The 44,161-nt window shown below is 39.7% G+C and carries 62 protein-coding genes (1 of these 62 running past the window's edge); 17 read left to right on the forward strand and 45 right to left on the reverse strand.

The features are described from left to right. Positions 1-715, forward strand: the final stretch of a protein-coding gene (locus NCI00_RS20430) for an ORC-CDC6 family AAA ATPase (RefSeq protein ID WP_253530676.1). Its footprint begins 1,061 nt before the window's first position; the window shows 715 of its 1,776 coding nt (coding positions 1,062-1,776); the start codon falls outside the window, past its left edge; it ends in the stop codon at positions 713-715. Positions 716-726: 11 nt separating this feature from the next. Further along, positions 727-1,689: a hypothetical protein gene (locus tag NCI00_RS20435; protein WP_253530677.1), complete on the forward strand. Its 963-nt coding sequence runs from the start codon at positions 727-729 to the stop codon at positions 1,687-1,689. Between the two features lie 191 nt (positions 1,690-1,880). On the opposite strand, the gene NCI00_RS20440 is transcribed toward NCI00_RS20435, so the two are convergent. Then, positions 1,881-2,525 (reverse strand): hypothetical protein, encoded by a 645-nt coding sequence (locus tag NCI00_RS20440; RefSeq protein ID WP_253530678.1) that lies wholly within the window; start codon positions 2,523-2,525, stop codon positions 1,881-1,883. Further along, positions 2,518-3,456, reverse strand: a complete 939-nt coding sequence (locus tag NCI00_RS20445) for a hypothetical protein (protein WP_253530679.1) — start codon at positions 3,454-3,456, stop codon at positions 2,518-2,520. The genes NCI00_RS20440 and NCI00_RS20445 overlap by 8 nt, the downstream gene beginning before the upstream one ends. Before the next feature lie 545 nt (positions 3,457-4,001). Here NCI00_RS20445 and NCI00_RS20450 point away from each other — a divergent pair. The 3 genes from NCI00_RS20450 (at position 4,002) to NCI00_RS20460 (ending at position 6,460) form a co-directional block, all read left to right on the forward strand. After that, entirely contained in the window at positions 4,002-4,406 is a 405-nt protein-coding gene (locus tag NCI00_RS20450) for a hypothetical protein (protein WP_253530682.1), read from the forward strand. Between the two features lie 2 nt (positions 4,407-4,408). Next, complete coding sequence (locus NCI00_RS20455; RefSeq protein WP_253530685.1) at positions 4,409-5,176, forward strand: antA/AntB antirepressor family protein; 768 nt, start codon at positions 4,409-4,411, stop codon at positions 5,174-5,176. Between the two features lie 180 nt (positions 5,177-5,356). After that, entirely contained in the window at positions 5,357-6,460 is a 1,104-nt protein-coding gene (locus NCI00_RS20460; RefSeq protein ID WP_256498289.1) for an RNA-guided endonuclease InsQ/TnpB family protein, read from the forward strand. Between the two features lie 57 nt (positions 6,461-6,517). Here NCI00_RS20460 and NCI00_RS20465 read toward each other — a convergent pair whose 3' ends face one another. From NCI00_RS20465 to NCI00_RS20485, 5 genes are all read right to left on the reverse strand, one after another. Further along, positions 6,518-11,395 carry a tape measure protein gene (locus tag NCI00_RS20465; RefSeq protein WP_253530691.1) on the reverse strand — a complete coding sequence of 1,626 codons (4,878 nt, stop codon included), beginning with the start codon at positions 11,393-11,395 and terminating at the stop codon, positions 6,518-6,520. Positions 11,396-11,491: 96 nt separating this feature from the next. After that, positions 11,492-11,713 carry a hypothetical protein gene (locus NCI00_RS20470; RefSeq protein WP_253530693.1) on the reverse strand — a complete coding sequence of 74 codons (222 nt, stop codon included), beginning with the start codon at positions 11,711-11,713 and terminating at the stop codon, positions 11,492-11,494. 240 nt (positions 11,714-11,953) lie between these two features. Next, positions 11,954-12,187, reverse strand: coding sequence for a hypothetical protein (locus NCI00_RS20475; protein WP_253530695.1), 234 nt, complete (start codon positions 12,185-12,187; stop codon positions 11,954-11,956). Then, positions 12,181-12,372 carry a hypothetical protein gene (locus NCI00_RS20480; RefSeq protein ID WP_253530697.1) on the reverse strand — a complete coding sequence of 64 codons (192 nt, stop codon included), beginning with the start codon at positions 12,370-12,372 and terminating at the stop codon, positions 12,181-12,183. Before NCI00_RS20480 ends, NCI00_RS20475 begins: the two co-directional genes overlap by 7 nt. Continuing rightward, entirely contained in the window at positions 12,369-13,103 is a 735-nt protein-coding gene (locus tag NCI00_RS20485) for an antA/AntB antirepressor family protein (protein ID WP_253530700.1), read from the reverse strand. The genes NCI00_RS20480 and NCI00_RS20485 overlap by 4 nt, the downstream gene beginning before the upstream one ends. Before the next feature lie 398 nt (positions 13,104-13,501). Between NCI00_RS20485 and NCI00_RS20490 the strand changes: the two genes are divergently transcribed. After that, on the forward strand, positions 13,502-14,008 hold the full coding sequence (locus NCI00_RS20490) for a hypothetical protein (RefSeq protein ID WP_253530702.1): 507 nt from the start codon (positions 13,502-13,504) through the stop codon (positions 14,006-14,008). A gap of 359 nt (positions 14,009-14,367) precedes the next feature. Beyond that, positions 14,368-15,327, forward strand: a complete 960-nt coding sequence (locus NCI00_RS20495; protein ID WP_253530704.1) for a Clp protease/crotonase-like domain-containing protein — start codon at positions 14,368-14,370, stop codon at positions 15,325-15,327. 205 nt (positions 15,328-15,532) lie between these two features. Here NCI00_RS20495 and NCI00_RS20500 read toward each other — a convergent pair whose 3' ends face one another. The 13 genes from NCI00_RS20500 to NCI00_RS20560 all read right to left on the reverse strand — a co-directional run bounded on the left by NCI00_RS20500 (position 15,533) and on the right by NCI00_RS20560 (position 22,261). Then, positions 15,533-15,763, reverse strand: a complete 231-nt coding sequence (locus NCI00_RS20500) for a hypothetical protein (RefSeq protein WP_253530706.1) — start codon at positions 15,761-15,763, stop codon at positions 15,533-15,535. Between the two features lie 105 nt (positions 15,764-15,868). Then, positions 15,869-16,270, reverse strand: coding sequence for a hypothetical protein (locus tag NCI00_RS20505; protein ID WP_253530707.1), 402 nt, complete (start codon positions 16,268-16,270; stop codon positions 15,869-15,871). 53 nt (positions 16,271-16,323) lie between these two features. Next, complete coding sequence (locus tag NCI00_RS20510; RefSeq protein ID WP_253530708.1) at positions 16,324-17,097, reverse strand: hypothetical protein; 774 nt, start codon at positions 17,095-17,097, stop codon at positions 16,324-16,326. A gap of 19 nt (positions 17,098-17,116) precedes the next feature. Then, the gene (locus NCI00_RS20515) at positions 17,117-17,623 is read right to left on the reverse strand and encodes a hypothetical protein (protein ID WP_253530709.1); all 507 of its coding nucleotides are present in this window, start codon (positions 17,621-17,623) and stop codon (positions 17,117-17,119) included. Further along, positions 17,592-17,789 carry a hypothetical protein gene (locus NCI00_RS20520; RefSeq protein ID WP_253530710.1) on the reverse strand — a complete coding sequence of 66 codons (198 nt, stop codon included), beginning with the start codon at positions 17,787-17,789 and terminating at the stop codon, positions 17,592-17,594. Before NCI00_RS20520 ends, NCI00_RS20515 begins: the two co-directional genes overlap by 32 nt. Further along, entirely contained in the window at positions 17,786-17,986 is a 201-nt protein-coding gene (locus NCI00_RS20525) for a hypothetical protein (RefSeq protein ID WP_253530711.1), read from the reverse strand. Before NCI00_RS20525 ends, NCI00_RS20520 begins: the two co-directional genes overlap by 4 nt. Positions 17,987-17,999: 13 nt before the next feature. Then, positions 18,000-18,230: a hypothetical protein gene (locus NCI00_RS20530; protein ID WP_253530712.1), complete on the reverse strand. Its 231-nt coding sequence runs from the start codon at positions 18,228-18,230 to the stop codon at positions 18,000-18,002. Continuing rightward, a complete protein-coding gene (locus tag NCI00_RS20535; protein ID WP_253530713.1) occupies positions 18,227-18,697 on the reverse strand; it encodes a hypothetical protein in 471 nt (156 codons plus the stop codon). Before NCI00_RS20535 ends, NCI00_RS20530 begins: the two co-directional genes overlap by 4 nt. Before the next feature lie 3 nt (positions 18,698-18,700). Continuing rightward, the gene (locus NCI00_RS20540; protein ID WP_253530715.1) at positions 18,701-18,910 is read right to left on the reverse strand and encodes a hypothetical protein; all 210 of its coding nucleotides are present in this window, start codon (positions 18,908-18,910) and stop codon (positions 18,701-18,703) included. A gap of 12 nt (positions 18,911-18,922) precedes the next feature. Next, positions 18,923-19,924 (reverse strand): hypothetical protein, encoded by a 1,002-nt coding sequence (locus NCI00_RS20545; protein WP_253530718.1) that lies wholly within the window; start codon positions 19,922-19,924, stop codon positions 18,923-18,925. Positions 19,925-20,209: 285 nt separating this feature from the next. Continuing rightward, the gene (locus tag NCI00_RS20550) at positions 20,210-20,401 is read right to left on the reverse strand and encodes a hypothetical protein (protein ID WP_253530721.1); all 192 of its coding nucleotides are present in this window, start codon (positions 20,399-20,401) and stop codon (positions 20,210-20,212) included. Position 20,402: 1 nt separating this feature from the next. Then, positions 20,403-21,746 carry a terminase large subunit domain-containing protein gene (locus tag NCI00_RS20555; protein ID WP_253530724.1) on the reverse strand — a complete coding sequence of 448 codons (1,344 nt, stop codon included), beginning with the start codon at positions 21,744-21,746 and terminating at the stop codon, positions 20,403-20,405. Beyond that, positions 21,746-22,261 (reverse strand): hypothetical protein, encoded by a 516-nt coding sequence (locus tag NCI00_RS20560; protein ID WP_253530727.1) that lies wholly within the window; start codon positions 22,259-22,261, stop codon positions 21,746-21,748. The genes NCI00_RS20555 and NCI00_RS20560 overlap by 1 nt, the downstream gene beginning before the upstream one ends. Positions 22,262-22,352: 91 nt before the next feature. On the opposite strand from NCI00_RS20560, the gene NCI00_RS20565 reads away from it, so the two are divergent. Together NCI00_RS20565 and NCI00_RS20570 are read left to right on the forward strand one after the other, a co-directional pair. After that, the gene (locus NCI00_RS20565) at positions 22,353-22,607 is read left to right on the forward strand and encodes a hypothetical protein (RefSeq protein WP_253530730.1); all 255 of its coding nucleotides are present in this window, start codon (positions 22,353-22,355) and stop codon (positions 22,605-22,607) included. Beyond that, on the forward strand, positions 22,600-23,352 hold the full coding sequence (locus NCI00_RS20570) for an N-6 DNA methylase (RefSeq protein ID WP_253530733.1): 753 nt from the start codon (positions 22,600-22,602) through the stop codon (positions 23,350-23,352). Before NCI00_RS20565 ends, NCI00_RS20570 begins: the two co-directional genes overlap by 8 nt. An 18-nt stretch (positions 23,353-23,370) precedes the next feature. Here the strand turns inward: NCI00_RS20570 and NCI00_RS20575 are convergent, their stop codons facing one another. From NCI00_RS20575 to NCI00_RS20585, 3 genes are all read right to left on the reverse strand, one after another. Continuing rightward, entirely contained in the window at positions 23,371-23,790 is a 420-nt protein-coding gene (locus NCI00_RS20575; RefSeq protein ID WP_253530735.1) for a hypothetical protein, read from the reverse strand. Between the two features lie 345 nt (positions 23,791-24,135). Further along, the gene (locus NCI00_RS20580; RefSeq protein ID WP_253530737.1) at positions 24,136-24,486 is read right to left on the reverse strand and encodes a response regulator; all 351 of its coding nucleotides are present in this window, start codon (positions 24,484-24,486) and stop codon (positions 24,136-24,138) included. A 232-nt stretch (positions 24,487-24,718) separates the two neighbouring features. After that, the gene (locus NCI00_RS20585; protein ID WP_253530739.1) at positions 24,719-24,973 is read right to left on the reverse strand and encodes a hypothetical protein; all 255 of its coding nucleotides are present in this window, start codon (positions 24,971-24,973) and stop codon (positions 24,719-24,721) included. A gap of 130 nt (positions 24,974-25,103) precedes the next feature. Here NCI00_RS20585 and NCI00_RS20590 point away from each other — a divergent pair, with 130 nt between their 5' ends. From NCI00_RS20590 to NCI00_RS20615, 6 genes are all read left to right on the forward strand, one after another. Beyond that, positions 25,104-25,757: a DUF2490 domain-containing protein gene (locus NCI00_RS20590; RefSeq protein WP_253530740.1), complete on the forward strand. Its 654-nt coding sequence runs from the start codon at positions 25,104-25,106 to the stop codon at positions 25,755-25,757. A gap of 61 nt (positions 25,758-25,818) precedes the next feature. Continuing rightward, the gene (locus NCI00_RS20595) at positions 25,819-26,562 is read left to right on the forward strand and encodes a carbonic anhydrase family protein (protein ID WP_253530741.1); all 744 of its coding nucleotides are present in this window, start codon (positions 25,819-25,821) and stop codon (positions 26,560-26,562) included. A 164-nt stretch (positions 26,563-26,726) separates the two neighbouring features. Further along, complete coding sequence (locus tag NCI00_RS20600) at positions 26,727-27,119, forward strand: DUF4279 domain-containing protein (protein ID WP_253530742.1); 393 nt, start codon at positions 26,727-26,729, stop codon at positions 27,117-27,119. A 157-nt stretch (positions 27,120-27,276) separates the two neighbouring features. Further along, positions 27,277-27,846 (forward strand): hypothetical protein, encoded by a 570-nt coding sequence (locus NCI00_RS20605; RefSeq protein WP_253530743.1) that lies wholly within the window; start codon positions 27,277-27,279, stop codon positions 27,844-27,846. Then, entirely contained in the window at positions 27,840-28,115 is a 276-nt protein-coding gene (locus tag NCI00_RS20610; RefSeq protein WP_253530744.1) for a CPCC family cysteine-rich protein, read from the forward strand. Before NCI00_RS20605 ends, NCI00_RS20610 begins: the two co-directional genes overlap by 7 nt. Beyond that, positions 28,112-28,249: a hypothetical protein gene (locus NCI00_RS20615; protein WP_253530746.1), complete on the forward strand. Its 138-nt coding sequence runs from the start codon at positions 28,112-28,114 to the stop codon at positions 28,247-28,249. The genes NCI00_RS20610 and NCI00_RS20615 overlap by 4 nt, the downstream gene beginning before the upstream one ends. A gap of 281 nt (positions 28,250-28,530) precedes the next feature. On the opposite strand, the gene NCI00_RS20620 is transcribed toward NCI00_RS20615, so the two are convergent. The 22 genes from NCI00_RS20620 to NCI00_RS20725 form a co-directional block, all read right to left on the reverse strand. Further along, a complete protein-coding gene (locus NCI00_RS20620; protein WP_253530748.1) occupies positions 28,531-28,929 on the reverse strand; it encodes a DUF4326 domain-containing protein in 399 nt (132 codons plus the stop codon). Positions 28,930-29,083: 154 nt separating this feature from the next. Further along, positions 29,084-29,314 (reverse strand): hypothetical protein, encoded by a 231-nt coding sequence (locus tag NCI00_RS20625; protein ID WP_253530751.1) that lies wholly within the window; start codon positions 29,312-29,314, stop codon positions 29,084-29,086. A gap of 17 nt (positions 29,315-29,331) precedes the next feature. Next, positions 29,332-29,778, reverse strand: a complete 447-nt coding sequence (locus NCI00_RS20630; RefSeq protein WP_253530754.1) for a hypothetical protein — start codon at positions 29,776-29,778, stop codon at positions 29,332-29,334. A gap of 6 nt (positions 29,779-29,784) precedes the next feature. Further along, the gene (locus tag NCI00_RS20635; RefSeq protein ID WP_253530756.1) at positions 29,785-30,618 is read right to left on the reverse strand and encodes an MYG1 family protein; all 834 of its coding nucleotides are present in this window, start codon (positions 30,616-30,618) and stop codon (positions 29,785-29,787) included. A 10-nt stretch (positions 30,619-30,628) separates the two neighbouring features. Then, positions 30,629-31,003 (reverse strand): hypothetical protein, encoded by a 375-nt coding sequence (locus NCI00_RS20640; protein ID WP_253530758.1) that lies wholly within the window; start codon positions 31,001-31,003, stop codon positions 30,629-30,631. A gap of 13 nt (positions 31,004-31,016) precedes the next feature. Continuing rightward, positions 31,017-31,670 (reverse strand): hypothetical protein, encoded by a 654-nt coding sequence (locus tag NCI00_RS20645; protein WP_253530760.1) that lies wholly within the window; start codon positions 31,668-31,670, stop codon positions 31,017-31,019. Beyond that, positions 31,642-32,613 carry a hypothetical protein gene (locus tag NCI00_RS20650; protein WP_253530762.1) on the reverse strand — a complete coding sequence of 324 codons (972 nt, stop codon included), beginning with the start codon at positions 32,611-32,613 and terminating at the stop codon, positions 31,642-31,644. Before NCI00_RS20650 ends, NCI00_RS20645 begins: the two co-directional genes overlap by 29 nt. A gap of 192 nt (positions 32,614-32,805) precedes the next feature. After that, a complete protein-coding gene (locus NCI00_RS20655) occupies positions 32,806-33,393 on the reverse strand; it encodes a hypothetical protein (RefSeq protein ID WP_253530764.1) in 588 nt (195 codons plus the stop codon). 26 nt (positions 33,394-33,419) lie between these two features. After that, the gene (locus NCI00_RS20660; protein WP_253530766.1) at positions 33,420-33,713 is read right to left on the reverse strand and encodes a hypothetical protein; all 294 of its coding nucleotides are present in this window, start codon (positions 33,711-33,713) and stop codon (positions 33,420-33,422) included. A gap of 1 nt (position 33,714) precedes the next feature. Beyond that, positions 33,715-34,104 (reverse strand): hypothetical protein, encoded by a 390-nt coding sequence (locus tag NCI00_RS20665; protein ID WP_253530767.1) that lies wholly within the window; start codon positions 34,102-34,104, stop codon positions 33,715-33,717. A 25-nt stretch (positions 34,105-34,129) separates the two neighbouring features. Further along, entirely contained in the window at positions 34,130-35,626 is a 1,497-nt protein-coding gene (locus NCI00_RS20670; RefSeq protein WP_253530769.1) for a DNA cytosine methyltransferase, read from the reverse strand. Between the two features lie 57 nt (positions 35,627-35,683). After that, on the reverse strand, positions 35,684-36,229 hold the full coding sequence (locus tag NCI00_RS20675) for a hypothetical protein (protein ID WP_253530771.1): 546 nt from the start codon (positions 36,227-36,229) through the stop codon (positions 35,684-35,686). Positions 36,230-36,260: 31 nt separating this feature from the next. Next, positions 36,261-37,208 carry a radical SAM protein gene (locus NCI00_RS20680; RefSeq protein WP_253530773.1) on the reverse strand — a complete coding sequence of 316 codons (948 nt, stop codon included), beginning with the start codon at positions 37,206-37,208 and terminating at the stop codon, positions 36,261-36,263. A gap of 29 nt (positions 37,209-37,237) precedes the next feature. Next, positions 37,238-37,537 carry a Thoeris anti-defense Tad2 family protein gene (locus NCI00_RS20685; RefSeq protein WP_253530776.1) on the reverse strand — a complete coding sequence of 100 codons (300 nt, stop codon included), beginning with the start codon at positions 37,535-37,537 and terminating at the stop codon, positions 37,238-37,240. Next, positions 37,500-37,910 (reverse strand): VRR-NUC domain-containing protein, encoded by a 411-nt coding sequence (locus NCI00_RS20690; RefSeq protein WP_253530779.1) that lies wholly within the window; start codon positions 37,908-37,910, stop codon positions 37,500-37,502. The genes NCI00_RS20685 and NCI00_RS20690 overlap by 38 nt, the downstream gene beginning before the upstream one ends. Before the next feature lie 66 nt (positions 37,911-37,976). After that, positions 37,977-38,240, reverse strand: a complete 264-nt coding sequence (locus tag NCI00_RS20695) for a hypothetical protein (RefSeq protein WP_253530781.1) — start codon at positions 38,238-38,240, stop codon at positions 37,977-37,979. Continuing rightward, a complete protein-coding gene (locus NCI00_RS20700; RefSeq protein WP_253530784.1) occupies positions 38,237-38,479 on the reverse strand; it encodes a hypothetical protein in 243 nt (80 codons plus the stop codon). The genes NCI00_RS20695 and NCI00_RS20700 overlap by 4 nt, the downstream gene beginning before the upstream one ends. Next, positions 38,479-39,657 (reverse strand): PD-(D/E)XK nuclease-like domain-containing protein, encoded by a 1,179-nt coding sequence (locus tag NCI00_RS20705; protein WP_253530786.1) that lies wholly within the window; start codon positions 39,655-39,657, stop codon positions 38,479-38,481. The genes NCI00_RS20700 and NCI00_RS20705 overlap by 1 nt, the downstream gene beginning before the upstream one ends. Then, positions 39,657-40,124 (reverse strand): hypothetical protein, encoded by a 468-nt coding sequence (locus tag NCI00_RS20710; protein ID WP_253530788.1) that lies wholly within the window; start codon positions 40,122-40,124, stop codon positions 39,657-39,659. The genes NCI00_RS20705 and NCI00_RS20710 overlap by 1 nt, the downstream gene beginning before the upstream one ends. A gap of 32 nt (positions 40,125-40,156) precedes the next feature. Continuing rightward, positions 40,157-40,297 carry a hypothetical protein gene (locus NCI00_RS20715; protein WP_253530790.1) on the reverse strand — a complete coding sequence of 47 codons (141 nt, stop codon included), beginning with the start codon at positions 40,295-40,297 and terminating at the stop codon, positions 40,157-40,159. A gap of 256 nt (positions 40,298-40,553) precedes the next feature. Continuing rightward, complete coding sequence (locus tag NCI00_RS20720; RefSeq protein WP_253530792.1) at positions 40,554-40,859, reverse strand: hypothetical protein; 306 nt, start codon at positions 40,857-40,859, stop codon at positions 40,554-40,556. A 426-nt stretch (positions 40,860-41,285) separates the two neighbouring features. Then, positions 41,286-41,585: a hypothetical protein gene (locus tag NCI00_RS20725; RefSeq protein ID WP_253530794.1), complete on the reverse strand. Its 300-nt coding sequence runs from the start codon at positions 41,583-41,585 to the stop codon at positions 41,286-41,288. A gap of 145 nt (positions 41,586-41,730) precedes the next feature. On the opposite strand from NCI00_RS20725, the gene NCI00_RS20730 reads away from it, so the two are divergent. Both NCI00_RS20730 and NCI00_RS20735 read left to right on the forward strand, forming a co-directional pair. After that, the gene (locus tag NCI00_RS20730; protein WP_253530796.1) at positions 41,731-42,570 is read left to right on the forward strand and encodes a helix-turn-helix domain-containing protein; all 840 of its coding nucleotides are present in this window, start codon (positions 41,731-41,733) and stop codon (positions 42,568-42,570) included. Beyond that, positions 42,570-43,799, forward strand: coding sequence for a site-specific integrase (locus tag NCI00_RS20735; RefSeq protein WP_253530798.1), 1,230 nt, complete (start codon positions 42,570-42,572; stop codon positions 43,797-43,799). Before NCI00_RS20730 ends, NCI00_RS20735 begins: the two co-directional genes overlap by 1 nt. Positions 43,800-44,161 lie beyond the last annotated feature (362 nt).

Genomic DNA, 44,161 nt, shown 5'->3' on the forward strand with positions numbered 1-44,161 from the left:
TGCAGCTAGAAGATATGCATCATCTGAATATATGAAAATTCTTAAATCGAAACGATCTGGCTCTACACTAAGTTATGCTGGTTTCGATAATTTAGTAGATATATCATCAGGAATAATTAGACACTTTCTTGAGCCAGCTTCAATTATGTTTTCAGAAGTAATTGCCAGATATAGTGTATTAGATATTGAATTTATACCAGACAGTATCCAAGATGATGTAATACAAAATTATTCACGAAAATTTTTAGAAGACGAATTTGCTAAAATTCATGAGCTACATGGGAAAAAAAGTGGAGGTGAGGTGTTAAGTAAAGCTGATAAGCTTTATAATTTAATAACAAGCCTTGGAGAAATTTTTCACAAGATATTTATTTCAAATAAAGCAGAAAGAGTAGTTTTTTCTGTAGCTCTAAATGATTCACCCGATATTGAATTAAAAGAAATTCTTGATTTAGCTGAGCACTATGGTTATATACATAAAAGTACTATTGGCAATAAAAATGGTACTGGGCGGGTAAGATTGTACATATTAAGCAGAACCCTAGCACCATATTTTAAATTAGATCCAACTGGTTTTAAAGGTTATCAGTTTATGAATAGTAGTGTTTTAAAACTAAGCCTAACTAATCCTAAAAAATTTATCAAAGAAATTACACAAGATATCTCTGGAGATAGAGATATTATTCAGTTGAATTTTTTCGAAAATGAGAATTAAATCAGCATGATATGAAAGTTAATAATATAAATAATTACGTCGGTGAGGTTGACTTGTTTATCTTCTCTTCTGGATTTGAAAGAAGATCTACTAAATTAGGTGAAAGTTTAAATGATTTGCAATTAAAGCAATCTTACGTATTTCATTTAGATGAGACATACAAAATTTCATATGAAAATATAATTATTGTAAAAAAAAATATTCCTAAAACAGAAATAGTAGTTTACCCGAAAAATAACCCATTAGAAACTTTTTCAATTTATAATGGAATCATCAGTAAATTTATAGAAAATAATTTCAAAAATGATAAACTAAAAGTTGTAATTGATATTACAACTTTTACAAGAGAGGTTATGCTAATCTTGATTAAAGTATTATCAAATAAAAGTGTTTCAAGGAAATTAAATGTTCTGTTAGTGTATACTCCTGCCAAAAGTTATTCAGAATCAAAGGAAAGTTTATGGCTTACTAAGGGAGTTAGAGATATTAGGTCTGTAGTCGGATATTCTGGTTTGCACTCCCCTTCAAAAAAACTATTATTAATTGTATTAACAGGATTTGAAGAAGAAAGAACAGAAAGAATTATTGAATCATTTGAGCCATTTAAGTTAATTTTAGGGAAGCCTTCACAAAAGCATTCCATTAACAGTGAGTTAAATATAATTTCAAATCAAAAATTCGATTTGATTAAGGACAAATTCAAAAGAATTCTTTTGGAAGAATTTGAATTTTCTTGCCAAAATATAGGTAATACAAAAGATATTATTAGTCAGATACACAATAAGTATCGAAATGAATATAATATTGTAATTTCACCATTGAATAATAAAGTTTCTACTATCGCAGTTGGAATAGCAGGCCTTGAAAATCAAGATATTCAAATATGCTATGCTTCTGCTAATCAATATAATATTGATACACCACATGAAGCATGTAATTATTTTCTCTGTTTTAACCTTAGTAGGTTATTGTAAATATTCATTTGCCATTCAGGCTTAAAAAATATACTGATATCATATGCTTTACAAACATTTCGATATCGTTAGACAATTATTGAAATATTATCAGACAATATAAGTTATTACTTTCATCATTTCCATAAAGGTAAATGATGGTTCTGCCTTTTTGAAACCTATCACAATCTAGTCTGTCTAAATATATTAATCTACTTAAGTTCACACAAAATAAGAGTTAAAAGTTCTTTGTCAACAGGCTTGTTTGTGTAAATATACTCGCAATTGCCGTTAATCGCTCCCACAACAAGTGGGTTTGGATTCATTGGTTTCTCGGTGAAGACAATTGTACAAGTTGTCCTTTTGTCTAATGGTTTTCCAGAGTGAATTGTATTGCGTTGTATTTGATACAGTCTCCCTTCACAATGTGTCTCTGTATATTCCATTGATAAATTTATACCCATACTGGTTTTTTTTAGAATTCTATCACCCGCATCTGTATACGACCCTTCAAAAATTGAGAAATTATCTTCCAAATCTGGGTTTACTTTATATATATTGTTATTTATACAACCCTTATAAATAAAGCTATTTACTATATAATAATGGTTATGAATATCCATAAAAGGTTCTATGTAATAATAATTTTCATTCCAGATGTGCATTCTAATTGTTTCTTTGTTCTCAAACTGAAACAAATTTGCGTATATAAATCCTAATGGATGATAAAAAGTCTTTCCATCTAAATATTTATTTAGATTAAATTCCTGAAATAAAGTTGAAATTTTTTCAGCTATCAAGTTTTGGTCTTTTTTTAAAAATGCACTTCTGAGTTCTTCAAAAAACAAATTATTCATATGGGTTAATTTTATTTTTGATTATTTCTAAAACTTTTAATATTGTCTCATTTTCTAAATCTATATTAATATCTAACTTTTCAAGCATTGTTTTTACATCTTGAATACTTATGCTTTCAATGTTATATGGGAAATTTAATGCAGTATTTATTGGCTTATATTCCTTGAAAGTTTGGAGTAATTCTTCTCTATATGTTCTATATAAAAAAGAACCACTACGGCATATCAATGCAGGCTCTTTTAAGTCTTCCTTAGTAATAATAGCAACTTTAGTACTTAAATCTATTCTGAGTGTAGAGAAATTATTTTTTAAACATATTGATAAATCCAGTAATGGGTATTTGTTTTTGTATAACAGAGCTGAAATAATAGTTGCTATTGATTCATTTCTTACAAATTCTACCGTCCATTCTTGTGAAAGTTTTGATGCAGAATTTAATCCTTTTCTATAGTTTGCATAATTTGCGCATACAATCTCATTTGCTGGGTCAATAATTTGTATTTTGATACTTTTATGTTGGTTTGTTTTTTGAGAAATTTTTGCAAGTTCTGGAATTGTCACTACTCTTGTATGGCGTCCGAGCCCGCCACTAAAGTACCAGATATCTGTATCATTGCGCTCTCCTTCAAATAATTCCTTTAATTTAAATGATTCTATTATTTCAAACTTTTTTTCATCATCTGGAAGCTCAATATAGAATAGAAAAAGCCCAATACATACAGTAACAGATAATGATACAAAAATACTATCAAGCAATTTTGTTATGATAGCCAGCCATGTAGGATCTTTTGGTATAACTCCACCTGGCAAAAGCTCCGGTTCGAAATTTGGAAGTACCCAAAAACGTATTACGAGTATTAGAATTAATATCAGAGAAATTGTTATTAAAAAACTCTTTCTTAGATTTTTATTTTGAAGTATGGTTTTCATTTTTATTAGCGGTGGTCTTTGAATTTACTTATACTAAATCTCCTATTTATATGCTTATTAAAGATCTTTTTTTAGCAATTCTACGTATTTGTAAAAAAAAAGTTATCAAGCGGTCAACTGTCATCTTCCTATTGTTCAGCTTACTACCTATTTTAGAGGCTTTTCTACCTTTTTACCTCTGTGTACGCATAAGGTTGAAAAAATATTTCAAATTTTGTTTGCAAATTAGTTAACTGTATTATACATTTACACTATGAAACTAAATATATGAATTTAGATACTTTAAAAACGGTAAAGTCTATAGCTCACGAGTACAACTATAGCCAAGTCTATCTATATAGACTTATTAAGAAGGGTACTATAAAGGTTATTACAATAGACGGTGTCATGTTTATTGATACAAGCCAATTGCCTGCCGATTTTAAGAAAAAATAATTTTTTTATCTTTTTAGTTAAATGTATTATACTAGTTAACTTTATTTCCAATAAAAACCCCTTGCTTGTCCGACCAAAGATTCACAAGGGGCCTAAACGCAAAGTTTATCATGCAAACCAAACAAAATTCAAGCGAAAAACCAAGCGCTCTCAGTGCGCTTATTGAACAAAATCAATCGGAAGGGGATTCGCCATTTCAATTCAACCCTATCACATTGATGTCAATGTTGGACAAAAAACAACATTTTGACATTGCCGCCCAAGCCTTTTTGCAAAGCCAATTATTATTCAATGCGGGCAGGCTAAAGGACTATGAGAATTTTCTGATTCCTGTATTCAAAGCCGCTTTTGCTTCCGATGCCTTTTTATCCTTACATGCTGATACACAAGCCATGCACTCCAATATGGCTATGCAGTTATTGACTCTCTTATCTGAAATGAAAGATTTGGATAAAAAAATCAATAACAAGATTGTAAAGGCTGCTCAGAAACAATACAGAAAATCACAGTCCTAATCATGCAACATCTTATCAACATCACCACCGACGGGCAAGGCTCGGAGGTGGTGAGTGCAAGAGATTTGCATTCATTTCTTGAAGTAACCGAGCGTTTCAATTCATGGTGTTCCCGAATGTTTGAATATGGTTTTATTGAAAATCAGGACTTTACAAGTGTTAAAAACTTTGCACTTGTCAATAACGGAGCCAAACGGGAGATTGACGACTACCACCTTACCATTGACACCGCCAAAGAGATTGCCATGTTGCAACGAAGCGAAAAAGGCAAAGAAATTCGGCAGTACTTCATTCAATATGAAAAGAGAAGCAAGGAATTGATCGGACAGTTGACCAAACCACAAAGCGACGTTGAAATATTATCCAATGCGGTACTAATTGCCAATCGGCTATTGGTGGAAAAAGAACAGCAAATACAAAAATTGGCTCCCAAAGCCGAATACGTGGACAAAGTATTGACTTCCTCCACTGGTATCAATGTTACCACCATCGCTAAAGAATTGGGCATGACCGCCAAAATGCTTAATCAAAAATTAAAAGAAGCTGGGGTGCAGTACGAAAACAACGGGCATTACGTATTGTATGCCAAATACCAGCATCGCAATTTGGCAGAACTCAAAACTCATCATTATGAAAAAGACGGCAAGAGTTTTACAAAACATTATCTGGTATGGACGGAAGTGGGCAGGGTATTCATACACAATTTATTCAATGATGACCTATCATGGTCTAAGCCCAATAGACCAAAAGTTGTAACCAATAGGGTGTGACACCAATAACGTGTTGTTGTTTTTTCAATATCAATATCTCAATACAATAAGAACCGCCTGGGCGGCCTCTCGTTACAAATTAACAATACAATAAATACCGCATGTGCGGCTATCCGTTACAAAATACAAGGGGCTTCCTGTAATACGGAAGCCCCAAATTACAAATACATCTAAAAAGCAATGTTGGTCTTTAGAACCTATAAATACAAGTTGAAACTAACCAAAATACAGGCTAGTACCATTGACCAATGGATAAGCACCTGTCGGTTTGTTTACAATCTGGCAAAGGAGACCAAAATTACAGCTTATCAAAAAGGGGTAAACCTAACTAGATTTGATTTAATTAATCAACTTCCCGCTTTAAAAGAATTTGAGTGGATTAAAGCAGTTCCCTCCGAAAGTCTCATAAGGGCAGTAACCCAGTTAGATAACTCTTTTCGATGTTTTTATAGGGGTGGCGGATTTCCAAAATGGGCTAAAAAGGATGAATATAAATCAATCATATTTGTTTTTAATACTAAAAAAACATCTGACGACGGTTTTTATTTACCAAAAATAGGCAAGGTTAAAGTGTTTAAAGACCGTATGCCAAATGGTACGCTAAAAACGGCTGTAATAAAAAAAGAAGACAATGGATATTTTATAAGTGTTGATTTTGAAAGTCAAACAGAAGATATTCACCCTGTAAGCGAGAGCCAAGCAATAGGGTTGGATATGGGATTGACTTATTTTTTAACGGATTCCAATGGTTGTTATGTTGAAAACCCAAGGCACACAAAGAAATATGAAGCGAAGTTAAGAATAAAGCGTCGCGCCCTCTCAAGAAAGAAAAAGGGAGGCAATGGTTATGCCAAGGCTAAAATTGAACTTAATCGACTTCATAGAAAGATAACCAATACTCGCAAGGATTTTTTGCATAAAACAAGCATTAAATACGTCCAAAAAAACTCACTAGTTGTTGTTGAGGATTTGAAGGTAAAAAATATGATAAAGTTTGGCAATTTGTCAAAGCATATTTATGACGCAGGCTGGAGTAGGTTTTTGTATATGCTTGAATATAAATGCAAGAACTACGGGAAAACATTTGTACGAGTTAAGCCTCATTTTACAAGTCAAATGTGTAACGCCTGTGGTCACATTGCCAAAGAGAATCGTGTCACACAATCTATTTTTAAATGTGTCAATTGTGGACACGGCCAAAATGCGGATTACAATGCCGCACAAAATATTCTGGGCGAGGGTATCGCCTTAGTCCGCCAACGTGAAGGGTTACCTTGTGCGTAGGGCTACAAAGCCTCTAAAAAAGGCATATCAGGGTAGTAGGTCATATGTTTTACTAAATTATTTATTGAAAATATTTTCATAATATGTTACATGTTGTTCATTGCGGCCAATCTCACCCACGGTGATATGATTGGCGTCGACGTTGATTTGATAACCAGGCTTTGAATTGATGACATCAATCAATTCATCCATTTTCTTCTCCAACACCCTTACATCCATCACATTTCCTACCCGGTTACCCGTATCGAAATTCAACAAACCAAACTCTTCAATCCTAACACTGCCGAATTTTTGTTTCAATTCATCCAATTTTAAATAACTCTTCACCAATTCTTCATTGCTGACCTGTGGCCCCAATTTCTCATTGAGCGACGTCGGCAATACCCTTTCCCCTTTGGTCAGCCATGCAGGAACGGTATCAATACCCTCTGGATAACCAATGCCATCTACCCATTCAGAACCTTTGAAGAATTTTTCACCCGTTTTTTCAGCCAAACCGTAAGCGTTTCTCAATTTGAAAGCATTGCCGCTTTTATCATAAGCCACAAACTCCCTATCCTCGTCGGTGTAAGTGAGCGTGATTACATTGCCGCTGCGGTCAAACGCTTCCGTAACCGCCTGCATGGTGTCAGAGTTGAAAGGCGTTTTGTTGTTTTTGTTTTGGGCGATAAAGCCGCTTTTGATTCTATCCGCAAAAGCATCGCCCAATTCGACTGGTGTTGCTCCAACCCCCTCCAATTCACGTATTGCACCTTCAATATCGCCGATAGCGGCATTGATTCGGCCGCTATTGAAAATGTTCCGCTTCCCTTTGAGAATGGCAATTTCCGCTCTAAGTTGAGCAATGGCCATGGCTTTTTGACTCTCAAGCATGGCACGATTGGATTCAATGACGAAGTTTCGGTACTTCTGATTTTCAAAAGTCATGGCATCATTGGATTGTCTATCCTTATTGGCGATGTCGTCTTTCAACCTTTTAATGTCATTGGCCGCTGCGGTCTGAATCTCTACGATTTTGGCATTCAAAGCTTCCTCCCGCGTTTTTTGTTCGGTTGCCATGTCTGCCAGCTTCTTATCGCGCTGCTCTGCCAAATCCTTAAACTTGATTTGAAAATCATCCTGCAGTTTTTCAATTGCGGTTTTTTCCTCAGTTTTCAACCGAACAGACTCTTCTTTTTCCTCATTTCTAAGCTGCTTGGTTGCCAAGGTAACACCTTTGGTTTTGTCCAATTTGGCATCTTCTACCTCCGTATGAACGGCCGCAATCTGACGGCTATATTCCTCTGTGATGGCTCTTTTTTCGTTTTCGTCAGTTAATGTGGCTAAGATGCGGTCACGGGTAGCGGTCAACCGTGCAACCTCTGCCGTTCTGTACCGCTCAAGTGCTTCGTTTCTGGTTCGGTCAAGAACGGCAATAGCTTCGATTTCATCACTTGTGGACTGGGCAAGTAAACTTTGTTTTAGATCATACGTTGCTCTTAACGCCGTTTCTTCCTGACTTTGTTTGTCCTTAAGTGCTGACAATTCAGCATCATAAGCCGCTTTAACTGCATCAACCTCCTGACGATAATTTTCTTTGAGTACGTCTAGTTCTTCTTTAAGAATGCCAACCTTTGTATCTCGGGCCTGTTCTGCCAATTCAATTTCCGCCTCAATTTTTACTTTATACTTATCAAAGGCTTCTTTAATGGCATCAATTCTTTCGTCTCTGATCTGGCGAGCCGCATCAACCTCTTGCTGTATACGTTGTTGGCGTAGCTGTTCTTCGTATGCCTCACGCTCAAATGCTACGGCTTGAAGTTGTGTGTTGTGGTCTTTCCAAGCGGAAAGCACTTTGAAAAGCGTTTGCGGCCCCAATGGGCCTTTGCTTAAATCCCACGCACTTGATATTTTCTGTGTAGTGTCGGTGTTTATCTCCAACATACGAGCATTGAAAGTTATTTGGGCATCCATTACATCGCGGGCCTCCACAAGTCGCTTCTGGTTTTCATAAAACGACTCCATTATTGCTGTTTTTTGTTCGTGGGTCCCAGTAAATGCTTCTAATTCAGCCTTTAAACTTGATTCGTTAATTTGAATCATATCATTGTAATACTGCTTTGTAATATCACGGGTTTTAATCATGATGTCTATAATGGCACTGTTGACTTCCGCAATACCACCCACAATTGCTCCCTTGATTGTGTCAATGATTTCGGCCGCCATCATTAAAAAGTTAACCTTTGCTTTACCTGCGGCTATATTAGCTTCAATCTCCTTTTGTTTAGCGTCAGCAAATTTGACCTGAGCATCAGCATATTGTTTCGAGGTTTCGCCAAAGAATACTTTAGCGCTATTCATTGCAACCTCCGCATCTTGCCTTTGCTGGGCAAAATACTGCTGGGATTTGCCGCTTAATAAGTCAAAATCAATAAAAGCTTGTTTTGTGGCCTTTCCCAATCCCTCTAACACCCCCCCTTGGGCTGACAGGTAATCAAGCGCCATTTTAATACCCTCTTGACGTCCCTCTTTTTCTATCTTGGTGGTTTCTTCAATTATTTTTTGCTCCTCTTTTTTTGCTTTTTGAATATACTCCAGTAACTCTTTTTCGTCCTTTTGTTTGGCTTTAACAGTTTCATTGCTCATAGAAACAATCTTACCATTGTGCTGCAATTCTACAGCTTCTATTTTCGCTCGATTATCAAAAATAATTTTTGCTTTGTCACTTTCGGCTTTTTCAACAATCCCAATAATGGCTTTTTCGGCCTGTTCTTTGGTAAGTTTTGAATGATTAATTCGTTCAATATTAAGTTCGACTTGAGCGTCGATTAATTTTAACTGTTCCTCAATAGAGTCTTGCTGTATTTTCTTGGTTAATACTGCTATCTCTTTAGCGGTAAAAATGGCCTTGTTCTTTTTTTCATCCTGGCCCTTTCCCAGTTTTTTAACCGTATCGTCATTGTTATTTACCTCTTCTCCGTTTAGTCGTTTTAATTCTTCAACAAGTTTTTGACGCGACATTTTGTAGTCTTCGTCGTTAACTTTCTTTTGTTTGTGGGCAGAATCTAAACTTTTTATTTGACGGTTTATGTCGTCAGTTTCCGCATTTGTACTTTGGCTACTGGCTTTACTTTTTTCAACTATTGCTGTTGTCATTTGGGTTTGCAAGGCTGTTGTCTCCTTCTGCAAATCCATGTATTTGGCGGTCTCCTTACTGTATGCCATCGTCGCCCAACTTGCACTTACAGCGGCAGTAGTTGAGTTTTGAAGCGATGCGGCACGGGCGTTCTCAGCTTTGTAAGTCTTTTCGATTTCTGCAATAAACTTATCGTTGTCTGGGAAGGCGTCCGATAGGTCTTTATATGCGCCACGTAGTTTTATAATAACCTCCAGTTGTTGCTTTCTTGCGTCGACCTCTTTTTGGTAAATCGCCTCGGCTGTCGCCGCCGCTGCCGAATATTTAATTTTGGCATCAAGAAGTTTTATTTGTTCTGTAAGGGCTTTATTTAACTGGCGATTACTAACGGTTTCAGCGTCCATGAAGGATAACATACTGGGATATTTGTTCATTAACTCCTGAACGGCCTTTGCTCTCTCCTTTGTACCAATTGAATATCCCTGAACGGCACTTACCGCCGCAGTTAATTCCACCTTTTCTTTAATGATTTTTTCAGTAGCTGCATCAACTTCAATATTAACCTCCTGATTGGCCGCCTTAAATGCATAATAAGCTGTAGTTGCTACACCTATTGCGCCAGCCAATAGGCCAATGGGTGTCACACCTAATGCGGTCCATGTGGTTCTGGCAGCTGCTGCGCTTGCAATCTGGGCGCGTGTAAACCCTTCTACGGTTCCTTTAGCGGCTACCATTGCAAGGTTGTAAGTTCCTATTGCCAATGAATAACCTTTTATAACCAACTCTTTGGCCACCATTGCCGCTGCCCCTGCCTTTGTGGCGGCCATAAAAGTGACAATAGCCGCCGTTGCCGCCTTTAAATAAGTAACTGTTCTGGTAAAGGCCGATTCTGAACCTGCAATGATTTTTATAAAACCTCCTGATGCTTCAATGGCCGCCATAAATGCGGGCGTCATAGCATTGCCGATAGTTCTACCTAATCCAGCTGCACTGTCCTGCAAAGTTGAGTATTGACCAGCAAGGGTTTTGGCTTGTGCTTCTGTTTGACCCGCTACCCCGTTTAAATTGCCAAAGGCAACGATAGCACCCAGTACACCCTTTTCGGTTCGCTCCACCTCCAAAGTAACACCCTTGAAGGTTAGTTGAACTTTTTCTCCAACCGTTTTTGCCTTAATACCAAGTTCGTTCCATCGCTCGGTGTTGTTCACGTCGAGTATAGCCTCTCCGAGTTGTTCAAATGGCTTTTGCAAGGCATTGGCTACGTCACCAAGTTTTACCATTTCCTGTTGACTGAGAATCAAACCACGGTTGGCGAACTTTGTAAACGTTTCTGCTAATTCATCAAGGGTAAAGTTTGTTTTATCAGCAAACTGTTGCAACATTTCAAGCGCTTCTGCTGCTTTCTTCTCATTGCCAAGGCCCACAGCCAATGCTGCCTGATATTTTTGGTAGGTGGCCGTCAGTTCAAATATCTTTTCGATATAGCTCTTTAATTCGCTTACTCCGAAGGCGGCAAGGAGCTGGTTTCTGACACCTTTTATACTGTCAGCTAATGCCCCAAACTCTTTTGTTTGCCTTCCTACAAGGTCGCTTTGGCCGTTGGCTGACTTTTGAGCTTCCTTGTAATTTTCTTGAATGGTCGACGTTAAGTCTCTTATTGCTAAACTCTGAGTTCGATAAGCGTCCTGCATTTTCTTGGACATCTTATCACCTTGGCTCCCAAGGTTTGCTTGTGCCTGAATTAGATTCTCTAAATCAGAAAGAACTTTAGGTAAATCCGACTCTGCACTTACCTTAAACCTCACTTGCTCCTCTATCATCTTGAAGGGAATTGAATAATATTAATAAATTTATTAATGTTTTTCAAAAATAATAAAAATCGGGTATAAAAAAGCCTCATTGCTGAGGCCCAGATTTCAATTTTCAGTTGACTTAACGATTTTTGGAGGTTCTAAGGCTCTAATGGCCCTTTTTAAAAGAAAAAATGTAAAATCATAACGTACCCCAAATTGTTCTGTAATGGATTCTTTCATGCCCTGATTGACCAAAAAAAGGTCCAAACACTCAAACATCTCAATGATTTCTTTGGCTGTGTAATTGTCAAACAACTCTTGCACGTCATGGGGAAGGTTTTTCATATTATTTGTCATGGTATGTGTAGGGCAATGGTTTAGGCTTGCCAATTTTTTTGCCTATCAAAAATCATGTCAAATACCACTCGTGCAACAAATTATTTATCAAACGGTATATTTGTCTTTATGGTATATTATTAAAAACAAAGGGAGCCATATTGCTATGGCCCCCCAACTTTTAACGAATTCCCGAACAAGCAAAAGTCCGCTGTTACGGTATTTATTGTATTGATAATTTGTTTTTTTCTAGCAACCGATGGCCTCCAATTCACCCAACACACGAACCGCGCGCTTAAACAAGAAAAATATGTGATGCTGTTTAAGCCAAAACTCTCTGTTTAAGTCCTGTTTGAAACCCATGGTTTCAATGTACAATTCAAAATCCTCAAAGAATTCAATAATTTCCTGAGCATTGTAATTATCAACTATATCCTTCAACTCCACTGGGAGTTCGTCAAAAACATTGTCATGCACTAACATGATTCACCCCCTTTCCGATAATAAGCTCTTTGGCGCTCCACCCGTAGTGTTCTGCCCACCTGTTGCCACAGCAAGTTCAGTTCTTCATAGGGTATTTTTGACCATTCTACTTTCAAACTATCTTTGGTCGCTTCCAATACCACCTCTTCGCCTTGCGATACGGTGATTTTTACTGTATCGCTCATTTTTGTGATGGAGTAAGAGGTTCTGATTTTTTTACCAAATCCGAAATAATCGTAAACATTTTGTCAATATGACCGCATCGCTCGGCCACTTCAACCCATGTTTCGTTTGTTCGCTGCTTTTTGTAAGATTTAATCGACACCCGGTACACATAATACATCTTTTCGTAAATGTGATTCCATACCTCCTGTTGAGCCACAGCCATCGTTCGGCAATACGTATTAACCAGTCGGGTTACTTTGGCCCGTGTGGTTTCTTCGGGCATTTCATCATCCGACATCGGCAGGTAGGAGAGTTGTGCCAGTGCACTGTCATGTACCGCTTTCAATTGTTGTACATCCTGTTCCATCGTGGTCAGTCGTCTTTCATGATCTACCAACGCCTGGGCAGATTGAAGAATTAATTCCGATTGCGTCAATGGTTTTACTTGTTGCCGAAGTTGCTTTTCACATTCAATGAAGTACTGACGGGCCTGTTTACCTTTGTCGGAGCGCTGAAGCATTGCAATCTCCTTTGCAGTGTCAAGAGTTAGGGCGTAGTCTATAGATGGCCTACCCCCTGTACTTTCTGTCAAAATTGACATAAAGTCTCTATTCTCCTCAAAACCATACTCAAACATTCGACTACACCAATGACTGAAAGCGGTTTTTACTTCTAAGAACCCCCAAAGTTCTCTTGCAGAAACAGTCTGCTCCCCACTATGGGCAACAGTTACTTTAATTAATTCTTGCATTGTTGTTTTTTGGTCTTTTAAATGCAGTGAATTTATATAAACCTATCACCTTGATAGCAAAACAAAAAGCGGTGCCGAAGCAATTTCCGCGACCAATCCCACAACAGGGCAACCCGATTTTACGGATTACGGAAAAGCAACGACACCGCTCAAGGGTATCATTTGAAATGTAAGGCAACAAAAAAGCCTCGACACGTCGTCGGAGGCAGCTTTCGCCGCTGTTGTGAAAATTGGTCAATGCAAATGTGCATGACTAATTTTTAAAAAACAAATACCCGAGTAAAAATATTTTTATGGCACAAATATAAAACAATATTAATAATATTATTAATAATTTATAAATAATATTTTTTTTGAGACTGGGATGTAAATTTTTTAAACTTGCAAAAAACACTAAAATGAACGCTTGTCTATCGATTCTCTTTGTTGCAATTTCAACTCTTTCGGCATTTGGGCAAATTGATTGTGAAAAGTCAATAAGATACACTTATGATAAATATGACGATCTCTATAGGCTCTTTACTCCAAGAAAAAACGAAAAAGGAGAAGACAATAAGATGTTTTTTGTTAAAACCATCAATAAAGGGATAACAACGTACTCAGTGGCGTTGAGCGTTAAATCTGAAAACCCCTATCCGCCGATGACAGATTTTGTCATACTTTTCCTTGGCAATCGGAGAATAGTACGCAAAGATTACACAATAAACGTAGAGGTAACCAAATCGGAGATTCCGTTTTCGGCTTTTACCGCTATACCTCTTGACGCAAAAGAAGTAAAAATGTTTCAAGAAGAAATCATTGATGGATTTCGCATAAGAGCTGATGATTATGAAATTGATGTAACAGACGCACTGCAATTAAGAAAAGAGTTTGAGTGCCTCGTAAAAGCTAAAGCTCCCCAATAGTTATTTATCCCTTTTTGGAGGGGTGCCGCGCAACTGGGGAGGTGCATTTCAAAACACAACAATTTTAAATGCAAAACCTCAAAAATCAACAACAACATCCTATGATGATGACGTAGTCATCATAAGGTTTTAAGGGTTTATAAGGTTTTAAAGGTTTATATATATAATGGGTGCAAAATGCGGTGTTGGGTGCGGTATCGGTTGCAGTGCGCTATGCGGTGCATTGTGCGGTGTAAAGTGCGGTGCATTTTTGCACCTCATACAGTACCGCACAGATACCGTTTGATAACTTTTTGGTGTCATTAAGTAAAATTATACTTTTTTTGGCTTATTAAAACATATACATAATTTGTAAAATAATGAATATGACCGAATTAAAGTTGATTGTAAACAAGATTTCTAAGGATAGAGATACCGATATTTACTTACTTAGTAGTGACATTACCGATAGTTCTGCTGATGATTTAATCAATGAAATAAAAAAAACAAAAACAAGTGCGCAAAATTGCTCATTATTGTTAACTACTTACGGTGGAGACCCCGATGCGGGCTTTAGAATTGTTAGATATATTCAGAGAGCATATAAAGAGTTTTATTTATATGTTTTTGGAAGCTGTAAGAGCACTGGTACTTTAATGGCGCTTGGCGCAAACGAAATTATTATGTCCGATTTTGGGGAATTTGGCCCCCTAGACATTCAATTAACAAAAGATGACGAACTAACAAATACATCGGGACTCAGTTATCTTCAAAGTCTTATTGCATTAAACGAAAGGCTTTATGAGTCTTTTGAGCAAAATTTTATGAGTCTAAAGCGAAAAAGCGGTTTTACTATATCCACTCGAACTGCAGCAGAAATATCTTCTAAACTTGCTATTGGTATTATTTCGCCTATTTCTGCTCAAATTGACCCCTTAAAATTAGGCGAAGTAAATAGGGCGATAAGAATTGCTGATGATTACGGAAGTAGACTTTTAAGGGAAAAAGATGGTAGTAATGTACTTAGAAGGCTGATTGGAGACTATTCGTCGCATGGCTTCGTTATTGATTACGAAGAGGCAAGAGCTATATTCAAAGATACCATCAATGTGAGATTTGTTAATGATGATGAGATTATTCTGGAACAAAATTTGTTACATTTAGTTAGAAGGCAAACAAACAAAACTTCTATATTTGCCTTGTCTAACATTTTTGCTGAACCAGATAAACACACAACTGTTGAACCTCAAGTACCGATTGTAGAAGAAAATAACCACAAAAACCAACCGCTAAATACACAAGAAAATGAAAACGCTCAACCAATTGAAGGAACTAAATAAGGGCTCTGAATCCCTTCCAAGTAACTCAGGATTATCCAGGGAGCGTGACTTAATAAAGACCATTGTGCATGGTCAACGAAAAAACACCTCTCAGATTTATTCAAAAATTCAAGAAAAAGCCCAAGTGTCAAGTATCATTAAAAGACACTAAAATTTGTATTTTATAAACAAAAAGCCCCTGATTAATCAGGGGCTTTTTGTTTATTTACTTTTCTTCCTTCTTAGGTGGCGGCACGTTAAGAAGCCCTTTTAATGTTTCATCAAAAGACGTTTTTGGTTCTTTTTTCTTATTTGGACCCTCTGCTAGTAGATGCTCTGCATCTTTACTTGTCGATAATGATTTTAGTTGTGATACCGCTACCTCTCTTAAGGTTTCAGGATGAGTAATAAACAATTGTATTTTTTGAAGTAATTGCTTAAAAACACCGAAGAGCAACCCAAAAAAAATATAATTTTAAGTATATTATTAAAAAAGAGGGGCATCAATTGACGCCCCTCTTTGATTTTCAATTAACCCTAACCTTTTCTACTTTACCTATTTTTATTCAGCGATATTAAAACCCATCTCATGCGGGTCCATTCGGAGTATCAATGGGGGCGGTATGCCATACAATGACAATGCAATCATCCCATCGGTCAAAAACCTCCAACGAAACCAGAAATTATTGCAACGCCATACACTCACCCGAGCGCCATCGACGGTTTTACAATGCAAATCAATGACATCATCACCATTGCCTTTGTAAGTAAAATCGGCATTGTCAATCGGTACTGGCTCTAAAAATGGGTATTGAAAACAATCAGATTCCATTTCTTTGATGCCCACCGAAAAGTTTTCCAGTAATTTTTGTACGTAAGGATTGTCGGTTTTGGTCGATAAAGCCATCAACTCTAAGGCCATGTCCAACATTTCTTCGTTTTGGTCAATTATTTTTTCTGACATAATTGAAGTCTTTGTATCAATTGGTTATTTGTTCCTTCTAGTTTGAATGGCCTTTACTTTTTCTTTTTGCGCCTCTTCTTGGGCGCGCTCGGCAAGTTCTTTTTGTTCGGCGTAGTAGGTGCCAACGAAGGCAAGATAATCCTCAAGCGGTCGGTTAATGAGGTAATCAATGCGTTGAGGGTCTCCTTTCGTGATTTTAAAGTGGAACTCGTAACGGTCGTCAACCCGAGAAGTGCGGTGTCGTGTAGGGTTTGTTCCAAAATCGACAACTCCAACATCAACTGACTTCTCAAAAAGTTCAGGCCTTCGGAGTCGTACAGCATTTGCCAGTTTACTACACGCCCGATTGGTTGAGTTAAAAAAAAATCCAATGCATTCGGGTTTTTCATCCACAATTGCTTGTTTCTCATGGCTTTCCCAGCATCAAACAACAATGGGTTTTCATCATCCGCAAAATGAAAAGCAGTGGCGTTATCATAAGTGCGCTCTACGCTCATGTCATACTTCCGACGTTGACGCACATTGTTTGCATGAAGTTTGGCCGTCATCAAAACCGCTTGCATATTGGCATCATTTGTCATGGTCATGCATTTGGTCAATGCTTCATCAATGACCGAAATGGCGGTATCAAGGGTAGGCCCATCTAATTTCAACTCATCATGGTCACGTTGTAAATCGGCCATGGCGTAAAAACGTGCAGCGGTCATTTTGGTGCCGCCATCCACAAACTGGTAAAACTTCACGCCATCCACTTCAAAATGTTCACCATTGAACATGACGGGTTCAACGAGTCCCGCATCCAGTGCTTTTTTAAATTCTGAATTCATACTATTGGTTATTGGAGGGTTACAACAATTCGTCTAAATGGTTGATTTGCAATGTATAATTGATGCGAAACCCAAAAAGGGTTGGAATATAATTGCGCTCATCACCAACGAGCGTTCGCCAATCATCCCTGATAACTTGTTCTGAATTGGTCACAAATGACACAATCCCAAGCATGGGTATTTTTTCCATGCATTGAAGCACCTTGACATAATCGGTCTGAACCCTACTCACCCCTATGTACACGAGGTTTAGCCGATAAGTGTTTGATTCAAATTCTCCGTATTGGGTTTTAGTGATTGGACTTCCGCTGTCCAAAATGTGGGCCCCTTGAAAATCAAAAGTTGTGCTTTCAATGGTGACCTTTTTAAGGTTGCTATCAATCAACATGAAGCGTTTTTCCTGTTGGGAATAAATCGCACTCACTCGCCCATGATGAACGCATTTTATTTGAGGTGGGTCACATCGACGGGTAATTGATTTATTGATTACATCGTCAATTTTGGCGATTTGTGCGGTTAAGGTCATGGGTTTTAAGTTCAAAGAATTTGATGCATTTTTCCAAGCAGTCTTTTTCGGTCTTTCCCCAAATAGTATATTCAAAATCAACGTTTTTAACTTTTTCACTGTAAGTAAAACGCCACAGTTTGCCGTATTTTTCGGGCTTGATGTCTTCTAGTTTTAGGCTGGTCATTTCATTGAGTATAAATAAAATTGGCCTTTCTCAAATGGATTCCAACAAAAATCAAACTCTTTTATTGGCTCACGTCTTTCAAACAAAGCTTTGAGATAGGGATATAATTCACCCAAATAATCTCTATGTTGTTCAATGTTGTCAGCGGTAACTTTAACCCGTTGGGGCCATTTAAACTTTTTTAACTTACCTTTCATTTTCATGCAGTTATCAAATAAATGGGTGTACACGAACGCTAAATCCTCCTAAACTCGGCTCGTTTTCTATCTCTACATTTTGGTCCAGAACCATCATAGACAATTGAATAATGCATTCGACATCGTTTTTGCCGAACAGTTCTTTGGCATTTTCTTTAGGAATCACACCATCAATGATGATATGTCCGTCTATGGTGCTTCTCAAATGCACTTTGGCACGAATCGTTTTACTTACAATGTTCATCGTAAATCCTGTTGAAACTGTCTAGTCAATTTGTCAGCAATCAGCTTTTGTTCTTCACGGCTTAAATACCATGCCCCGCCAAAATAAGCCTCCAGATAACCCGCAATTTCGGCCATGCCCAAATCCAAAAAACCAACAACCACCTCTCGGGCCTCCGAACGGATGATGTTGTAATTTCTCATCAAATCACCTTCCATCGTGAAATCCATACGCTCGGTCTGTCTGCCTTTTTTTAGCCTTGTGTACTGAGCATAAGCACGTGAATAGGCACCAATCGAGCGTGGGCTTTTGGTTCTCATCACCGTCCCGTCAGAGTTTTTCCCTTCCTGCTGAATGCGATGCGCTACCGCCACCATACCATCCGCTGCGGCCTCAATGAGATTGTTAGAAATATTGCGTTCCGCTTTCTCAATGCGCGCTTTCAGTTGGATGCAGACTTGGGAAAGGTTGGAATGGATGGTGAACATGCGCTACTTTTTAAGATTTAACTCTTTGACCAATGGCTTTTTAGAGACCAAAAATGCTACTGACGCTTCTTTGTCACTGCAAATGACTTTATCAATCTCAATTGGGCCAACAAATATGGACCCATCAAGTTTGACTTGAACCTCCATGTTACCACCTACATTTGAGGCTTGCTTGATTGCGAATAATTCGTTGATAAGCTCGTCGACTGTCATGTTGCTCAGTTTTTACACGTAAGACCCCGTAAAGAACCCGCCTTGGTGCTCAGTGTTAATACCTTGCACCTGTGAATCATCGGTGGTGGTATAAATCGTCTTGATTGCCTTAATCAGCTGAGATTTGTACTGTTTATGGTAATCATCACGCAGCTCTTTCATTTGCTCTTCCAGCGTATTGGTGAACGCATTGAAGTTTTCGGACTTCAAACGCTCCACAATCAGCAAATGACCACATAAATACCTGAAGGCTGAGGCCAACTTCGTTTTGTGTACCGTCATCAGATCGTCAACATCCCCAACGATTTTAATACCCACATGAACTGGCCACTCCGTAGAAGTTTTGACAAAATCAGCATACACTAAACCGCCTTTATCCAAATCTACTTTGTATGAATAAATGCCCGCCACATCACAAACAGGACCACCAAAGCCCAAATTGCATTCCATTGGGCGAAGGCGTACGGTAGTTTTAAGACCCACAAACAATTCCATACCGAACAATGCCACCTTTTTTGAGCCGATGATTTGAGTTAAATCAATGCGGTTGATGCCTGGCGTTATATTGATGTTCGCCGACCGATACAGTTCTTTCAGTATCATTTTGTCATAGAGGGCCACCACGCACGTTCCCTCATCTTCGGCCCAAATGATTAATTCATTGAATTCAACGATGGTGTGTTTGTTGTAACGCATCTCTAAAACCCCACCGATAAAATCCGTGTAAGATTCAAAAGCGTTTTCTGCATCGGGAACGGGTGGGAGAGTCTCGGCCATTTCGTGTCGAAAATCCCGTTTCTCAGACAACTCCAATTCAAAATCCATTTTAAGGCGTTCGTAGGCATTGGATTTGGTACGTGTCCATAGTTCCGTCGTGGTTTCTAAATCACCGCTTCGTTTCAATCCATCAATCAAAGAAGGGGTGAGACCCGTCAAATCATTGACCACATAGGTAGTGCCGTTATCGACTGGCTTTAAGTTGACAAGGCCATCAAAAGGAGTTACGGTAGGCATGAATAGAAGGTTTGGTTTAAAATATTTAACAAAGTTAATAATATTATTAATTATTTATTAATTAGTTAATAATTAATGCTTCAACCGTTTCAATCTACAAACTCCCTTTTAAACCAGAATGTAACTTCTATTCCAAAGAAAGAAAGTCTGTAATAAAAATCATGGGGTCCTGAAAAGCCAGTGCTGAAACCAAAAATTACCCAGTTGCATTGTCTGGCATATCGCTTTTGTTTCCAACGGTTAGAAAAAAAACAGGAATCAAATTTTGTAATCTCTTTTTTCATCTCAGTTCATATTTTCGTTTACATATCGTTTCAAAGTCTTTTTGGACACCCAATCTTTGTTCATATCCTTAAAATCCTTCAATCGGTCGGCTTTGGCTTGTGCTTTTTGAGCCTTGTTTAGGTAAACAGCGTACATTTTCAGAAACAGGCTTCCGTAAATGAGAAATACCATAATGCTAATTAAGTGTGCCATGTTAAGCTAAATCGTAACCTAATTTGGTGAAAGTGTCGTACTCAAAACCCGTCATGGCATAGCGTAGGCAGTCCCCAACGTGGCCGAAATCATTCTCATCACACTCTTTTTTGTTGAGTTTTCCGTCATTAAGCACCGACATACGGTTGATGTCAGACAAAAGCGTGGTGCATTTGTAGGACACGACAAAATTGCCGTGATAATATTTCAACAATGCATTCACAATCATACGGCTGGTTTCGGTGCCCAAATTGTAGGTAGGTACACGGTCAAAATTCACCCAAGCCGCTTTGTATTTTTTGAAATAGCTGTCAATCAACATCCAAGCTGAAGCATTGCCCGTAGTCAGTGCTGATGCATTGTTTCCCGAAGCATCACCCGTACAGAATATTTGATTTCTTCCGTACTTCATGCACAAAATCTTTATCAGCTCCTCTAAATCCTCCCCGTGACCGCCCAACATGTAATATTCCTCAATGACGTAAATGCGACCATTGATTTTTTGCAACACCAAACACGTGTTGCGTTTGTTGAAGTCAAAGGAGAAATATACAGGGTATCGTTTGTCGTATTGAATTGGGTTTTCTGGCGAATCCACCATCACCTTTTTGTCAAAGTGACGGAAGTAAGGATTGCCATTGAGCAAAATCCATTGTACCAGGTACAAAGACATGAAAATGTCTTCAGGCAATTCTCGGCGGGCTTTTTCGATTTCTTCAATGTCAATGATGCCCTGTGACGCAGCTTCGTAAGCATCTATTTTGAAATACGCCCAATCATTACCTAGCAGACCTTTCTCGGCATCTTCGGCCAATTTCGTACCCCAGTGTTCGGGGTGGGTTTTGTTGCCGATGAATTTAACCTTCGCCTTTGTTTTGGTGATCGTTGAGCGCAAAGCATAATAGGCTTCTTTTTTGGCGCGGGTGAATTCGTCAAAAACCGCCCCGTACACATCCTCACCGTACAATGAATCAGGGGAGTCAGCAGATTTAAACCATATCACCGCTTTGTTCCAAAGGGTAATGGTCATTTTTTGAGAATTGAACCGTGCCAAATTGCCCAATGGTGCCAAATACCGTTTCAAACGGTTATAGGCAATTTCTGATTGGGAATACACGGGCGCAATCCACCAGTAATTTCGACCGTCTTTGCCTTCCAATGCCGCCAACGTAATCAGCCACACAATATGACTGTAAGTTTTACCCACTTTAGTTGACGCCTCGGTGATGGTAAAACGTACGGGAGAATCAACGATTTTACGTTGATACCCCACCAAAGGCGAGAACTTGATTTTTACTTTCCGCTTTTTGGCGGCAATTTTCGGAGTAATATTCGGCGCTCCCATTAAGCCTCAATTTCGACTTCAACATCTCCCACCAAGTCGATGTTGATTTTTTTGAGGCCCATCAGCTCAACCCGGAAGTTAAGGCACCATTCTATCCCTTTCAAAAAAGAGGCGTTACCTTCTTTTTCTCGGGTTTCTTCCCGCATCTCCACACTTTGCGCGGTTTGTTTTTCTGCATCATCCTCGCTTTTTTTGGATTTGCCGTTTGCTTTGTCGGCTTTCTGGCTAACCTTTCGGCTCTTTGTTTGCATGGGAGATTTTGAACGTTCCCAAGCCATCCAGTACGTTTTCTTCAATACATCCAACTCGGCCAATGTTTCTGCCATGACCAAATCAGTGTTGTATTGAATAGATTCTTGCCACCGTTTTTTCTGTTTCGCAAGGTCATAATACACTTGACTTGCAGAAACACCCACTTGTTTCGCTATTTCTTCCACGTCCTTGCCTTGTAAGTGCAAATCCGTGATTTTCTTTAGCCGTTGGGTCAGTTCAAATTTTGATAACCCTTTCGCCATTACAATTTCATGGTTTTGAAATAACATTAATAATATTATTAATAATTGGCTCTTAATTATTAATTTTATAGTAAATTAAACATGAAAATTAATGATAACCAAGAAAGAAGAATTACTCAACGCCATTGCCAACAATGATACCATCACAGCTTTGAGAATCGCCAAAGATTTCAGAATTGATTTCAATAAGGACCAACAACGCGTTTTGCAAATCGCTCACGAATGCAATGATGCTTCCAAAGCCAATTTTTACAAAGGGCTCGGCATCGACGTGAAGCAAAATCAAGCTGATGCCCAAGAATTACTTAATCAATACTTCCAATCAAAAACCCAATGTCATGCCTAAAACTACCGATGTACCCCCATCGCTGAGGGTATTCAATAGCCTTTTTGAAAAAATCTCGTATCGACACAGTTATTCAGACGTTTATTGTGATTTTGTCGACTACGTAACAGCCTGCTTTTCGTGGGAAGGTGACAAAGAGTTGGCCTTGCATCTACAAAAGAAATACGACAAAGAATACCCAATCTTCGGCCAGTTATTCAATGAATGGCTATTCGTACATAAAAAACAACTTGAAATGAATCAATGGTATGATGTACTTGGAGAGTTTTACGAAATCGTTTCGTCAAGTAGTAAAGCAAGTAGGCTTGGGCAGTTCTTCACGCCACCAAGTTTAGTGACCTTGATGACCCAAATAACGGGAGGGAAGGTTGCGGCCAAAGAAAGGATTCAGGATTGTTGCTCGGGCAGCGGACGAATGCTCATATCATACCACGCTTATTTCCCGGGCAATTACACCTTTGGTGCCGACATTGACAGCATTTGCACAAAAATGACCGCGATAAACATGGCATTGCATGGTTGTGAAGGGGAGGCGGTTTGCATGAACAGTTTGAATCCCGAGGATTGGCGGTTTGGTTATCGTGTCAATCCACACATTCACACCATCGGCATTCCCCACCTGGTACCCATCAACAAAGAACAAAGCGTTCAGTTTCGATATTGGGAAAATAGACGAACCGCCAATGAGAGCGAAGTCAAAGAAGAACCGAAAGTTGGCAAACACGGCCAGCTTTCTTTTTTTTAAGGCCCTTCCTATTTAAACCTAAACCTCTCTAACCATTATCACATCAACATTATACTTTCGGTACTTATAATAAAACAGGCCAATAGCGCTTTCTTCATCCATTGCGCTAATTTCTTCAATAACAGGTGTATGGTCCGCAAACCTGCCTGTAATATCAAACTTTCGGTATCTCAAATGGCTAAACTGTAAATCCAACCACTCTTTACTAACGCCCAACTTTTTTATTTCCCAAAGGTCAAAGCTCACGGCGGGATTGTAAAAAGTAGGCACAGGAATGAATTTCAAGGTTTGTAGGGCATCCAATACTTCTTTCTCGCGACGCCATGGCGCAGAATTGTAAGCTAATTCATTTTGCAAAAACTTACTGTCCGTCTCCACCTTTAACCCTCTATGTGATTTGAAGATGGTAGCCTTATAGGTTGCAGCATTATGATTCACTATCGGGAAGCATTGAAAGTAGGCTTTTTTATATGGCCTTACATTGTGGTAAATCGGTTGCAGTGGCATACAAGAGCATAAAACTCAAATATAATAAAGTGAGTTGAATTGTAATATAAATCTATTAGCCTATGGGTATAAAATTCTGTTAGAGCTATTCTTTCTGATGGGGTGAAAACCGACGAAAAAAAAGAACCCTGCACTGCAGAGCTGCGCAGGGTTACAAAGATTACTCAACGTTATAATAAAAAATCTTGATTGCTAAATTCTAAGATACCAAAATTGGCAAATAAAATTAAAATAATGATTTGTTTAATTTTATTTTTTATTCATATGAAAGTGCGTTCAGAGCAGTAGTTGAATCGTTGCCAGCAAAACTCCACTCGTAAATGGCTGCGTGAGATAAGCCGTGGGGCGATTGAGCGGCGGTACTTTCACGGCCTCAGTCTCGGCCGTACTGATAAACACAATGGGAATTTTCTTTTTAATTCTTTGCTCAGCCTTCAGGATAAGTTTACTGTAGGATGCTTCGCAGATAATCAGATCGGGCTGAAGCGTAAAAATATAGCTGAGGAGCTCATCGGAGGCCGAAGCCTTAACCCGTAATACTTCGTAACCGGGTTCTTCAATCATTTCGTCAATGGGGTGCATACAGGATGGACTGTCCTGTAAAAGGAGTGTTTTGATATTCATCATTTTCTGAGTTAGGGTAAAGCAGTGCTTTGTAAAACGGTAATTACGGTATAGTATCCTTCAGGACTTACCGAAAAAAATAAACTCCCGACAGTTTAAATTGTTTTACAAAAAATCAGCTTTTGCGTTCTTCGGTAAAAAAAAGGGGGCTGTTTTTCCAAAAATTCAGTGTTATTTCCCCCTGTTTTCGGCCCTCAATTGGTTAAAAAAGACTCAATTGACTCGATTCGGATTTTCAAGTGTGTTTATACCCAATTTCGTATGGGTTTACCCTGCAATCCTCATCTTCGTCTTTCGAGTAGTCAAATTGATGAGGCGAAAGGATGTATTCCTTTTGATAGGTCTCCTTATCAAGTCCAATCATGCGACCGCCACAGCTTCGGCAGTGAATAACCCCTTTTGGGAAATTGTGAGCTACTTCCCAACATTGAGGGTCTACGCAAACTTTCACGGCTTGGATTGATGGCGGTTTGGCTGTGTGCTTTTCCATGGGAAGATTTTTTCTAGTTTTTGGCAACAAATGGACTTGTTCTTAATTCGTATATACACTATATTGGTGTGCTTTACGAAGTATTGCGTATATACAGATGTTATAGCCAATTTTAAAAGACCGACATACAATGAAGAAAATTTTAATCCTTTTGACCTTGACACCTTTTACCTTGTTTGCTCAACAGAGCGACTTTGGCAACTGGTTAATCTATTTCGGAGACAAAAAATTGAACAACCGATTTAACTGGCACCACGAAGTACAGTATCGTAATTTCAATTTCATAGGTGACACCGAACAGTTGCTTCTTCGCACAGGTTTAGGATATAATCTTACTGAAAATAACAATAACATTCATTTAGGGTACGCTTTTATCTATAGTGAACCATACATATCTGGCACAGATGACAAAACCAATTTTAATGAACATCGAATTTACCAACAGTTTATCACAAGACAGAGTTTTGGAAGATTTTCGCTTCAACATAGGTATCGTTTCGAGCAAAGGTTTTTTGAAGACGACTTTAGACTAAGACTTCGGTACTTTTTATCTGCTAATGTCGCTCTCAATCGCAAACAAATGGAAGATAAAACTGTTTACATTTCACTTTACAACGAGATTTTTGTGAACACAGAACAAACTTATTTCGACAGAAACCGACTTTATGGTGGAATTGGGTATAGGTTTTCAAAATTTGTAAGAACCGAAATTGGGGTAATGAACCAAACAACAAATAGTATGTCAAGAAACCAGTTAAACGTGATAACGTTCGTAAATTTTTAAAAGCAAATGGAAAAGCCGAACACCATTTTACAAAGTAGGCAAATCAGTAAAACAAGAAAAAATGTTAAAAACAAATTTCATCATCGCTACTGTTATTATTGCCTCTTTGACGGCTTGTAATAACTCTCAACAGAAAGAAACAACTGAAAACAAAACAGTTGTAGAGCAACCTAAGGGCTTAGTACAAGAAGTTCTAACTAAAGAACGAAGAGACGCACTAACACCTGACCAAATTATCCAGACCTTCAAAGAAGGAAATGAAAGGTTTATTAAGAATGAGCTAACTGCCAGAGACCATTCTGCACAAGTAAGAAAAAGTGCTATGGGACAATTTCCAAAAGCAGTTGTTCTCTCCTGCCTTGATAGTAGAGTTCCAGTTGAAGATGTTTTTGACAGGGGTATTGGTGACATTTTTGTGGGGCGTGTAGCTGGTAATTTTGTAAATGAAGACCTATTAGGTAGTATGGAATTTGGTTGTAAAGTTGCAGGAGCAAAAGTAATTTTAGTTCTTGGACACGAACATTGCGGAGCAGTTAAATCGGCAATTGATGATGTTAAACTTGGAAACATTACTGCAATGCTTTCTAAAATCAGACCAGCAGTTGACATGGTAAAATATGAAGGCGACAGAACTTCAAGCAATCCTGAATTTGTGCATCAAGTATGCGAAAGCAATGTAAAACACACCATTGAGCAAATCCGTACAAAAAGCTCAATTCTAAAAGAGATGGAAGATAACGGACAAATCAAAATCATCGGTGGTGTTTATGATATGGACAGCGGAAAAGTGACATTCTTAGAATAAAAACTGGCTATAACAAGGTATTGCCGCAATGGGGGGTGAAGTGCTTCTATGAAACTTTTGTGCGTAAACGAACGACAGTGCATCTATTGAACATTTGTGCTAAAAATCCCCCACTGCGGCAATACCCAAACCGTTATGCGGCATGCTAAGACAAACACAATAAAATGAAGTACTATCAATTATTTATAGACACTGACAATAATGCTGAAACTTATAATAGTGTGACAGATTTATTAGGACTTCAGCCAACAGAAAGTGAAAAGGACAAGACTTCGAAGGACAGATATAGTACTTGGATGTATATGGTGACAGAAACTGAAACAGACCCATACTTTGATTTTATCAATAATTTCCTTGACATTTTAGAACCGAAATTTGCTGACCTTGAAAAACTAGGTGTGACAAGAGATAAAATTCTATTTTGGAAGCTCTATGAATATGACCAACAATGTGGAATGGAATTTCATCCTCAAGAAATGGTAAGACTTGGACAAAGTGGAATTCACCTGAATATTGACTGTTGGACAAACAATACAGAAGAAAGCACGACCGCATAACACGGGTTTTGCGTCAGGCGGGCTGACGTGTAAACTTGGGGCTTTATGCTTCTAATAAACTTTAGTAATAAATTGAACCTTTGTGCTCCGAAACCCGCCCGAACGCAAAGCCAGTAAACGTTATGCACCATTTTAGGACGACCCTATACCAATCAAAGTGACGACAGAAAAAAGATACGAAATATTAAACTCTTTGCCGACTTACGGACCAATGTATGTTCCTGTAACAGACAATGGAGAACCATTTTATTCCGAAGGGTTTGTTGTTAGTTTCTATAAAACTGACGGAGCAGCATGGGTAGCAAACTTTCAACCAGGTTGGACAGATTTAAAGGAAATTATAGAATTTGAAAAAACTCAAAACTTGTTGGTGGTTGCTTGTGGAACATGTTACTTAATGAATCCAGACGACACAAAGCCTATTGAAGTTTTCGGAGTTGGCTATTCTTGCATTTTTAAATCAAATAAAGATAGACTTGTATTGCAAGATCAAACCGACTTGACAATTATTGAGCCAGATGGAACACATTGGGAAACAGAAAGAATTTCGTGGTACGGATTGGCTGAAATTAAGGTTGAAAATAATTTGGTATCTGGACTTGCATTTAATCCTACGCACGATGCGGACGAATGGGTTGAGTTTAAGTATGACCTTGATACAAGAACTTTGACAGGTGGAAGTTACTATTCATTTGAGAACAAAAAACCTTGGTGGAAAATATGGTAACTGAAAAATTTGCTTGCCCTTGTTGTGGTTACAAGACATTCGCAGAACAACCAAACGGACATTACGACATATGCGAAGTTTGTTTTTGGGAAGACGACCCAATTCAACTTGATGACCCGAATTATGAAGATGGAGCAAACAAAGTTTCACTTAGACAAGGACAAAGAAATTTTATTGAGTTTGGTGCTTGCGAAAGAGAGATGATTAAAGATGTAAGACAAGCGACAAAGGACGAACAACGAGACGAAACTTGGAAACCATTAGAATGAGAAGAAAAACGGTGCATAACACGGGTTTGGCAAAAGTGGCGGTTCAGTGCTCCGCAGACACATTTGTGGTTAATCAAAGTTTGGTTCTCCGCATCAACATTTGTGGTGAAAATCACCACATTCGCCAAGCCTGAAAACGTGTGTGACTTGAATTGAGCTAAGCATCAACTTAGCAAGAATGCTTTAAAACAGATGGAAGGCGTCTACTATTAACTACATAAAGTGCGGAGTTCGAGCGAACAGAACGGCTGACTTCGAGGGGTAATATGTAGATGAATTGGACTTCCGATGGGGACTTTCAGGAGTAGTTATCAAACCACCTTATGCTGCAATATTTGGAAACTATATTGTGGTGAGCGGTAAGGAAAAACCAGAACAACGATTCTTGTAGGTTGATTGTTTTTGATATAGACATTCATGTCACTATCAATTGTATTAATTTTTGAATTAGAACATCGCCGTGGCACGGAGCACCCAAAGGGCAAAAACAGGCTAAATCTTTACCTATTAACGGTGTGAAATCTTTTTTGGCAAACATTTCTTGGTGGGTGTCAATGTCAAAGTTGCCTTTTATATCGTCACGGATTTCGTCGGTCATACCTACTAGATAACGGTAAATGTCAACAACATCCTCGGGCGTTCCGTGGCACAAGCACACCCATTTATCCATCACGGCACGTCGGTGACTTGCATCAATGTAGATCATGTCGCCTACCAGTTTTACTGGGTTTCCCCATTGCCCTGGGCGCGTGATGGAAACGGCATTTTCGGGAATTCTATAGCCTTTAGTGCGTTTTCTTTGAATGCGTTTCATATCTGTTTCATTTCCTCTTCAGTACAATACACCTCAATTTCGGTAACAATAAAGCTTCCGGGTTGATGGCCAATAATTTCTCCTTTCAAACCCAGTGACTTCAACTTTTCCAAGAAATATTCTGGAGAACGTGTACTGAAATAATACCGATTTTTCATTCTCCAAACAGGTTTGTTTGAATCCCTTCTTTTGATTTCAGCGCCCTGAGTTGCTTTAAAACAGCCCTCATACCTTCAAGCTGAAATGCCGCCTCTTCGGGCTTCATTTTAGGGTTAGGACCTGAGCACCATTTTGGGTAAACGGATTCTCTCATTCTAACTTCCCTTTCAACGATGGCAATTTGTTCGTCCAAAGTGATGGGTTTGGCGTATGGTGGTAGATTCATGATGATTGGCATAAAGGTTAAATATTATTAAAAAATACGGGAGCCAAATCCATCTGTAAGGGAAGCCACGATTCCATGATTAGCCTAGTGGCTTTTGTGATGCTTGGTTCGTTTTTACAACTAGCCAACTTGCCTTCGGTGGGTTTTAAGCCAATCTCGTGCAAAACACATTTGCCATTTTCAAAAAATGCACAATGTCCCTTTTCCTTTTTATACGATGGGGCAATCATCAAAATCGGAGGCAACCCGAGGCGGGTGGCGGCTACATTCATGGTAATGGCAACTTTATCTCGAAAATCTGGCCTTTCTTGAATCAAAAACATGTCAAAAGGTGTTCCGATGCACGGGGCGGTATGGCACATTTGCTGGCACATTTCGCAATGGCACTCTGAGGGTTGCAAACATGACAGGTCAATAATTTTCTTTTGAAAATTAGCGGCCATTTGGGAGAGGTTGTGTTTCATAGGAGATTAATAATTGAAAGGAAGCTCAGGGTCTTCAGTTAGAATACTCCTTGCAAACTCCACCGCCACTTCAAAATCTTTCACCGTGGCCATGAAACCAGAACCGTGACGGAAAATAAAGCCTTCACACTCAGATACGTTTTCGGGCACTACGGCCAATGCGGTATCACGGCTTTGTATTTGCCAGCCATTGGCATGGGGCATCACCGCAAACGTGTGGTCATCTTTCTTTTTCCAAATAGTATTGAAGGTTTTGAACACCGCTACGCCGTTGGGTAAAATTTCTCTATCCGCGTATTCTTTTTCCGAGCGTACATGCTCAATTGCCGAATGATGCTCATTTTGCAGAATCATCATTGCCACATTCACAGCGTCATTAAATTGCTCCTTTTGTTCTTGAGGGTCAGTGACATCACGATTGAAGCCAGAAATGATGCTTGATGCATTCCGGAAGCCCTCAGGCAATGTGTGCAACAATTCATAAATATTGTCACGGTTGGTGTCGACCGCATCAATGGCGGCAAAAAACGCGTCAAAATGCGGTATCAAGTCGTCATGGAAACAATAATTCATCATTTTCCAGATAAGCCCCGCAGCGGATGGCAAAGACGTGTCTTGATGATGGTCAAAATTGAGCATACCGGGATTGTATGAGCCGCCGACATCAATCACAAATGCGGTTGGGTCCAACAACGCATCCTCCAGTATTTCCTTTCTGCGTGTACGAATCACTGGTACTTCGTGGAAACCACAGATTTTCAATAATGCTACGGCAAACACTTCATCTGCGTGAAATGTGGTGTCATGGGTAATAATTCTACTTACTTTGAAATTTTTCATTTTTGATTTGTTATGGTTGTGTATTGAAAATAGTTAATGGGTACTGCAAAAACCCTTCGTTACGCTTTTCTAGGGCGGGTAGGACTTCAAATGATACCTTTTCCACTTTTAGGTTCATGGCTTTGATAATATTTCGAACCAATGGCCCGTGGGTAATATGCGTAGACCCGTTGGCTTTTACATGAAATGCGTTTGGGTGATTTCCTGCAATACAATGCAGCATCCCATCAATCACTTGAAACCGAAAGTAAACCCGGTCTTTGACTTTGAACAGTTCGCGTGAATGGACATTGAATCGTATTTCTCCTTTGTCCGTGAAGGTGATAATTGGCTTTGTGTTGGAAATACTAAGCCTTTGGGGTACGGTGTTTTTGTCGAAAATCATGTTTTTGGTTGGCTTAAATGGTTTCTTGCTGATTTTGTTGTTCTTCGTTGAGTTGCTTTTGAGCGTAATACCCAGCCTGCCATTTTAGGAATTTATCTTCTTGCCATCGCGCTTTTTCCCTATCCTTGGTACGCTCTTTATCTTGCTGAGAAAGTGCATCTTTCCCTGTTTTTTGATACGTTTCCTGTAAACGACGATAGCCATCCGTAACGCTACTTGTTTCTTTTTCTTCGGCCTCAAATTGCTTTTTTTGCTGAGCGTTTACCCATTCTACTTGCGCCAATCGCTCTTCAGTATCGTATGTTTTCAACCATTCAATCAGGGTTTGTTTGTCAAACTTCCCATAAGCGGTACCATACATACCAGCCGCTCCCTGCCTAAGTGCATAGGCCACTTCGTCGAGCCTGAGCATCCACCAATTCTCCACAATTTCTTCGGCCATCATGGAGATTTGAATCGGGGATGGTGCCCGTTGGACATTCATCGTATTATTGGCTTCGGTCAGCAACACGGCAATTGCACCGACAATCAAAGGCCTGTTTTCACGGCGATAAAAACTGATTTGGTTCTCATCGGCTGTCATAGCCGCACGAACAGTTAGGCTTTTTTGGTAATTTGAAATGGCGGCAAGCTTGGTGCTATTCGGGCTTTCCGAAATAATTTTCATTAACGACCCGGAGGACGTCTTCGAAAGTTGATTTTTGGGATTGGTTTGAATTTCCATGATTGCTTGGGGATTTGGCGTCGTCAAACATTCCCTTTCGGAGCCCAGCCGACAGCCAGTTGATAAAAAAGTCTTTTGCTCTTTTGAAGGATTCAATACCTTCTGGGTATTCGTCGTAGAAAATGTGTCGAAACCCCTTGATTTGCTCTTTGATAAAATCTAAAATTTCTTGGGGCGACTTCCCAGCGTATCTGGTTTTGGTTTGAAAGAATACCCTCTCAAAAAACGCCTGACAGTAAAGCTCTTCAAACACATCATCCCACATGTATGGGGGGGCTTTTGCCGGAACTTTTGGGGGGATTATTTCGGGAGCATTAATGATGGTTTCCATTTCTTTTCTTTCCCTTTCAATCCAATTTTTATTATTGTTTTCGCCATCATTTATTACATCATTACCATCATCACCATCGCCCTCTAATGATGATGATGGTTTATTAAGGTTTATAGGTTTTAAGGGTTTTATAGGTTTATTATTATTGGGTGCAAAATGCGGTGTTGGGTGCGGTGCAATTGCAGTGTTGGATGCAGTATCATTTGCGGTATTGGGTGCGGTGCGTTTTGCGGTGCGCTTTGCGGTGCGTTTTTGCACTTCACTTAACACCGCATCATGTACCGCAAACCTTGCTTTTGCATAATCACCACGCCCTTCTTTTACTGCAATAATCTGGTTATTATGTAACCACTTTCGCCCTTCGAGATACGTTCGTTTGTTTATCGGACACTTATACATGATTCGGTCAAATTCAATCTCGGTTTCTTTCCAGTCATTGCGATTAATCGAATCCAGCAACGAAAAGAACAAAGCGGTGTAGTCAGCCTTGAATCCTTCCATTTCGGGCACTTCATCCCAATACCACCTGATTATATCAATGTAGTTTGGTTGCATATCGGTATCTAATTATCACTTCCATGTCGTCATATAAGAAAAAAAGCCCGTAACAGGTAGGAGCTGTTAAACGGGCTAAAATGGCATTGTGCGCCATGTTTCGTTGGGCGTTTGAGGCTCCTACCTCCCAAACGTTCAACCGACACACAAATATAATAATAGCCTTGACAATATTAATAATATTATTAATCTTTATTTTAAAATTATTAATGCGTCATTTTTCATCATGTCATACACTTGTAAAACACGTCTGGCTTTCTCTTCAATTTGTCGGCCAATGGCGGGTATGTACCATAACTCCTTCATCCAAAACTTACCAGTGTCTCGGGCAACGTACAATACCAGACAGCTTTTGTATTTCCCATGATGCAAATACGCTTGTATCTGCATAAAGTCTTTGGTGGGGAGCTTATTGGATTGGATTATGTAATCCAGTTTCTCCTGTTTGGTCGACTTGATTTCGTAAATCTGCTGAGGCATACACGTTAAACCGTCAATATGGCCTCTGACCCTTGCATCATAATGGGCTACGATTTCCTTTTGGGTATCAGGAATTGCCACCCCAATGCCTTGAAGTCTTCGCCTGATGTCATTTTCTATCACATACCCCATCGACAACAATAATACGCTATCATCGTCAATGTCTGGCGTTCCGTTGATGAGTTCACTGAGCAAATCATCTTCGCTTTTGTGCAACTGTGAAAGCCCTAAATAGCTTCTTTTTTCATGGCCACCGTGTTGACGGGTCCAGTCGGTCAGGTCTTTGATTAATGTATTCATTGTATGAGGCTTAATTGTTAACGATATTATTGTTGTACCCCTTTTTGTATGTGGCTGTTTTTAAGCATTTCTACCAAATCAGGCATACCCAATCGCTCATAGATTTGGGCATTGTATTCAAAAGAACCTTTGCAGCGGTGGGTTGGCAGGCGGGTCTTTCCTTCGGTGCCGTGGCAAATTTGCTGCGCTTTAAAAAGCGTCCTTTGTGTTACTGTACTTGCCAATTCCGCATCATATATACCGCGTCCTTGGGGTTTAAATGGGCACATTTTACAATGGGCAGACATAATGGGCAAATCTCCTACGTTTGGATTTTTCATATTAATTGTCCGAAAATTTAGGCCCTTTACCACCATGCGGGCGATGCCTTAACTTACCATGCTCGGCACCTACGACCACGTCTACTGCGTTGGAGACTTGCATCAACACCCTCGTTTGATTAACTGCCGTTTCGGTAATCAGCGAAAGCATATTGGCCGTGTTAGCTTGATGCTGTATCTGTTGCTTTTGGTCACCGTCATAATCGGTCAGTTTAGAAAGTACTCTGATTTGGTCTTTTTCGACTTTCAGGCAAGAATATGAGGGTGTTAGGTTTAACAGATATTCGCTATACCCAGGTGTATGTAAAACCACCATCCCGCCCAAATCTTCCTTTTGAAGAATGTCTTTGATTTGGGCCATGACCCGCTTTAGTTTTGGGGAAAAATCCATAATTATAATTATTGAAGTTGATTGATTATACAAGACTCGCAACGCATCTCGCCACTAACAATTCCATAGTGGGCGGCGGGTTGGCGTTACCAATTTGCTTTTGCCTATCTTCCTTATTCCCCAAAATGATGTAATCTTTCGGAAACCCTTGCGCCAATGCCGTTTCGGAAGGCTGGAGCATCCTGAAATAACAATCATCAACGCTTGGTTGATTGTGAGTCTCAACCAGGCTTAAACTATCCTTGGTGGGAATGGTGTACGTCGGGTCAGTGAGTTGAGCCGCCTGAGCGTTACCGTGGTATGGAGTCAAAAAGGGCTTGGAAGAAACTAGCCAATTCTGAATTCCTGCGGCAACCTGTGTACTTATTGGGTCAGTCATGGCGTCCAGTGTTCTGTTGCCACGCATGGTCAGAATGGCCGAAGGAGCTACCAGCGTAAGGCTCTGCTGAGTGGTCAGCGTTGGCATTACGTCATTGGGACCATAAGTACGATCACTTTTGGAATGAGCAAAGGAGGTATCCACCAAAAAAGGTGAAAACAAATAGCTACTATACCCCGTCGACTGCGTATTCATCGGAGAATCGTCAGCGGTTCGGATTCGGGCCCGCACGGAGCCAGAAGGGTTTCTTTGGTCAATGATGGTTGGACGTAAACCAAATTTACCAAGGCCATATTCAATGCGTTGGCGGGTTTTGTCGCAAAGTGGCGGCATTTTGTTCAAATGGCGTTCACCTATTTTGACCATTGGAATACTGAAATCAATGGCGTTAAGCGCAGCGTAATAAAATGGCATTACCACCTCATTGCATCCCGAACAACGAAAGACATACTGCGTTTTGAATTTACCGGCAATTCGTCCGTTCTTCCAGCTTTGGTATGTTTCTTTTACTCCGCAGCGCGGGCAGGGTGCAAGCGGCCGTATTTCCAAATCAGGGGCTTTATTTCCCTTTTTCCAAAAAACGATGTAGATGCGGTCGCGGCTTTGCGGTGCAAAACCTTTAATATTTTCCCCGTGGGCAAACATAGCGTTCAGAAATACGCACTTGTGAACATACCCCAATGAATGCATAGCTTTTAGCCACGGCTCAAACAATACCCAATCACGCACCTCCACAACATTCTCAGTAATAACAAATTCGTATCGGTGTATCTCAGCAAATCGTACAATGTCCCACATCGTGGCCCTTGATTTGATGGCCGAATGGTCAATGGCTTTGTTTTGAAATAATTCGCCTTGGTTCAGGTTCTTGCGTCGTTTGCCTTTGGCTCCCGAGTGATTGGTACACTCTGGCGAACCAATCAGGCCCGTAGTTCTTTCGTACCTGGCGGGATGTGTTTCTGAAATATCCGCGCAATCGTGAAAAGTATCTGGGTGGTTGGTGTTGTGCGATTCTACGGCCAGTTTCCAGTGATTCATGGCGTATTTCACGCGCACACCCGGAACATTAACAGCTCCGGTGGTACTACCTCCGCATCCGCAAAAAAGGTCTTTAAGGGTTATATCTGAAGGGTGAAGGTTCATAATGGTTAAAAATTCAGCCCCTGATACTGAATCAGGGGCTTTAGGTTGGGTAGAAAATTAATTATCAAAAATGCCGAGCTGATTGGAAACGGCAAGTCCAGAGTACTCCAAAAAATTACCCCTGAAAAACTCGCTGAATTCTTCAAATTTTCGATACACTTTGTTCTGTTGTTCAGTGCGTTCAAAAATGGCCTTGTCTTCAGGGGTTTCCCGCAGCATATCCTTGGTGGACTCGTAATCAAAGAAGGTGTCAACCTTCACATCGGCTGTAAGAACGCCAACGGGTGCAGTACCCTCGATGTAAATCATTTGCATACCGTCCGTTTTCTTCACCTCAAACTTTCGAGCGTGAAACGTCGCCTTCGGCTCAATGAACATGTTCAAAGCTGAAATAAAGGCGTTTAATTGGTCGTAAACTTCGGTGCCGATTAAATAGACCATATCAATTGTCGTAACTATTTTACTGCCATTATCAGAAAGGGTCGTAAATCTATACCCCTTTGAAGTGCTGGCAAACGCTGTCAGGAAAAGGACTTTCTTCTCTTTCACATCCTCTTCCAACTCCTTCGCCTCTTTTGTTTTACCGCTAAAATGCCCTGACATACATTTGTTGTTTAAAAAGTGAACTGATTGATTAATACGCCAATAATTCTTCCTTTGGAGCATGGACCACTTCCATTCCAAATCCAACGGATTTCATTGCAAGGTGCTGGTTGTTTTGCATCCAGTTTTGGACAAACCACAACTGACCACAACCGCCACCAATATCGTCCTGTCCCGCTGGGTCAAACATTCTGGTTGAAAATCCATGCTCCCACAACTTTTGCATGAAACTTGAAGCTAGTTCACGCTGTCTAACATTTGCCGCCGCAATACTTTCGTCACGCTCGCAAACGACCGAAATTGTAGCCTCAAACACATCGGGATTAAATAGTTTGGCTATATTATCAGCGTCCTGCTGTGAACTGTTGTGTTCGTGGGCACAATAATTGAAAAACGGTTTGCGCCCTGTCCGAATCAAAAACACTTCGCCAATATGAGCAATGTCGGACAGTATCAGTTTTGCTTTGAACGGGATAAGCTTGTCTCTTTTTTCATCGGTGCTTTCGTGAACAGAGAACTGTAAGCCAACGGTAGGAATTCTTTGGGCCATTTGTATAACTGGTTCATAGTTTATTTGAGGCCCAATTGAAGAAATAAGCAGCTTTGCTTGTGGATATTTTGAGTACAAGATTTCAAAAGCTTTTTCCAGTTCCTTGAAATTAAGAAGCGGCTCACCCATTGACATTACCATGATTTGAAACTTCTGAATTTTGGAAGCGTCAATGTTTTGGCTTTGTAGGCAGTGGTCAACCTGAAACACAATTTCCTCGGCTTTTAGGGAACGAACAAAATAATCACCCGCTCCACAAAAGCGGCAACCAACGGGACACCCACTTTGTGTTGAGCAACAAATTACTGTTCGGTCCTCATAGGTTGGGTATTTGTATAAAACAGCTTCGGCCACCGCGTTGTCTTTTTCAAAGACGAATTTCATTACATTTTCGTCAGAACTTTGAATGGTTTTAATTTCTGTAAACATTGTGTTTGAGTTTTATTTTTTAACAATTATTAATTTACCTGCCAATCCTCGGCCAATAGGTCATTGTGACGTGGTGTCCAGTAGTAAGGGAAACCATTTTCCACCTTGCGAAATGTTGGCGGCATCGGCACTGACCCCGCTTCCCCAAACTCAAATAGTTCGTTCTTTAGTCCGCAAATGGTCTGTACTGCTGGGCCATCTTCGGGGTACTTGCCTTTGCGAAAAACAATGTGCGCTTCATTTTCAAAGCCCGGCCGACGAGCCACGGTTGCCTTTTCAGTGGTCAGCAATTCAGATGCCTGCCCCCACGTTAGATTTTGTGCTTTCATTGGATATGTGTTTAATGGATAAATGCTTGTCAATGACCCGAATGGCTTCATCAAAACCGAAACAGAAATAGGCAGGGAAGCCAAAACGATTCAGTATATCAATCCACCATATTTGATTGGGCTGTTTCTTGCCCGATTTCAAAACCTTCAATTCAATAAATAAAATGAGTTTGTAATCCAGAATAACCAAGTCGGGAAACCCACTTAATACCCTCATTTTGCGTAGTAAATACTGTTCAAAGGCTGACCGTTTGCCTTCGTTGGGGGAGTGGTATATCACCGCGCGTGGGTATTTAATTTCTATGTACTGACACACCTGTATTTGCAGGGTTTGTTCTGGCTTTAGGTATTTGTCAAATGGGTTTGATTTCATGTTGAATTTGTATGAACGTAGATTACTATACGCAATAAAAAAAGACAGCCCCGAAAGGGGCCATCCTTAATTGATTGGTCTGGATACAATATGTCTTGGGTGGATTTGGGTTTCAAAAGCTACGCGGCTGTCACCGAGGTAAAAATCAAACTTGCTTACCTTTTTTGGTGGAACGGGTTTAAGAATCGGTTGATTATTGGCATTGAACATGCCAGTTGCCACACATGCAGCATACGAGGTGTTTTTTTTGTTGCGTTCATCAAGGTATACTTTGACGATTGCGCCCGCGAAAATGATTTGAGTAAGGCAGGGAACAGGGGCTGATTTCATTGTATTAAAGGAGTTTTGTTTACGGGTAAATCATATCTCTCAATTTCAATCGCATTGTGATTTGTGTAGAGGTTGCACAATTCTTCGATGGCGTTCACTTGTTCATGGGCGCCATCGGCCACCGTCAATAGGTCTTTATTGGTTGACCAGCATAAAAAGAAGCCAACCATGCCGTGTTTTTTTGCGATTGCCAACATATCTGCGTATACGTTGGCAATCTCTGGGGGCGGCTTTTGCATTATAATTCAATGTCTACTGGCTTCAATTCGCGCTTGCTCCATTCGGGTAGGTTCAGTTGAATAATACCCATGTCGCCAAATTCCGCTTTGGCATCGAAGCCTGGGAAGGTTTTTGAATCAATGCATTTTTTCACGTCCGCAATCGCGCATTGGTAGCGGTACCGTCCGTTTTGTAAATCTTCGGGCGAATACATGAACACCGCAGGCAAGAACGGTTCAACATTTTGCAGCATCACACAGATAACCGCGTTGAATCTGCGTCCTGTTACTTGTGAAGCGACTTCCAAATACATTCCTTCTGCCATTTGATACTGGAATTTTGCCGCATCGTAGGCAAATTTGTCAATATCCTCCGCCGATGTTGTTTTGAAAGAAATAATGGCGTTACAGCCGATGTTTTCTTCCAATTGTAATCCATCGGGACGAATTTTAACCGGCAGTCCCGTGCCTTCATCTGTACCGTAAAAACTGACTTCATTGGCCGAGCCTTTCATTAGAGCGGGCAGAATACCACCACCGTATGTGTAGTAGTGGCGTCGTACAAGTTCGATTTTCCTTTTATCCACTTCACCCACGCAGATTTTACCGGCACGTTTGGACAATTCTTCGCGGTAACGTCGCAGGCCGTCAATTTTTGTGATCGTCAATCCCGCACGTTTTACGGCAGATTTGGCATTGGACAGTAAATGACGTTTGCCCGATTTCTTCATTACCCCTTTGAGGGTTTTTTCCCAAAACTCCACCGACTTCTTTACGCCTTCCGTGGTGGATAAACTGTAGTTGGGTTCAACAATCAAAGCGTCAAACAACTCAGGCTCTAAAAATGCCATGTGGCAGAAAGTGCCGAATTCAAAGGCTTTTTTAGACTGGATTGGAATTTTCTCGTGCAGATAACACCAATAATGCAATGGTGTCTTTAAGATTTGCTTCAAAGCGCTGGCGCTGTTGGCAGGGCGTTTCAGGTAATTTTCCATTGGGTCCTGAATCACCGTACCATTCACGGACAGTTGAGGAAGTAAATCTTTGACCTCAATCGTTTTTTTTCTGTTGATGATGTGACTTACAACTTCTTGTATCGTCACATAGTCAGTGGGGTCATAAGAGAGCGGGTTGATTTCCCGCTCACTTACCATTGCCGACTCCATAGCCATTAGAATGTCATTGTATTCGGCGCTCATTAGATTCTAATCATTATGGGTTTAACTGACCAATTATCCGACTTGAACGCATTGTTCTTGTTCTGGATTTTTCCTTTATAAGTAATTAACAAGGGAATGCCCTGTGGCACATTTTCCAAAGCCGCAACCAATCGCTTTGAACCATTCCGCACTTGCTTAACACCGTTTGCATCTTTTTCCAAAAAGAAGGCACATGGTAATGAAATCACCACATTTGCATCATTAACATCTTGCACCAATGTTTCTTCAATTTTGACGAACAATACTCTTTTGGATTCGCCAGCGTTCAGGGGTGACCAATATTCCGAGGAAAGGTCAAGCTGTAGCACTTCAGCGTTTTCGAGGTTGGGCATTTCCTTCATGGCCATAATATCGACCGTAGGAACATTCATAATAGGAGAGGAGGCCGCGCGTTCAATTTGAACATCTTGAACTTCTTGGGTTTCAACTGTTTGTAGTTCTGACATTTTGAGAGAAAGTTTAAATTGTATGAAATTGGTTATCTGAAAGCATTGTGGCTGTTTAGTGCGGCCGTACCGACCCAAAGCACAAAACAGATTAAAAAAATCAAAGCGACGATGGCCCACATTTGCAGGTCAAAGGATTGCTGAGGCGTTAATTTGAGTTTAGGAAGTTTCATTGTTGCAGCATTATTCGATGAATAAAAAGGCGTAAAACAGGGCGCAAGCGGCAAGGAAAATCAATATGTCTCCCGCGGCGGTTAAGTATCTTTTCATAAAATTCCGTGGAGTTATGTTGAGTAAATTAGCGGGGAAGGGAAGCCCTCCCCCGTAATTGATTTTACTCAACGTTATGAAAAACTCATTTTTTTGAAGGGTAAGAAACATCGGGGCGGCAAAACCGCCCCGTGTATTGACGTCTCTAAACCCTTAACATTAAATGTGGTAGAATCCGAGTTCAATGGTTTTGTACCAATTGTTATAAGATTCCATGATGTTCGCTACGGGGTAAGTCACGTAAAAGCACTTTGCGTCAATCAATAACTTCGCTTGTTGGATTGTCAAGCCCAAAGCAGTGTAACTGCGTCGGTTGTACATAATCCAATCAGGGTAAATCTCTGGTTTCAGGGTTTTGATAATCTCCCAAGCTTTTCTCAAAGCATTAGAGAAATGTTGAAAGGTGCTCTTAATTGCATGAGCAACCTTCAGTGCTTTTTTGCACAGTTGGAGTGAATTTTTCATCTTTGCGTCTTAATTTATTGTATTGATAAAATAACACGGTTGTTTTACGGCCGTGTTATTTTGTTGATACAATATTAATAATATTATTAATAATATACAAAAATATTATTAATAATAATTTTCAAGCCACAAGTAATGAGTTAATTCTGGACTCTACTGCTGCTGGGTGATAACGTTTCCCAATAAGATACTTTCTTATTGAGTCAAGGCCGAATCTTACCGAGTTTCCCTTCCTTTCAACCGAGAGTTGATTGCTCTTTGCTAATCTCCAAACTGTTGTACGTGAGCAATTTAATAATATTTCTGCTACTTCACAACTTACCCATTCAACACTTACTCTCGCACTTTGTATTTGCCCTACAATATCCAATAGTTCGGAAACTTTTCCTTCAAGGGCTTGAAATTGTTGCATTGTAGGTACCTCCATTATGATGCCTTATTAATGTTTTGAGACTCATGTTCATTTTGCAAATTAATAATATTATTAACTCTTTGTAAAGCAGGAATATAGCCTTGATTTAGTTTTTCCAAGCCCTCTAAGATTCTTTCTTCTGTTTTAACTCTGACGGGCTTTCCCTTCGCATAAGTAGCTACACTTTGGTAACAACGAAGACCAGCCGCGTCCGCAACTGCCTGACAACCAAACTTTTTAATGTTTGCTTTAATCGGATTGAACAGTTCTGGTTTGCTCTGAATGACCGAAACCTCAGTTTTTAATTGTCCCATTTTTTTGACCGCTTATAAAATTTAGAAACCGCTTGCCCTAGAATTTGGATATTATTAAAAATAATATTAATTATAATATAGTTTTACGGCAAAATTAATAATATTATAACGTAAAACAACAATATTAATAATAATTATGCAAGTTATGCCCAAACCTATCGAAAGCGACTTATTAAGAAAGATTAAATTACGTCGCCTAATCCGTGAGAATGCGGAAGGAAACCAAAAGAACTTTGCCGACAAGGTTGGTTTAACCCAAAGCCAAATCAGCCATTTACTTTCTGGACGTGAGATAACGGACAAAATGTGGCAACGCATTTTAAACAGCCTAGGAGTAAAGGATGTGGCCATTGAAGAGGATTATATAAAACTCAAAGAAGAACATGAATTGGCAAAAAACATGGTGCATCATGGCAAAATGCTTGATGCCTACATGAAAAAATACCAACTTAGAACCAAAGACGTGGCAGAAAGGCTGGGCGTGAGTTCTGCCATGGTGTCAGTGTATAAAACCACCGAACAGTTCCGTCCAGAAATTGCCGAGAAAATCACAAAGTTGATGGTCAACAATGACCCGATTTTTGAAAGCAAATACGTGTATGCTGAATTACCGACCTTTTCTGATACTGAGCGTCATTTATCAGACCTGTCCAAATGTGACACTTATAGACTTAACCAAAAAGTAGATTATGACCTGGATGGCGCGGTCGTGGTCAAAATTGAAACTGATTCAATGGAACCCACCATCCGTAAAGAGTCGGAATTGTTGGCTGTATTAATACCGGAAAACAAGTACAAATACCACACTGGCCTTACAGTGATTCATTATGCTGACATGATAGCCATTGGTGACGTACAATCTAATGATATACTCGACAAAGGGTACATCACCTTGAACCGGGGCAAAGGTGCAGTTTTGCGCGTACTTAAAGAAGACATCCAACACTTGTGGTATATTGTATTGGGCCTTAACGTTAAATTTTAATGGTTACTTTTCGCGTCGAACTTGCTTCCGCTCCCAACCGAGACGGTCAATACCCTGTTCGTCTCCGAATCACCGCTCAGCGCCAACACAAGCGTATCAGCTTGGGTTTTGCCATCAACAAAAAGGATTTTAACCCCAAAGGAGTTCTTGACAAATCCAATTGGATACGTGCGACCTGCTCACAATACCTATTGTACAACAATCGCATCCGTGAAAAATATGAAGCGGGCATCACCGTGGTTTCCGAATTGTCAAAAAACGGCAATCCAACCATTGATGAAGTAATCAACGCTTTAACTACCAACAAAGACCAATCATTTATCGAGTATTACAAAAAACAATTAGAGTACGCTCGTGTTAGGTTGACCCTGAAAACGGCCGAAAATTACGGTGTACCTCTTAACAAGTTGATTGCTTATTTGGAAGAAAAGGGCAAAAAGGACATCACTTTCAAAGAACTTACACCCGCCTGGCTGAAAGACTTTGAATCCTTTATGTACCGAAAAAATGTCAAAAATACGGTAAGTAAGCAGTTGGGATACGTTCAGACCATTATCAATGAAGCCATCAAAGATAAATTACTGAGCCGTTCCAATAATCCCTTTGAAGAATACGACTTCACATTCGACCCTACGGAAAGAGAAAAACTTACCGAAGATGAATTCAAGGAACTGGAAGAAATGGAATTAACCCCAAACTTCCGAGTCTGTCACGCCCGCGACATCTTTTTGTTCATGTATTATACCCACGGCATGAGAATAGGGGATGCCCTGTTTATCAAAGTCGGCAATGTGTACACTGATGGCAAACAAACCCGTTTAGAATACATCATGCAAAAAACGGGCACCGCCAAAAATGTGCTCCTTGGAGAAAAAGCTAAAGCGATTATTGAACGTTATCGTGAAGGTAAAAAACCTTATGATTTTCTTTTCCCCTTTCTCGAACTTGGAAAAGATTACAAAAACCCTGAGGTGTTCAAAGAGCAAAAGGAGGCGAAAACTTCCATTGTCAACAACAACCTCAAAAAATTACAGGAACGCTTAGGCTGGCAAAAAAGAATTACTTGTCACATTGCCCGCCACACCTTTGCCGACACCGCCCGTAAAAAAGGGCAGAACACTTACAACATATCCAAAGCACTTGGACACACGAGACTATCCACCACTGAGCAATACTTGAAATCCTTTGACCAGAACTCCGTGGACAGTATCAATGAAATATATGAGTGAAACATGAGTGAAACAATAATGAAACACGATGAAACATTAGTATTTTCACTACCGATATAAAACAGCCATTTCAGGGGGATTGAGACACTTTGTGTTTCATGGGGTAACAAAGTTCGAGAACCTCTCTCTCTGCGAAAAGGCTGTAAATCCCTGATTTACAGCCTTTTGATTTTTTAAATCTGCTCCTATTTCTGCGCTTGCGCAGGTTTTTTAGATTCTTGATTTTTGATCGTTTTTTCGGAGCAAACCCAAAATTTGTGGAGAGCGTTGGATTTTTTTAGGTTTGTGTTTTAATCAACCCTATCTGTTTTGGAAAGTTTTCTGCCTTTATTAGAGTACCTCTTACCTGATTTTATCGTATC

The sequence above is a fragment of the Runella salmonicolor genome, from assembly GCF_024158025.1.
Classification (GTDB): Bacteria; Bacteroidota; Bacteroidia; order Cytophagales; family Spirosomataceae; genus Runella; species Runella salmonicolor.

Bases quoted from the DNA above. Each gene is read 5' to 3' on its own strand.
- NCI00_RS20435 (WP_253530677.1), top strand. From the start codon at position 727: ATGAAAGTTAATAATATAAATAATTACGTCGGTGAGGTTGACTTGTTT.
- NCI00_RS20440 (WP_253530678.1), bottom strand. From the start codon at position 2,525: ATGAATAATTTGTTTTTTGAAGAACTCAGAAGTGCATTTTTAAAAAAA.
- NCI00_RS20445 (WP_253530679.1), bottom strand. From the start codon at position 3,456: ATGAAAACCATACTTCAAAATAAAAATCTAAGAAAGAGTTTTTTAATA.
- NCI00_RS20450 (WP_253530682.1), top strand. From the start codon at position 4,002: ATGCAAACCAAACAAAATTCAAGCGAAAAACCAAGCGCTCTCAGTGCG.
- NCI00_RS20455 (WP_253530685.1), top strand. From the start codon at position 4,409: ATGCAACATCTTATCAACATCACCACCGACGGGCAAGGCTCGGAGGTG.
- NCI00_RS20460 (WP_256498289.1), top strand. From the start codon at position 5,357: ATGTTGGTCTTTAGAACCTATAAATACAAGTTGAAACTAACCAAAATA.
- NCI00_RS20465 (WP_253530691.1), bottom strand. From the start codon at position 11,395: ATGATAGAGGAGCAAGTGAGGTTTAAGGTAAGTGCAGAGTCGGATTTA.
- NCI00_RS20470 (WP_253530693.1), bottom strand. From the start codon at position 11,713: ATGAAAAACCTTCCCCATGACGTGCAAGAGTTGTTTGACAATTACACA.
- NCI00_RS20475 (WP_253530695.1), bottom strand. From the start codon at position 12,187: ATGTTAGTGCATGACAATGTTTTTGACGAACTCCCAGTGGAGTTGAAG.
- NCI00_RS20480 (WP_253530697.1), bottom strand. From the start codon at position 12,372: ATGAGCGATACAGTAAAAATCACCGTATCGCAAGGCGAAGAGGTGGTA.
- NCI00_RS20485 (WP_253530700.1), bottom strand. From the start codon at position 13,103: ATGCAAGAATTAATTAAAGTAACTGTTGCCCATAGTGGGGAGCAGACT.
- NCI00_RS20490 (WP_253530702.1), top strand. From the start codon at position 13,502: ATGAACGCTTGTCTATCGATTCTCTTTGTTGCAATTTCAACTCTTTCG.
- NCI00_RS20495 (WP_253530704.1), top strand. From the start codon at position 14,368: ATGAATATGACCGAATTAAAGTTGATTGTAAACAAGATTTCTAAGGAT.
- NCI00_RS20505 (WP_253530707.1), bottom strand. From the start codon at position 16,270: ATGTCAGAAAAAATAATTGACCAAAACGAAGAAATGTTGGACATGGCC.
- NCI00_RS20510 (WP_253530708.1), bottom strand. From the start codon at position 17,097: ATGAATTCAGAATTTAAAAAAGCACTGGATGCGGGACTCGTTGAACCC.
- NCI00_RS20515 (WP_253530709.1), bottom strand. From the start codon at position 17,623: ATGACCTTAACCGCACAAATCGCCAAAATTGACGATGTAATCAATAAA.
- NCI00_RS20520 (WP_253530710.1), bottom strand. From the start codon at position 17,789: ATGACCAGCCTAAAACTAGAAGACATCAAGCCCGAAAAATACGGCAAA.
- NCI00_RS20525 (WP_253530711.1), bottom strand. From the start codon at position 17,986: ATGAAAGGTAAGTTAAAAAAGTTTAAATGGCCCCAACGGGTTAAAGTT.
- NCI00_RS20530 (WP_253530712.1), bottom strand. From the start codon at position 18,230: ATGAACATTGTAAGTAAAACGATTCGTGCCAAAGTGCATTTGAGAAGC.
- NCI00_RS20535 (WP_253530713.1), bottom strand. From the start codon at position 18,697: ATGTTCACCATCCATTCCAACCTTTCCCAAGTCTGCATCCAACTGAAA.
- NCI00_RS20540 (WP_253530715.1), bottom strand. From the start codon at position 18,910: ATGACAGTCGACGAGCTTATCAACGAATTATTCGCAATCAAGCAAGCC.
- NCI00_RS20545 (WP_253530718.1), bottom strand. From the start codon at position 19,924: ATGCCTACCGTAACTCCTTTTGATGGCCTTGTCAACTTAAAGCCAGTC.
- NCI00_RS20550 (WP_253530721.1), bottom strand. From the start codon at position 20,401: ATGGCACACTTAATTAGCATTATGGTATTTCTCATTTACGGAAGCCTG.
- NCI00_RS20555 (WP_253530724.1), bottom strand. From the start codon at position 21,746: ATGGGAGCGCCGAATATTACTCCGAAAATTGCCGCCAAAAAGCGGAAA.
- NCI00_RS20560 (WP_253530727.1), bottom strand. From the start codon at position 22,261: ATGGCGAAAGGGTTATCAAAATTTGAACTGACCCAACGGCTAAAGAAA.
- NCI00_RS20565 (WP_253530730.1), top strand. From the start codon at position 22,353: ATGATAACCAAGAAAGAAGAATTACTCAACGCCATTGCCAACAATGAT.
- NCI00_RS20570 (WP_253530733.1), top strand. From the start codon at position 22,600: ATGCCTAAAACTACCGATGTACCCCCATCGCTGAGGGTATTCAATAGC.
- NCI00_RS20580 (WP_253530737.1), bottom strand. From the start codon at position 24,486: ATGATGAATATCAAAACACTCCTTTTACAGGACAGTCCATCCTGTATG.
- NCI00_RS20585 (WP_253530739.1), bottom strand. From the start codon at position 24,973: ATGGAAAAGCACACAGCCAAACCGCCATCAATCCAAGCCGTGAAAGTT.
- NCI00_RS20590 (WP_253530740.1), top strand. From the start codon at position 25,104: ATGAAGAAAATTTTAATCCTTTTGACCTTGACACCTTTTACCTTGTTT.
- NCI00_RS20595 (WP_253530741.1), top strand. From the start codon at position 25,819: ATGTTAAAAACAAATTTCATCATCGCTACTGTTATTATTGCCTCTTTG.
- NCI00_RS20600 (WP_253530742.1), top strand. From the start codon at position 26,727: ATGAAGTACTATCAATTATTTATAGACACTGACAATAATGCTGAAACT.
- NCI00_RS20610 (WP_253530744.1), top strand. From the start codon at position 27,840: ATGGTAACTGAAAAATTTGCTTGCCCTTGTTGTGGTTACAAGACATTC.
- NCI00_RS20615 (WP_253530746.1), top strand. From the start codon at position 28,112: ATGAGAAGAAAAACGGTGCATAACACGGGTTTGGCAAAAGTGGCGGTT.
- NCI00_RS20620 (WP_253530748.1), bottom strand. From the start codon at position 28,929: ATGAAACGCATTCAAAGAAAACGCACTAAAGGCTATAGAATTCCCGAA.
- NCI00_RS20625 (WP_253530751.1), bottom strand. From the start codon at position 29,314: ATGAATCTACCACCATACGCCAAACCCATCACTTTGGACGAACAAATT.
- NCI00_RS20630 (WP_253530754.1), bottom strand. From the start codon at position 29,778: ATGAAACACAACCTCTCCCAAATGGCCGCTAATTTTCAAAAGAAAATT.
- NCI00_RS20635 (WP_253530756.1), bottom strand. From the start codon at position 30,618: ATGAAAAATTTCAAAGTAAGTAGAATTATTACCCATGACACCACATTT.
- NCI00_RS20640 (WP_253530758.1), bottom strand. From the start codon at position 31,003: ATGATTTTCGACAAAAACACCGTACCCCAAAGGCTTAGTATTTCCAAC.
- NCI00_RS20645 (WP_253530760.1), bottom strand. From the start codon at position 31,670: ATGAAAATTATTTCGGAAAGCCCGAATAGCACCAAGCTTGCCGCCATT.
- NCI00_RS20650 (WP_253530762.1), bottom strand. From the start codon at position 32,613: ATGCAACCAAACTACATTGATATAATCAGGTGGTATTGGGATGAAGTG.
- NCI00_RS20655 (WP_253530764.1), bottom strand. From the start codon at position 33,393: ATGAATACATTAATCAAAGACCTGACCGACTGGACCCGTCAACACGGT.
- NCI00_RS20660 (WP_253530766.1), bottom strand. From the start codon at position 33,713: ATGAAAAATCCAAACGTAGGAGATTTGCCCATTATGTCTGCCCATTGT.
- NCI00_RS20665 (WP_253530767.1), bottom strand. From the start codon at position 34,104: ATGGATTTTTCCCCAAAACTAAAGCGGGTCATGGCCCAAATCAAAGAC.
- NCI00_RS20670 (WP_253530769.1), bottom strand. From the start codon at position 35,626: ATGAACCTTCACCCTTCAGATATAACCCTTAAAGACCTTTTTTGCGGA.
- NCI00_RS20675 (WP_253530771.1), bottom strand. From the start codon at position 36,229: ATGTCAGGGCATTTTAGCGGTAAAACAAAAGAGGCGAAGGAGTTGGAA.
- NCI00_RS20680 (WP_253530773.1), bottom strand. From the start codon at position 37,208: ATGTTTACAGAAATTAAAACCATTCAAAGTTCTGACGAAAATGTAATG.
- NCI00_RS20685 (WP_253530776.1), bottom strand. From the start codon at position 37,537: ATGAAAGCACAAAATCTAACGTGGGGGCAGGCATCTGAATTGCTGACC.
- NCI00_RS20690 (WP_253530779.1), bottom strand. From the start codon at position 37,910: ATGAAATCAAACCCATTTGACAAATACCTAAAGCCAGAACAAACCCTG.
- NCI00_RS20695 (WP_253530781.1), bottom strand. From the start codon at position 38,240: ATGAAATCAGCCCCTGTTCCCTGCCTTACTCAAATCATTTTCGCGGGC.
- NCI00_RS20700 (WP_253530784.1), bottom strand. From the start codon at position 38,479: ATGCAAAAGCCGCCCCCAGAGATTGCCAACGTATACGCAGATATGTTG.
- NCI00_RS20705 (WP_253530786.1), bottom strand. From the start codon at position 39,657: ATGAGCGCCGAATACAATGACATTCTAATGGCTATGGAGTCGGCAATG.
- NCI00_RS20710 (WP_253530788.1), bottom strand. From the start codon at position 40,124: ATGTCAGAACTACAAACAGTTGAAACCCAAGAAGTTCAAGATGTTCAA.
- NCI00_RS20715 (WP_253530790.1), bottom strand. From the start codon at position 40,297: ATGAAACTTCCTAAACTCAAATTAACGCCTCAGCAATCCTTTGACCTG.
- NCI00_RS20720 (WP_253530792.1), bottom strand. From the start codon at position 40,859: ATGAAAAATTCACTCCAACTGTGCAAAAAAGCACTGAAGGTTGCTCAT.
- NCI00_RS20725 (WP_253530794.1), bottom strand. From the start codon at position 41,585: ATGGGACAATTAAAAACTGAGGTTTCGGTCATTCAGAGCAAACCAGAA.
- NCI00_RS20730 (WP_253530796.1), top strand. From the start codon at position 41,731: ATGCCCAAACCTATCGAAAGCGACTTATTAAGAAAGATTAAATTACGT.
- NCI00_RS20735 (WP_253530798.1), top strand. From the start codon at position 42,570: ATGGTTACTTTTCGCGTCGAACTTGCTTCCGCTCCCAACCGAGACGGT.